Genomic DNA, 47,285 nt, shown 5'->3' with positions numbered 1-47,285 from the left:
AGATGTGTATAAGAGACAGGTCCGCTGAGACGCGGGGACCGGCGTCCCACAGGCGGGGCAGAACGCCGCGTTCTGGTCAAACCTGGTGCCGCAGGATGGGCAGATGTTCATAAGGCATCCTTTCGAACGAGGGTACGGACATCTCATTATATGTTGAACCGACCCGGCGCGACGCCGCAGGCGCCCCAGAAGGGCGCGGACAGCCGAGAAGAACCGAGCGCGCCGCCCGCCGCTCGCCCGCTATGCGCAGCCGCCGCAGCCGGCGCAGGCCGCCCGGGCCGCGGGCGTGGCGGCCAGGCCGCCGCGCGCAGTCTCACGCAGGCGCGAGGGCAGGGCGTGGCCCACCTCGGCCATCGCGGACACGACCTCGTCGAACGGCACGAGCCAGCTCACGCCGGACAGCGCGAGCTGCGCCGCCGAGAACGCCGCTGCGACGCCGATCGCGTTTCTCGCCTGGCAGGGGACCTCGACGAGGCCGCCCACGGGGTCGCACACGAGGCCCAACAGGTTGGAGATTGCCAGGGATGCGGCGGTGAGCGCCTGTTCCGGCGTGCCGCCGAGAAGCTCCACGAGCGCGGCGGCCGCCATCGCCGCGGCGGAGCCCACCTCGGCCTGGCAGCCGCCCTCGGCGCCGGCCACGCACGCGTGCGTCTGGATGTTGAGGCCCACCGCCGCGGCGCAGTAGAGCGCCGACGCCACGTCCTTCTCGCCCGCGCCGACGGCGTCCGCCACGGCGAGCACGCACCCGGGGACTACGCCGGCCGAGCCCGCCGTCGGGGCGGCCACGATGACGCCCATCGCTGCGGAGCGCTCGAGCACGGCCATGGCGCGGGTCACGGCATCCGTCTGCACGGCACCCATGAGCGAGCCGGCCCATCGTGCGGCGCCCCGGTCCACAAGCTGCGCCTCGCCGCCGATGAAGCCGCCGAGCGAGGGGGTGGGCGCCAGGACCGGCGCGCTCGTCTCCTCGCGCATGACCTCGATCACGCGGCTCATGGCGGTCTCGGTGCGCTCCGCCCCCGTGAGGCCGCGCTCACGCAGCTCCATGACGCCGCCGATGGAGAGCCCGCGCTCGGCGCACGCTGCCAGCAGCTGCTCGCCGTCGTCGAAGAGCTCCTCCGCGGTGACGCCGGGCGCCGTCGCGGAGGCGGAGCCGGGGACCATGATGAACGTCGCGAAGCTCACGTCGCGCAGCGCCCGCACCTGGGGAAGGACCCCGTCCGCGGGCGCGCCGTCCGTCTCGAAGACTGAGTAGGCCCGCCCGCCCTGCTCGGTGCGGTAGGTGCGGCAGAAGGCGATGTTGACCTCGGCCTCCGCCAGCAGGTGCGTGAGGGAGGCGAGAAGCCCCGGGGCGTCGCGGTGCGCCACGAAGAGCGTCGCATAGGCGCCGGTGATGTCCACGCCGACGCCGTTGACGCGGCTGATCCTGATGCGACCGCCCCCGAGGCTCTCGCCGCGAACCTGGCAGCGCGTGTCGTCCGCGCACTCCATGTCCACGTCGACGGTGTTGGGGTGAACCGAGGTGTCGTCGGGCGCCACGTCGAAGGCGAACTCGATGCCGGCCGCGCGGGCGAGGTCGAAGGCGTCGCGGATTCGCTCGTCGTCGGTGTCCAGCCCGAGGATGCCCGCCACGAGCGCGCGGTCGGTGCCGTGGCCGCGGTAGGTGTGGGCGAAGCTGTTCCACAGGGTGAAGCGCACGCGCCGGATGGGCCCCGAGACAAGCGAGGCCGCCACGCGCGCGCAGCGCAGGGCGCCGGCGGTGTGCGACGAGGAGGGGCCCACCATGACGGGCCCCAGAATCTCAAAGGCCGAGGTCGTGGCAAGGGTCTGTGGCGTGGCGGCCATGGGGGCTCCTAGCGGGATGTGGAAAAGGGACTGTCCCTTTTCCACGTCACAGCGCCATCGGGCGGGCGCGGTCCAGGCGCGCGAGGCAGTCCTCGCGGCCGACGAGCGCCATCGTCTCGCCGAGCGGCGGGCTCACCATGTTGCCGCACACGGCCACGCGCACGGCCTGGAAGACCAGGCGCTTCTTGAGGTCGAGCTCCTCGGGCAAAGGCTCCAGCGCGGCGTCGATCGCGGCGGGCTCCCAGGCCGGCAGCGCCGCCAGCGCCGCGCGGGCGGCGTCCAGCACCGCGCCCATGCCCTCCTTGGCGAGTCCCTTGGCCACGCTCTTCTCGTCGTAGGCGAGCGTCTCGGCCGTGGCAAAGACCGGGGCCGTCACCGTGACCACGTCGGCCGGGAACTTCGTGCGCGGCCTCACGATCTGGGCCAGCGCCGCCCACCAGGCGTCGTCGTGCTCGCCCGGCTCCACGCCGGCCGCCTCGAGCGCGGGGCGCATGACCTTCTCGACGAACGTGGCGTCGTCCATCGTGCGTAGGTACTCCGCCTGGATCCAGTCGAGCTTCTTGGGGTCGAAGGTGGCCGGGTTCTTGGAGACGTGCTCGAGCGAGAACTCGCGGGCCAGGACGTCGCGCGGGATGATCGTGGTCTCGCCGTCGAGCGACCAGCCGAGAAGCGCCAGGTAGTTGACAAACGCGTCGGAGAGGTAGCCCGCGTCGCGGTACTCCTCCACGTTCGTGGCGCCGTGGCGCTTGGAGAGCTTCTTGCCGTCCGCGCCCAGGATCATCGAGATGTGCGCGAAGGTGGGAACCGGCGCGCCCAGGGCCTCGTAGACGATGACCTGGCGCGGGGTGTTGGAGAGGTGGTCGTCGCCGCGGATGACGTGGGTGATGCCCATCGCGGCGTCGTCCACCACGGTGGCGAAGTTGTAGGTCGGCGTGCCGTCGGTGCGCTGGATGACAAAGTCGTCGAGCTCGCGGGCCGCAAAGGTCACGTCGCCGTGGACCGCGTCGCGCACCACCACGTCGCCCCGGCCCTCGGGCACCTTGATGCGCAGGACGTAGGGCTCGCCGGCGGCAATGCGGGCGCGTGCCTCCTCGGGGTCGAGGTCGCGGCAACGGCGCTGGTAGCCCTGGAACGGGTCCTTGCGGGCCTTGGCCGCCTCGCGGTCGGCCGCCAGCTGCTCGGGCGTGCAGAAGCAGGGGTAGGCCTTCCCCTCGTCCCACAGGCGCTGGGCGGCGTCGCGGTAGAGCTGGGCGCGCTCGGTCTGCTTATAGGGGCCGTACGGGCCGCCGACCTCGGGGCCCTCGTCCCAGTCGAGCCCCAGCCAGCGCATGGCGCGCAGGATGATCTGGGTGTTCTCCTCGGTCGAGCGCGTGGGGTCCGTGTCGTCGATGCGCAGGATGAAGGTGCCGTGGTTGGCGCGGGCGAAGGCCCAGTTGTAGATCGCGGTGCGTGCGCCGCCCACGTGGAGCTTGCCGGTGGGGGAGGGCGCAAAGCGCACGCGAACGGGGGTCTCGGACATGGGGTTCCTCTCTGGGTCACTCGTCACATACAGGAGCAAGTATAGCGCGGGCGAGAAGAACGGTCGCGTCCCGAGCCGCCCCGCACCCGAGGCCCGCCGCCCTTCTCGCCGGTCCGCCGCAGGCCCCGCGCGCGGCCCCAAATGTGACGAGACCGCGCAGTCGGAAATGGTGTCCGGGCGCGCGGGTATCATGTATGGGCCAGCCCGGCGGAATGGCAACGGCCGCCGGAGTCGTAGAAAGGACAGCCATGACCACCACGAATCGTTCCACCGCACCGCGCAGCTACCTCTTCACCTCGGAGAGCGTCACCGAGGGCCACCCGGACAAGATCTGCGACCAGGTCTCCGACGCCATCCTGGACGCGCTTCTCGCCAAGGAGGCCGAGCTCCAGGCCGCCGGCTACGTCTCGCCGTCCGGCACCCCCGCCAACGTGGACAACGTCCGCTGCGCGTGCGAGACCTTCGTGACCACGGGCACGGTGGTCGTGGCCGGCGAGGTGCGCACCGAGGCCTACCTGGACGTCCAGACGATCGCGCGCGACGTGATCCGCCGCATCGGCTACGACCGCGCCAAGTACGGCTTCGACGCGGAGACCTGCGGCGTCATCAACATGATCCACGAGCAGAGCCCGGACATCGCGGCCGGCGTGGACGAGTCATATGACGCGCAGGCCGGCCGCACCACGGACCCGCTCGACCTCGTGGGCGCGGGCGACCAGGGCATGATGTTCGGCTACGCCACGGACGAGACGAGCGTCTACATGCCCATGCCGCACTACCTGGCGAGCCGCATGGCCGAGCGCCTGGCCGCCGTGCGCAAGGACGGCACGGTGCCCTACCTGCGGCCGGACGGCAAGACCCAGGTCACGGTGCGCTACGAGGACGACCGTCCCGTGGAGGTCACGGCCGTCGTGGTCTCCACGCAGCACGACGCGGCGGTGGCGAGCATGGACGCCGTGCGCGAGGACATGGTGGCCCACGTGATCGCGCCGGTGCTGGACGCTGCGGGCATCGCCTGGGACAACGCCACCATCTACGTGAACCCCACCGGGCGCTTCGTGGTGGGCGGGCCGATGGGCGACACGGGCCTCACCGGCCGCAAGATCATCGTTGACACCTACGGCGGCATGGGCCGCCACGGTGGCGGCGCCTTCTCCGGCAAGGACTGCACCAAGGTCGACCGCTCGGCCGCCTACGCCGCGCGCTGGGTGGCCAAGAACGTGGTGGCGGCGGGCCTCGCGCACCGCTGCGAGATCCAGCTGGCCTACGCGATCGGCGTCTCCCACCCGCTCTCCATCATGGTGGACACCTTCGGCACCGGCACCGTGTCGGACGAGAAGATCGAGGCGGCCGTGGAGCGGGTCTTCGACCTGCGGCCCGGCGCGATCATCCGCGACCTGGGCCTGCGTCGCCCGATCTTCGAGAAGACCGCCGCGTACGGCCACTTCGGCCGCGAGGACCCGGACTTCACCTGGGAGCGCACCGACCGTGTGGACGAGCTCCGCGCCGCCGTCGACGCGCTGAGGTAGTCGGGTCTCCCGCCGTGCGACACTTCTCCTTCACGGACCGAGGCAACGCCGCCAACGAGGACTTCGCGTACGCGGGGACGCTGCCGGGCGGCGGCGCGTACGGCGTCGTGATCGACGGGGCGACGGGGCTCGTGGAGCTGCCGGCCGTCTCGGCGCGCTTCTCGACCAACGCGCAGTGGCTCTCGCACTCGACGGGCGCGGCGCTGTGCCGGGCGCTGGAGGCCGGCACGCCTCCCGAGCAGGCGCTCGTTGACGCGACCGACGCCGCGCGCGCCGAGCTCGAGCGTGTGCTGGGGCGCCCGGCGGACTCGCTCGACCCTGCGGCGGTCCCCTCGGCCACGCTCGCGCTCGCGGTGGCGGGCGAGAAGGACGTGGAGCTCTGGGGCCTGGGGGACTCGCCGCTCGTGGTCCTTCTCCGCTCCGGCGAGCTCGTCGTCTCCACCGACGAGGCGCTCGAGGCGCTGGACGCCCGCGTCGTCGAGCTCATGCTGGAGCGCTCCGTCGGGCGTGACCTCACCGTGGCCGAGCGGCGCGCCCTCGTGCGCGACGAGGTCCTTGCCAACCGGCGCCTGCGCAACGCGCCGGGCGGCTACTGGTGCCTGGACCCGAGCGGAGCCGGGCTCGCCCATGCCCGTCGCCTCACGCTGCCGCGCGCCGAGGTGGCCGCCGTGGCCGGCATGAGCGATGGGCTCTTCCGCGCGTTCGGGCAGTACGGGCTCGCGTCGCTCGGGGAGTGGATGCGCGGCGCCACGTACCTCGCGGCCCTCGAGCTCTGCGACCGGATGCGCGTGCTCGAGGCGGAGGACGACCGGCTCACGCGGTTCCCGCGCATGAAGGTCGGCGACGACGCGAGCCTCTTCTGGCTGGGTTTCTAGAATTCGCCGGGCGTGTCCCGGCGGCTTCCGGGAATCGGGGACCTTGTTCCGAGCGCGTCCGGAAATCCGCGTCCTTGTCCCGCGCTGCCGCGCCATCCGCGTTCTTCTCGGCAGAAATTCTAGGAAACGGCGACGTTGCGCGGGCTGATTCCGGAAATCGCCACCCGTGCGCACCTCGCGCCCGCCGCGCCCCGCGCAACCCCGCGAATTCCTAGACACCGCCGGAACAACCCCGGAGATTCCAAGACGCGCCCGGCCCCGGGTACAATAAACCCCGCAAGTGCCGAGAAGAACGGAGGCCCGTCGCCCATGCCCTACGCGAGCGTCGTGCTCGACATACCCACGCGCCAGCTCGACGGCGCGTACACCTACGTCGTGCCGGACGAGCTCGCCGACGGGGCTGCGGTCGGCGCTACGGTGCTCGTGACCTTTGCGCGCCGGGCGGCGGTGGGCTACGTGGTCGCCCTGCGCGACGAGCCGCCCGAGGGCGTGCCGGCCGAGAAGATCCGCCCGCTCGAGCAGGTCCTCGCGCCGAGCGCCTTTGACGAGACGGCCGCGCGGCTCGCCGCCTGGATGGCGGGCGAGTACGCCTGCCCGCTCTGCGAGGCCGTCCGGCCGCTGCTCGCGCCCGGCCAGAAGGTGCGCGTGACGCGCGCCGCGCCGGACGCCCCCTGGGAGCTGCAGACCGAGCGCGCCGGCGCCGTGGACGACCGCTGGGCGAGCCTCACCCCCGCCGCGAACGACTTCACGCCCGCCCGGACCGCCTCGCGCCAGCGCGCCGTGATCGAGGCCCTGCTCGCCGGCCCCCAGCGCGTGGCCGAGCTCTCCGCCACGATCCCCGGCGCCGCCTCCGCCGTGACCGCCCTCGAGCGGCGCGGCGTCGTGGCGGTGGAGTCCCGGCGGCGGATCCGGGGCGCGGAGGCCACCACGCTCTCCTCGGCCGCCGCGCCGCGCCCGGAGCGCCTCACCGCCGGCCAGCGCGCCGCCCTCGCCGCCATCGACGAGGCCCGCGCCGCCGCGCGCGGCGACGTCGTGCTCGTGGACGGCGTCACCGGCTCCGGCAAGACCGAGGTCTACCTCGCCGCCATCGAGCGCGCGCTCGCGGACGGGCGCGGCGCGCTCGTGCTCGTGCCCGAGATCTCCCTCACGGCCCAGACCGTCGGCCGCTTCCGCAGCCGCTTCGGCGACGAGGTGGCCGTGCTGCACAGCCGCCTCTCGGCCGGCGAGCGCTTCGACCAGTGGGACCTCGTCCGCAGCGGCGCCGCGCGCGTGGTGGTCGGCGCTCGCTCGGCGCTCTTCGCGCCGCTCGCGGACCCCGGTCTCATCATCATCGACGAGGAGCACGAGGGCTCCTACAAGCAGGACAAGTCGCCGCGCTACCACGCGCGCGAGGTCGCGGCCGAGCTCGCCCGCCTGCGCGGCGCGGCGCTCGTGCTGGGCTCCGCCACGCCGTCGCTCGAGAGCCTCGAGCGCTGCCGGGCCGGCGAGTTCCGCGGCGCCCGCTGGACCCGCGTCGAGATGCCGGAGCGCCCCGGCGCTGCCGTCCTGCCGCGCGTGACGGTCGTGGACATGGCGGAGCAGTTTCGCGGCGGCGGGCGCTCGATCTTCTCGGCCCCGCTGAGGGACGCCCTGCTCGACGTCGCCCGCCGTCGCGAGAAGGCGGTGCTGCTGCTCAACCGGCGCGGCTTCGCGAACTTCCTCATGTGCCGCGAGTGCGGCTGCGTGCCCGAGTGCCCGCACTGCTCGACCGCGCTCACCTACCACGAGCGCGGCCACCTGCTCGCGTGCCACAGCTGCGGGCGCAGCTGGCCCGTGCGCGCCTACCCGGACCCCTCCACGACCTGCCCCAACTGCGGGAGCCGCTATCTCGCGGCCTTCGGCGTGGGGACGCAGCGCGTGGAGGACGAGCTCGCCATGCTCCTGCCGCCGGACGTGGAGGTCATCCGCATGGACGCGGACACCACGCGCGCCAAGGGCGCCCACCAGCGCCTGCTCGAGCGCTTTGACGCGGCGGAGTGCGCGGTGCTCGTGGGCACGCAGATGATCGCCAAGGGCCTCGACTTCCCCGAGGTCACGCTCGTGGGCGTGATCAACGCGGACACGATGCTCAAGCTGCCCGACTTCCGCGCCGCCGAGCGCACCTACGACCTCCTGGAGCAGGTCGCCGGGCGCGCGGGGCGCGGCGGCCGCCCCGGCGAGGTTGTTGTGCAGACCTGGTGGGCCACGCACCCCGCCATGCGCGCCGTGGCGACCCACGACCGCTCGGTCTTCCTGGACGCCGAGCTCGCGGACCGCGCCGAGGCCGGCTACCCACCGTTCGGGCGGCTCGCCAACGTGGTCGTGTGGGGCCGCAGCGAGCGGGACGTGCGCGCCACCTGCGACGAGCTCGCCGCCGCCGTGCGCGGGCGCGTGGCGGGCGTGCCGGGCTGGGAGGTCCTGGGCCCGGCCGACTGCGTCAAGGCCCGCGTGAAGGACCGCGTCCGCCGACACGTGATGGTGAAGGCGCCGGCTGACGCCGACCTCGGCGGCCTTCTCGGCGCGTGCGTCGCGGGCCTCACGCGCCGCCCGGGTAGTAACATGGCAGTGGATATTGACGCCTACGACCTCATGTAGGCACGCCGCGCGCCGGCCGTGCCGCCCGCCAGAAGGAGGGACCGTGAAAGAACTCGAAGACATCGTGCTCTCGCCCGACCCGCGCCTCGCGCAGGAGTGCGCGCCCGTCGAGAAGATCGACGACGAGGTGCGCGCCCTGGCCAAGCGCATGCTCAAGATCATGTACGCCGCAGACGGCTGCGGCCTGGCCGGCCCCCAGATCGGCGAGATGCGCCAGATCGTGGTCATCGACGTGGACTGGGCCGGCAAGGGCTCCAAGAAGAACCCCTACGTGCTCATCAACCCCCAGATCGTGACCGCCGACGGCCCGGAGAAGGAGGGCTCCGAGGGCTGCCTCTCCTTCCCGGGCGTGAGCGTGCGCGTGAGCCGCCCGAGCCACGTGGTCGTGCGCGCCCGCAACCTAGACGGCGACCTCATGCAGTACGAGGCGTCGGACAACCTCATGGCCGTCTGCCTGCAGCACGAGATCGACCACGTCCACGGCGTGACGATGTTCGATCACCTGGCGCCGATGGCGCGCGCCGAGGCCGAGCGCGAGTACGAGGCGGCGCTCGCCGCCGGTGCCAAGCCGGGCGAGACCGAGGTCGAGTAGGGGGGTCACATGGCTGGCGAGAAGAACGCTGGGGTGCCGTCCGGGCGCCGGCTGCGCGTCGTCTTCATGGGGACGCCGGACTTTGCCGTGCCGTCGCTCGAGGCGCTGGCCGAGGCGTGCGACGTGGCGCTCGTGCTCACACGGCCGGACGCGGTGCGCGGTCGGGGGAGGCGGCTGGAGCCGTCGCCGGTGAAGGCGCGCGCGCTCGAGCTGCGGCTTCCCGTGCTGGAGGCAGCCCGGATCACGCCCGAGGTGGCGGACGCCCTGCGCGCCGCGGCGGCCGACGTCTTCTGCGTGGCGGCCTACGGCTGCATCCTGCCCGACGAGGTGCTCACGATGGCGCCCGCCGGGTGCGTGAACGTGCACGCGAGCCTTCTGCCGCGCTGGCGCGGGGCGGCGCCGATCCAGCGCGCGATCCTGGCCGGCGACGCCGAGACGGGCGTCTCCATCATGCGGATCGGCCACGGCGTGGACACGGGCGCCTACTGCGCGCAGGCACGCGTGGCGGTCGCGGTGAAGGACGCCGAGGAGCTCACGGCCGAGCTCGCGCGCGCGGGCGCGGAGCTTCTGGTGGAGACGCTGCCGTCCGTGGTGGACGGCACGGCCGTATGGGTCGAGCAGAACGAGGCGCTCGTGACGCACGCGGCAAAGATCTCGAAGGCGGAGCTGCTGCTGGACCCGATCGACGATGCGCGCGTCAACGCGCTGCGCGTGCGGGCGTCCGGTGACACGGCCCCGGCCCGCTGCGCGGTGGCCGGGCGCGGCGTGCGCGTGTGCGCGGCGCGGGCGGGCGAGAAGGACGTGGCGGCCGGCACCGTGGTCGCGGCGCACGGGCGCGTGTGGCTGGGCTGCGCGGACGGCTCCCTCGAGGTGCTGCGCGTGAAGCCGGACGGCAAGCGCGAGATGGAGGCCGGCGCGTGGGCTGCGGGCCTGCGCGGCGACGGCCTCGCCTGGGAGCGGGCGTAGTGGCGCGGCTCGCGCCAGCCCGCCGGATGGCGTGCGCGCTTCTCGGCGAGCGCCGCCGGCGGGGCGCGCGGGCGCGCGACCTGTTGCGGGGCGCGCAGGAGCTGGCTCAGCTGGACGAGCGCGATCGGGGGCTGGTCACGCGCCTCGTGATGGGGGCGACCGCCGCCGAGGGCGCGCTCGACGCCCTGATTGACGCCCATCTGCGGCGTGGGGCAAAGCTCGAGCCGCGCGTGCGCGACGCCCTGCGCCTGGCCGCCTTCGAGCTCGTCTACCTGGGCACGCGCGGCGACGTCGCCGTGAGCCAGGGCGTGGAGCTCGTCCGCGCGGTCGCGCCCCGGGCGGCGGGCCTCGCCAACGCCGTGCTGCGGCGTGTGGCCGAGAAGGACGTCGCGGCTATGGCTGCGGCGCGCGAGCGCGTTGCGGCTGGTGCGTTTGATGCCGCTGACCTCGCGCTCGTTGGGGCCCTTCCGCAGTGGCTCGCCGAGCGCGCGCTCGCCTCGCTCGGGCCCGCGCGCGCCGCCGCGTGGGCCACGGGCGCGCTCGAGCCGGCGGGCGCCTGGGTCGCCGCCAACCGCGCGCGCCCTGTGGAAGGGGGACAGTCCCTTTTCCACATTCTCGAGAAGGCGGGGTGCGAGCCGGAGGCGGGGCCGCTGCCGGGCTCCTTCCTGCTGGGGGCGCCCGCGCGGCTCGCCCCGTCCGGCCTGGTCGAGCGCGTGGACGTGATGCCGTGCGACCTCGCGGCCCAGGAGGTCGCGCTCGCGTGCGCCCCGGCGCCTGGCGAGCGCGTGCTCGAGGTGGGCCAGGGGCGCGGCACCAAGACGCTGCTGCTCGAGGGCGCGGCGGTCGCCGCCGGGGGTCCGTGCGAGGTCACGGCCGTCGAGGTTTCGCCGCGCAAGTCCGAGCTTGCCGCGCGGCGCATGGGGGAGGCCGGCGTCGCGGGCCACGTCCGCTGCGTCTGCGCCGACGGCCGCGTGCTGCCCGATGACCTCGGCACCTTTGACCTCGTGTTTCTCGACGCGCCCTGCTCCGGGACCGGGACGCTCTCCCGTCACCCGGAGATCGCCTGGTCGCTCACGCCGACCGCGCCCGCCGAGCTGGCCGCCCTCCAGGCGGAGCTGCTCGCCTCGGCCGCCGCGCGCGTGGCCCCCGGCGGCCGGCTCGTCTACGCCACCTGCTCGATCCTCGCCGAGGAGAATGACGCCGTCATCCAGGCGTTTCTCGCCAGCCCCGTCGGCGCAGCCTTCGAGCTCGTGCGCTCGTCCCTCACCGAGACCCCCGCCGCCACCGACACCCACTTCCACGCGCAGCTGCGACGTTGCTGACCCGTCGCAGGTGGTGCGCTCCTGCACCGGGCACCTGGCGCCCTACGACGCAACGCAGTTTTCGTAGAGCTCCTCAGGCGAGATGTCCACGCCGCAGGGCCAGACCACGGTAAACCCGTCCGACCGTGCCGCGCGGAACTCCTCCGGGTCGGAGAGCTTCTCGAACACGCCCGTCCCTATGAGGGGCGACATGTCGTACGTTCCCCTGCGTCCGTCGTGAAACTCCAGGTAGAGCGTCGTGTCATCGACTGCCCAGGCGTTTCTCACGTTGAACCTCACGACGTACCCCCTTCCTAGAGCGGCTTGATGCGGAAGAGCTCCTGCTTGTTTCGGGCGAGCTCCCAGTCAGCCTCGAGCTCCTCGGAGTTCAGTACGGCCCATGCGGCGACCAGCTTGGACTGCTTGTTAGGGAAGTCGCCCTCGAGGAGCTCCCCGTCAAAGGTGAAGCAGGCTTCCTCGCCTTGGTACCGCGCATGAAAATGTGGCGGCATGTGGTCCTGGTAGTACAGGTAGATCACGATTCCGTAGAACATGCTGATGGCGGGCACGGAACCACCTCCTCGATTGGCATCTTTATACTACACGGTGCGCGGTGCTGGTACGTCCGTCGCGAGCTCGTATCGCGTACCGGCGCAGCGTCCTCAGCTCCGTGAATTCGCGCTGAAGCCGAGAAGAGCGGTGCATCCCGCGCCACGTTTTGGGTAACGTTAACAGCGTTTGCCGCGCCACCGCACGCCCGGAAGGACCGCCCATGCTCGAGCTCAAGGACATCTCCAAGCGCTACGTCACGACCGGCTTCACGCAGGTCGCGCTCGACCACGTCTCCGTGGCCTTCCGTGACAGCGAGTTCGTGGCGGTGCTCGGCCCGTCCGGCTCCGGCAAGACCACGATGCTCAACATCGTGGGCGGCCTCGACCACTTTGACGACGGTGACCTCGTGATCGACGGCATCTCCACCCGCGAGTACAAGGACCGCGACTGGGACGCCTACCGCAACAACCGCATCGGCTTCGTCTTCCAGAGCTACAACCTCATCCCGCACCAGACCATCCTCGCCAACGTTGAGCTCGCGCTCACGCTCTCCGGCGTGGGCCGTGCCGAGCGCCGCCGTCGCGCGCTGGACGCCCTCGCGCGCGTGGGCCTCGCCGACCACGTGAACAAGCGCCCGAGCCAGCTCTCCGGCGGCCAGATGCAGCGCGTGGCCATCGCTCGCGCCCTCATCAACGACCCGGAGATCCTGCTCGCCGACGAGCCCACCGGCGCCCTCGACTCCGCGACGTCCGTGCAGGTCATGGACCTGCTCAAGGAGGTCGCGCAGGATCGTCTCGTGGTCATGGTCACGCACAACCCCGAGCTCGCCCACCAGTACGCCACGCGCATCGTGGAGCTCGCCGACGGCCACATCACGGCGGACTCCGACCCCTTCGACCCCGCCGAGGCGCCGCGCCGCGAGGCCAAGCCCGCCCGTCGGACCTCGATGAGCTTCCTCACCGCGCTCGGCCTCTCGTTCAACAACCTCATGACCAAGAAGGGCCGCACCATCATGACGGCCTTCGCGGGCTCGATCGGCATCATCGGCATCGCCGCGATCCTCGCCCTGGCCAACGGCGTCAACGACTACATCGCCCGCGTGGAGGAGGACACCCTCTCCAGCTACCCGCTCTCGATCACCAAGCAGAGTATGGACGTCTCCGGCATGCTCTCTGAGGACGCCGGTGACGACGCGGCGGGCGAGAAGGACGACGACCCGGACCAGATCCCCGAGTTCATGATGCTCACGGACATGTTTGCCACCGTGGGCTCCAACGACCTCTCCGGCCTCAAGAGCTACCTCGAGTCCGATCCCGACGACCTGGACGAGTACGTGAACGCCATACAGTACGACTACGGCCTCACGCCGCTTGTCTACAAGGCCGATACCACGGACGGTGCGGTCCAGCTCAACCCCAACGCGCTCTCCACGGCCATGACCGGCGGCGCGTCCGGCACCGCTACGGCGGGTATGACGGGCGGCGGCATGTCCGTCTTCAACGAGATGATCGACGACCAGGAGCTCCTCGAGTCGCAGTACGACGTCGTGGCCGGCCGCTGGGCCACCGCCGCCGACGAGTGCGTGCTCGTGCTCACGCAGAGCGGCCGCATCTCCGACTACACGCTCTACGGCATCGGCGTGCTCGACCCGGCCGACCTCACCGAGATGGTGAGCTCGGCGATGAGCGGCACGGCGGGGGAGACCGACATCGAGCAGGGCGAGGTCGACTTCACCTACGATGACGCGCTCGCGCTGGACTTCCGCGTGCTGAGCCCGGCCGACCTCTACCGGAAGAACGCCGAGACGGGCGGCTGGACCAACATGGCCGACGACGCCGACTTTGTGGCGCAGGCCGTCGACAATGGCCTTGACCTGCACGTCGTTGGCGTCGTGCGACCCAACGAGAGCTCTGACGCCAAGGCGCTCTCCGCCGGCATCGCCTACACGCCGGCGCTCACGCAGGAGCTCATGGAGCGCGCCGCGAGCTCGGACATCGTCCAGCAGCAGCTCGCGGACCACGAGACGGACGTCTTCACCGGCAAGTCCTTCGACACGCTGCAGGAGGAGGCGCGCCAGGGCGTTGACCTGGGGAGCCTCTTCTCCGTGGACGAGGACGGCCTGCGCTCGGCCTTCTCGTTCGACACGAGCGCGCTCCAGGGCGCCTTCGACCCGTCGGGCCTGGACCTCTCTGGGCTCTCCGTGGACCTCTCGGGCGTGGCCGACCAGATCGACGTGGAGTCGCTCGTCGCGGGCGCCCCCGCACCGAACTTCTCGGCGATCCTGGACGACGAGCTCGCCGACCCCACGCTCACGCCCGACCAGGTCGAGCAGGTCGCGAACCTCGGCCTCGACCTCGTGCGCGGCTTCATGGGATCGCTCGGCGGCGGCCTCTCCCCGGACGACCCCGACTTCGTGCAGGAGCTCTCCGACGCCCTCGCGCGCTACCTCGCCACCGACGACGCCCAGGCCCTTCTCGCCCAGATCGAGGAGGTCGCCGGCCCCGCCGTGCGCGAGCGCGTCCAGGAGATCCTGGCGGACTACGTCTCAAACGACCTCGCGCCGTACCTGCAGGATTTCATGCAGCAGATGTCCGAGCAGATCGGCGCCGCCGTCTCCGCCCAGCTCCAGAGCGCGATGGCGCAGCTGCTCGCCCAGTACGCCGATCAGGTGGCCGGCGGCCTCGCGCAGCTCCAGAGCGCCTTCTCCGTGGACGGCCAGGCCCTCGCCAGCTCCATCCACTTCAACATGGACGCGGAGGACCTCGCCTCGCTCATGGAGAGCTACGCCAACGCGTCCCAGCTGACCTACGACAACAACCTCCAGACGCTCGGCTACGCCACGCCGGACGACCCGGCCGCGATCCAGATCTACCCGCGTGACTTCGAGGCCAAGGAGCACGTGCTCGGCGTCATCGACGCCTACAACGACGAGCAGCGCGCCGCCGGCAACGACGACGGCGTGATCACCTACACGGACTACATGGGCATCATCATGGGCAGCGTGACGGACATCGTGAACATGATCTCGCTCGTGCTGATCGCGTTCGTGAGCATCTCGCTCGTGGTGAGCTCGATCATGATCGGCATCATCACCTACATCAGCGTGCTCGAGCGCAAGAAGGAGATCGGCATCCTGCGCGCGATCGGCGCCTCCAAGCGAAACGTCGCGAGCGTCTTCAACGCGGAGACCTTCATCGAGGGCCTGATCTCGGGCGTCTTTGCCATCGCCGTGGTGGTGGGCGTGTCGCTGCCGGTGAATGCCTTCGTGGCCAAGACCTTTGACGTCGAGGGAATCATGAACCTGCCGGCGGGCTCGGCCGTGGTGCTCGTGTGCATCTCGGTCGCGCTCACGCTGGTGGCGGGCCTCATCCCGTCGAGCGCGGCCAGCCGCCGCGACCCCGTCGAGGCCCTCCGCAGCGAGTAGGGGAGCGCGGCTCTTCTCGCCTCCAATTTCGCCGAGACGGAGCAAATGCGGAAAACTTTCCGGTTTTTGGCGATGTTTTCTGCAAACGCTCCGTCTCGGCGAGCGGGCCGGTCGGCTTGACATGCGAAACTTTGCACGTACGTGCTCGTTGGGGCCGACGAGCTTCGCGAGCGCCCACTCGAGCCCGTTACCGTCAGCTCCCGTCGCACTCCGCTGCGGACCTGCGCTATGCTGTGAGCCGTCGAGAGGAGCGCACATGCTGCAGAGGGACTACGTGCTGGAGATCGTCGGTCAGTTCGTCGAGGGCGTCTCGCGCGCGCTGCGGCTCGCGGCGCTGGGCGAGAAGGACGGTCTCGTCGCCACGGAGCGCGAGATCGGCGAGCTGCTGGAGCTCGACCCGCAGACCGCGCTCGCCCTCGCGCCCGACTCGCTCGTCACGATGATGGTGCTCTCCGGCATGGGCGACTCTGTCGCCTCCTACGTCTGCTACGCGCTCGACCGGCTTGCGCGCCTCTACGAGCGTGCCGGCGACGAGGACGCGGCGGGCCTGCGCCGCCTCCAGGCGCGCGCCGTGGCGGAGTCCTTCGGCTGCGACCCCGCCGAGGCCCCCGCCGAGCTCGTCGCCCTCGACGCCGAGCTCTTCTCCGGCCGCTGATCGCCGCCTGCCCGAGGCCTGACCCATGTGGCTCACGTTCTGGCTCGCCTTCGCGCTCGCGTCCGTGCTGCTCGTCGTGCCCGGCGCGCTGCTGCTCTTCGCCCTCGGCGCCCGTCCGACCGTCGCGCTCGGCAGCGCCCCGCTCGTCTCGGTGGTCCTCTACGGCGCGCTGGGAATCCTGTTCGCCCTGCTCGGCGTCCCGGCGTCGACGGCGCTCATGGTGGTGCCCCCGCTGCTGCTCGGGGCCGTTCTGCTCGCCTGGCGCCTGAGACCCGCCCGCCGGCCGGCGCCCCCCGGTGTCGCCCAGCGCCACGAGCTGGCGGCGATGGGGGCCTGCGTGCTCGTGGGCGTCGCCGTCACCGGCCTCGTGCTCGTCGCCAACCTGCCCACCCCGGACTCCTTCGTCGAGGCGTGGGACAACGTGGCCCACTTCAACATGGTCCGCAGCATGGAGCAGTCGCGGGTGTGGTCGACGCTCTCCGTCACGTACTACCCAGGCGCGTCCGCCGCGATTGACCCGCTTCCCTCGGCTGCCCACTACTACCCCGAGGGCTGGCATCTCATCGCCGTCATGCTGGTGGACGCCCTCGGTGTCTCCGTGACCTGCGCCGCCAACGCCGTCAACGCCGCCGCGTGCGCGGTGGTCATGCCGGCGGGCGTCTACCTCATGCTGCTGCGCGTCTTTGGCCGCGAGCCGCGCGTCGCGGCGCTCGGCGCGCTCGTCTGCCTCGCCTTCCCGTCGATCCCCTGGAACCTCATCCCGCGCTGGACGCTCTACCCCAACCTCTTCTCGTTCGCGCTGCTGCCCACCGTGATCGCCTCGTTCATGGGCGTCGCGGCGCGCGGGGTCGACCTCCGCGCGCGCGTCATCTCCGGCGTGGTCTTCGTCGTCGGCGGCGCGGCGCTCTACCTCGCGCAGCCCAACTCGGTCTTCTCGGCCGCGGTCTTCCTGGCCCCGTGGTGCGGCTGGCGCATCTTCGAGTGGCGACGCGGCCGGGGGGAGCGCCGCCGACGTGCCACGGCGTGGGTCGCGCTCTGGGCGGCGTTCGTGGTCGCGCTCTGGGCGGTCATGCTCAACCTGCCGTTTCTCGCCGGGGTGGTGGGGTACTACTGGCCGCCGGTGACGAGCTTTCAGAACGCCGTCGACGGCGTCTTTGACCTCTCCTTCGGCGCCGGCCCACCGCGCTACGCGCTGCGCCTGCTCGTCGTCGTGGGCTTTGTCTCGGCCTGCGTGACCGCGCGCCTGCGCTGGCTCGTGGTGCCGTTCTCGTTCTCCGCGCTCGCCTTCGTCGTGGCGGGCGGGATCGACACCCCGCTCAAGACCCTCCTCGCCGGCTTCTGGTACACCGACCCCTACCGCATGGCCGCGATGGCGGCGCTCTTTGCCGTGCCGCTTGCCGCGCGCGGCCTCTACGAGTTCGTGCGCTGCGGGCACCGCCTGTTCGCCGGTCACCCGCGTGCGGACGCGCTCGTGTCGCCGGTGCTGATCGCCGTCTTCGCGGTGGGCCTCTACCTGCCCGCGCTGCGCTGCCGTCTGGGCGTGCCGGCCTCCTCGCACCCGGACAACTTCTACGCCCTTGCCCAGGAGATGGCCGAGAAGAACGACACGTCGCGCCACCTGGGCTACGACGCGGAGAAGATCGCCTTCGTGGAGCGCGCCCTCGAGGTCACAGGGCGCGACGCCGTGGTGCTCAACCAGCCCTACGACGGCTCCGCCTACGCCTACGGGGTGAGCGGCATGAACGTGTACTGGCGCTACATGTCGGGCTACGGCGCCTCTGACGAGGACGGCCTGGAGAGCGAGGCGAGCCGCGTCCTGCGCACGCGCCTCGCGGCCGGGCTCGCCGGCACGGACCCGCTCGCGCGGCAGGCGATCGAGGAGTCCGGCGCCGAGTACGTGCTCGTGCTCGACCGCGACCAGGAGGAGATGGCGGCGGCGTTCAAGCCCTACGTCGACGCCGACTGGGCCGGCTTCCTGGCGCTCGACGACAGCAACCCCGGCGTCGAGGTCGTCCTAGCCGAGGGCGACATGCGGCTCTACCGCATCGTCTGATGGGGGCGCGCTCGGCCCAACGTGCGCCTTGCGCGGCCGACCCGCGCGAGGCCTCTCGGCAAGGCGGGCGCGGACGGAATCAAGAGAGACGTAGGAGTTGCGCCCCTCCCTCCAGCCGTAGAGCCGCGCGGCGCCGACCATCTGCGAAACGCGTCCCTGCGTGACGCCGAGCATGCGCGCGGCCTCCAAGGCCGTCACCTTCTCGATGGTCTCGATGCCGGCGGACACGCCGAAGACCATGTTGGTGCCGCCATGGCGCGGCGCGTTGCCAAAGGTTGGTCTGGGCAGGCACCTGCCGGCAATCTCCCAGTCCTCGATGTGTTTCTTGAGCCAGTCCGCCACCATGAGACAGAGATCCTCAAAGTTCTCGCCTTGGGTCGCTCCATCAATGTCATAGGGGACGGCGACGTAGCAGCCCTCCTCCTGGAATACCTCAAACTCATAGACGCCAAAGTGCATCTCTACCTCCAGTCCCTGATGTCTCTAAAATATATAGTGACATTAGAATAACGTCAGCTGTCTCGCTCGGTGTGCGGTATGGACTGGGGGTTCGAGCGGCATGACAAAGCCCGACGCGCGTCAATGGCGCGTCGGGCGGTGCCTGTCGTGGCGTATTTGGTCGTCTACTTGTCTCGGAGCGCCTCGGACTGGGCCATCCTCACGAGCTTCTTCTTGAGCTCGCAGATCTTCTGGTCCTGCGTGAACGTGCGGACGAGAAGAACCAGGATGCCGCAGCAGAAGATGAAGTTCACCGGCGCGTCAAAGCCCAGGACGTCGGATGCCCAGTAGGCGATCTGGGGAAAGACGGCGAGCACGAGCAGGATGGCGACGATGAAGAGCCAGAAGATCGAGTCGGTGATCTCCAGGCTGGACTTGCGGATCCTGCGCAGCACAAAGAGCAGGATGAGGGCCGCGCAGACGATGAGGGCGATTCTCAGGGGGCCGTTCATGCAGATCACCTGAACCACTGGACGAGGAGGATGGACGTGCAGGCGCGGGCCATGTAGGAGATGGAGCGGCGCAGGTTGAGGTAGGACTCGCCGGCCTCGCGCTCGCGCATCTCCACCTGGACCTCGCGGACCTTCGCGCCGCGCCGCATGAGGTAGGCAACCGAGTCGGGCTCCGGGCCAAAGTCAAAGCGCCGCGCAAACTCCCGCATCATCGCCTGGTCGTAGAGGCGCATTCCCGAGGTCGGGTCCGTGATGCGCTGGCCGGTCGTGAGCCTGATCAGGGTGCTCAGCAGCCTCGAGCCGATCATGCGGGCCGAGAAGGACTTGCGCTCGCTCACAAAGCGCGAGCCGATCACGATGTCGGCCCCCGTGCGCTCCATCTCCAAGACCATGGAGGGGATATACTCGGGCACGTGCTGGCCGTCGGCGTCAAACTGGATGACGGCGTCGTAGCCGTGGGCTAGCGCGTAGCGGACGCCCGTCTGGAACCCCGCCGTGAGGCCGAGGTTGGTGGGGTGGGTGACGTAGTTGTAGCCGTGCTCCCTGCAGATGGCCTCGGTCGCGTCCGAGGAGCCGTCGTTGATGATGACGTAGTCGCATCCCGTGTTGGCGGCGAGAAACTCCTCGACCGTGGACACGATGGACTCCTGCTCGTTGTAGGCAGGGATGATGGCAAGTACGCGCATGGTGCTCCAGGTGGGGGTCTAGGATGTCACGTCAGCGCCATGAGTATAGCCCAAGGGCTTCTCTCCCTCATAGAGCGCAAGTGTCTTGTCCAGATACTCATCCGCATAGCGGAAGTAGATGTAGAGCCACTCGCCCACGAAGTCGCCCTCCGCCTCCTTGAGCAGCGACCACAGGTACCAGCACCAGCCGGCGAGCTGGACGTGCGCCAGGCAGTGCCTGACCTCCTCCGGCTCCGGTGCGTGGCCAAGGTACTCGCCGAGGGCCCGCAGGGCCTCGGCCTCGGTGAGCTCGCAGCAGACGACGCAGGTGCCATAGTCGTTGGCATAGTCGCTCATGCCGGCGTACTCCCAGTCGATGAGGTAGTACTTCTCGTCCTCGTCGATCAGGAAGTTCATGTAGAAGAAGTCGTTGTGGCAGAGGCAGACGCGGGCGTTGTCCGCCCTGACGTGCGCCTCGAGCCGGTCCACCTTGGCGGACATCTCGGCGTAGCCGGGGATGTTGATAGGGCCCTTCTCAAGGATCAGGCCCTCGTAACGCTTTGCCTCCTCATAGAAGTCAAAATGACGTGCGACGGATACGTCGCTCTCATGCAGCTCGCGCCCCATGCGCATCATCCGTGCGAGCTGGTCCGGGTCGTGCGGGTCGGGCTGGCGTGAGTTTGGGACAAATCGAGAGATCTTCCACCCGCGCTTCGAGTCCTCAAAGACGAAGGTGTCATCTATGCCGAGCCGGCGCGCGGTCTCGAGCGCCGCGACTTCCCCGGAGCGATCGATGAGCAACTCGGTGCCCACGCCGGGGTGGCGGTAGACCCACTCCCCAGAATCGGTCGCGAAGTGGCACGAGAGATTGGTGAGTCCCTGCTTGAGGGGGTAGATGTCACGAATCTCCTCACGGGAGCACCCGAGCACGCCCATGATGTTGTCAAAGATCCGGGAGTCAACGTTGTCGATGAACTCCGGGTCAAAGCCCTCGACCTCGGCGAGGGAATCAAACTCGTGGATGACGCCCTTGGGGTAGCGCCTGACCTCCATGTCGAGTGACCCGACGTTACGGACGAGGACGGACTCCCAGAGCTCGTCCTCGGACCCGGCGCGCCTTATCTCTTCATCGAGCATCGGCACAAAGCGCTCGCAGAACGCCCGGTCGAGGTACGCATGACCCAGCATGACCCACGAGTCGCTCCCGCCGACGGTGACGCCCGTGATCCGGCCGTCCTCACAGGCGGAGAGGCACCACTCGCTCGTCTTTCCGTCAACGTACTCCGCCGCGTAGTAGGACTTCCAGACGTAGCGCTCGAAGGGGTTCACGGTGAAGTAGTCATCCGAGGAACAGACGTAGGTGTTGCCGAGCCCCTCGCGCAGGAGCCAGAGCGTCCAGGAGTTGTTGCGCTCCGCGTATTGGTCGTTCACCACGATCTTCACACCGTACTTTGCGGTCAGGTAGAAGAAGTACTCCTTCTTGTAGCCCACCGCCACGGTGATGTCCGAGATGCCGCGTCTGAGCAGCTGCTCTATCTGTCGCTCGATAAGAACCTCCCCTCGCACGCGGAGCATCCCCTTGGGGCGCTCGTAGGAGAGGGGGACAAGGCGACTGGAGAGGCCTGCCGCCAGAATGACGGCGTTTCTCACGCGGTGGGGCTCGAGCGCCTCGATGCCTCGCTCGGTGATGCGGCCGTCCTCGACGAGGCCGGCCTGCTTGCAGGAGCGGATGGCGGACTGCGCCGCGTTGCCGGTGAGGTCAGCGAGTCCCGCAAGGTCGTCTGGTCCCGAGGGCGACCCCGTCGAGGAGAGCGCGCGGAGGACCTCGAACTCGTCTCTTGTGAGCGACATGCTGCCGTCCCTACCTAGTCCTTCTCGGTCCCAAACAGCTCGCGGAAGTCCGCCGCGGCGGTGATGGCGCCCAGGATGATGACGATGGCGCACACGATGCCGCGCGGGTCGGGCATGGTGCCTAGGAGCAGGAGCGAGAAGGGAATTGCCCATGCGGAGTAGGTGATGTTGAGCGCCATGGCGCGAGAGGCGCCGATCTTGGCGATGGCGCGGTAGTAGCAGAGGTAGGAGACCGTGCCGAGAAGGGCGGCGAGTGCGATGACGGGCATCGCGCTGCTCGCGATGATGTCGAGCGTGCAACCCCAACCGCCGAGCAGCGGGATGATCACGAGGGCGTAGGTGACGGCCGAGGTCGTCTGGCGGATCTGCATGGCGCACTCGTCGTCCACGCTTGCGTTGCGCAGGCCCCAGTCTATGACCACGGCCTCGGTGCCCCAGCCAAAGACGCAGACGAGCGAGCCGATGATGCCGAGCGTCCAGTCCCCGGGGATTGCGTCGACAGGGGAGTAGCCCAGGGCGGCGACGCCGGCCACGCATGCAAGGAGGCCGACCCACTGGTAGGCGTGCATGCGCTCCTTCAGAAAGACGGTGGCGAGAAAGGCACCGTAGGCGGGGAAGAACGCGGAGATCGCCGCCGTGTAGGCGGCGCCGATGTTGTTGATCGCGAGGACGTAGCCGGTCATGCCGACGGGGCCGCCAATCAGCGCCGCCCCAACGATGACGAGGCCCTCGCGCGAGCGAATCGTCTTCCACGTCTGGGCGAGCTTTCTGCGGGCGGCCATGTAGAGGAAGGAGAACACCGCGGAGCTCGCATCGTGGAGGAAGGTGCTCGTGAACGACGCGAGCGCTATGGCCTGGGGTGTCGAGACAAAGGCGGCGTTGGAGAGTGCGATGCTCAGGATGACCGTATCGAGCGCCCAGGTGATCGCCGCCGCAACTCCGTGAATCATGCCGCCTCTCCGTTCTCGTACCAGTCGAGCACCATGTCGACGTAGTTGGTGGCATAGCTGTAATAGATGTAGAGCCACTCGCCGACCCCGGCGCCCTCTGCCTCCTTCTCGAGTGCCCAGACGTACCAGCACCATCCTCCGAGGACGACGCGCGACCAGAAGTGCCTGCACTCCTCGAAGGTCGGGGTGCGCCCAAAGTAGTAGGCGAGCGCCTCGTCAGCCTGCTTCTGGTCGTACTCGCTGCAGATGACAAAGGTGCCAAAGTCGTTGCCGGGGTCGGACATCCCCGCGAACTCCCAGTCGATGACGTCGATGTCGCCCTCCTCGTCAAAGAGGAAGTTGAGCGGCAGGTAGTCGTTGTGACTGAAGCAGAGACCATAGCCGTCTGCGGCGGAGAAGTCGTTGAGGCGCACGATCTTGTCACGAAGCTCAAAGTAACCGGGTATGTCGATGGGGCCGTGGGTCTTGAGGAGGTTCTCGTACCCGACGCCGTCCGAGAAGAAGTCGAACTCGGAGTCGATGGTCGCCCCCGACTCGTGGAAGCGGCGGCACAGCTCCATCGCCCGCTTGACCTGGGAGGGGTCGGTGGGATCGAGCGTGTGGGCGTTCGGGACAAAGCGACAGATCTTCCAACCCTTCCGCTCGTCCTCGTGGATGAACGTCCGGTCGACGCCGAGCTCTCGCGCAACCGTGTTGGCCTGCGTCTCGGCGACGCGGTTCATGAACTTCTCGGTTCCCACGCCCGGGTGGCGGTAGACGTACTCGTCATCTCCCACGCGGAAGTGACAGGAGAGGTTGGTGAGGCCCAGGCTCATTGGGTAGAAGTCGACGATGCTCTCGCGGGCGCAGCCGAGCACGCTCACGATGTTGTCAAAGATCTCGGAGTCAACGTTCTCGATGAAGTCGGGGTCAAACTTCTCCAGCTCCGCGAGCGAGTCAAACTCATGGATGACGCCCTCGGGGTAGCGCTTGATCTCCATGTCGAGTGCCTTGAGGTTCTCGGCATAGATGGACTCCCAGAGCTTGCCCGCGTTCTCCGGACGCGCGACGGCCTCGTCGAGCAGGGGTACGAAGCGCTCGGAGAAGGCACGGTCAAAGTAGACGTGGCCGAGCATGACCCACGAGTCGTGGCCGCCGATCGTCACGCCCGTGATGCGGTCCTTGGGCCCAGTCTCGATGCACCACTCCTCGGTCGAACCGGCGACGTACTCCGAGGCATAGTAGGACTTCCAGACGTAGCGCTCGAAGGGGTTCACGGTGAAGTAGTCGTCGGAGGAGCACACGTAGGTGTTTCCGAGCTGCTCGCGCACGAGCCAGAGCGTCCAGGAGTTGTTGCGCTCCGCGTATTGGTCGTTCACCACGATCTTCACGCCAAACTTGGCGGCAAGGTAGAAGAAGTACTCCTTCTTGTAGCCCACGACCACGGTGATGTCGGAGATGCCGCGCCGGAGCAGCTGCTTGATCTGGCGCTCGATAAGGACCTCGTCGCGCACGCGGAGCATGCCCTTGGGGCGCTCGTAGGAGAGGGGAACAAAGCGGCTGGAGAGGCCGGCGGCCATGATGACGGCGTTGCGTACGCGGTAGGGCTCGAGCGCCTCGATGCCCCGCTCGGTGATGCGGCCGTCCTCGACGAGGCTGGCCTGCTTGCAGGACTGGACGGCGGAGTTGACCGTGCCCAGGGAGAGCCCGCAGGTCTCGGCCAGGTCGCGCTGCGTCAGCGGCTCGCCCGTGTCGGAGAGCGCCTGCAGGACCTTGAACTCGCTCTTGGTGAGGGACATGTCTGCTCCCGGTAGTATCGACTGCTTACCTTGGGATGATTGTACGCTTACCGTTTTCTTATGTTCATATTACTTTGAAGCCAAGCTGAAAATGAACGTATTCTTCAAATAACATGGAAGGTCACCAGGCTCACGGCGCGGGCTGTCTGATGGGGTATGCTTTTCAGCCGAGTTGACGCGAAGGGAGATGGGCAATGAATCAGGCGGAGGCGCTTGCAAAGCTGCAGGCAACCGAGCTGGAGATTCTGCTGGTGATTGCTGCGTTTTGTCGAGAGCATGATATTACGTGGTTCCTTGAGGGGGGCACGGCGCTCGGTGCGATTCGCCACAAGGGCTTTATCCCCTGGGACGATGACGTGGACATCGCCTTGCTTCGTGAGGACTACGATCGCTTTTGTGAGCTTGCGAAGACGGGGCTTCCCTCCGGCTACTCTCTCCACACCTCGCGCAATACCGCCGGCAACGCCGCCCTCTTTGCAAAGGTCTACAAGGACGGAACGCGCTTTGAGAATCAGGAGACTCGCGAGGCGGGGCACGCCCAGGGCATTTTTGTGGACGTTTTCCCCTACGATCGTCTGCCCGTCGATTCTGCCGAGCGTCGCCGGGAGATCTCTCGAGCCTCTCGCGCGCAGCAACTCTCCTACCTCTATCATGCAAGAAGCGTGACGGTTCCCCATAGGGGTGCTCTTGGGGCCGCCGAGCGTGCCGCGTGTTTCTTGGCCCATGGCGTCCTTCGTCTGATCGTGTCGGATGCCGAATGGTTCCAGAATTGTTTTGACGGAGCCATTGTGCGCGAAGGGGAACTGAGCGACGAATGCCTCACGCTTGTGTGGCCAAACATGTCGCCCATTTCTGCTAAAAGCCTTGTGCCTCCTGCCGTCGCGCAGTTTGAGGGGCACGAGCTGCCCGTCCCTCATGACGTTGAGCTTTATCTCGAGCATGTCTATGGCGACTGGCGTCGCATACCCGATCCCGAGGATCGCCATACGCATCTGCCGTTGTTCATAGACTTCGGCGACGGGACGACGTGGGGAAGTGCCGCGCGATGAAGCGACTCTCTGTCAGGGAGAATATGATTTGGAACTCGGTGGGTTCGCTGCTGTACTCCGGGTGCCAGTGGCTCATCACCGTGTTGGTGGTGCGGCTTTCCCCAGACTATGACGCCGCCGGCGTGCTTGCTCTTGCCATGGCGATCTCCAATGTTTTTGCACCGATTGCGCTCTATAAAATTCGTGCCTATCAGGTGTCGGACGTTCATGAGGAAACGTCCTCGGGAGAGTACGTGGGTTTCCGCTTTGTCACCATCGGAATCGCCCTTGTTGGCGTCATGGCATACGCTGCGCTGACCTGTGCCTCCAACGCGCTTCCTTGCATCTTCCTCTATCTCGTGTTTCGTTCGATTGACAGCTTTATTGACGTGCTCCATGGCATTGATCAGCAGCACTATCGCATGGATTATTGCGGTTGGTCGATGGGCGTGCGCGGGGTGTTGTTCGTCGTCTCGTTTTCTCTGGTGCTGGCGCTTACGGGCAGCCTCGAGCTTGCCGTGCTGTCCATGTCAATCGTGACCCTTCCAATTGTCTTCTACGATCTTTCACGCGCTGCGCGCCTCTCGTCTGTGCGCCCCGTGTTCTCCCGCGAGAAGATCATCCAGCTGCTCATTCGATGCCTTCCCGCCGTAGTGGGCATGGCGGTCTGCAATCTCGTCGTCACGTTTGCTCGACAGTATCTCGGCATGTCCCAGGGAGAGTCAGCCCTTGGGATTTATGCGTCCATCTGCACTCCCATCGTCTTGATTCAAGCGTGCTCAAACTATGTGTATGCCCCGCTGCTGGGCGTATTTGCCGAGCACCTCGACCGAGGGGACACAGCCTCTTTTCGTCAACTCTTTGCCCGCGTCATCCTTGCTTTCGTAGTGATCTTCGCGGGCGGTGCCGCCCTTTTCTTCTTTGCGGGCGATTGGTTCTTGCAGGCCGTCTTTGGTGAGGGAATCGTTCCATACGGCTATCTCATGTACGCGGGCATCCTCAGCTCTGCCGTTACGGCGTGCATCGCGTTTCTCTCGGATTTGCTGGTGAGCATGAGGCAGATGCGCTGGAACCTCATAGGTAACCTGGTCGCCTGCGTGGTGTCCGTTCCGGCTACGATCTTGCTGGTGGACGCATTTGGCATGAACGGGACGAGCCTGTCAATCTCGCTGTCCTATGCAGTGGGGGTAGCTATTATGTGCTGGCACGTGCTTCGCTTCCTCTGTGGGGCCCATGGTGCGAAAGGGATGGCGGATGGCTGCTAGCTACGCGCTCTTCTCGGCGCAGTATCCGCCGCATCTGGGCGGCATCGAGAACTTCACGCAGGGCCTTGCCCGCGCGCTCGTGGCCCGGGGAAACCAGGTCGTGGTGGTGACCAACGACACCGAAGGGCTGGGTGCCGGCGTCGTGCACGAGGGGGGCGTCGAGGTCGTGAGGCTGCCCTGCCGACCGCTCGTCTCGGGGCGGTTTCCGCTGCCGCGCCACGGCTCTGAGCGCCGCCGCCTCATGGAGGGGCTCGCCCGCCGGCCGCTCGACGGCGTGCTCGTCAACGCGCGGTTTTACCCACAGTCCCTACTGGGGATGCGTCTTGCGCGCGCACACGGGCTCACGCCCGTGGTGCTCGACCACGGATCCGCTCACCTCTCCTTCTCGAGTCCCGCGCTCGACCCCGCGGTGCGTCTCTATGAGCATGCGGTCACGCGATGGGGGAGACGTCACGCCCCGCGCTACTACGGCATCTCCGAGAAGAGCGCCGAGTGGCTCGCTCACTTTGGGATTCGAGCGGAGGGCGTGATCACCAACGCGATCGACGCCAACGCGTATCGCGCCGCCGCCAGCGGCCGTGGCTTCCGCGGCGAGCTTGGGATCGCCGCCGATGGGCTCCTGGTCGCCTTCGTTGGCCGCCTCGTTCCCGAGAAGGGCGTCTCCGCGCTGATCGAGGCCTCGCGCGACGAGCGCCTCCGTGAGGCGGGTGTGACGTTCGTGCTCGCCGGGGACGGCCCGCTTGCCGGTGATGTCCGAGCCGCCGAGGGGCCCTGCCTGCGCTGGGTCGGCCGCCTTGGGCGCGAGGACACGGCCGCGCTCCTCTTGCAGGCGGACCTCATGTGCCTGCCCACGCGTTCCGAGGGCTTCTCGACCACGCTCCTCGAGGCCTCAGCGTGCGGCTGCCCGTCGCTCGTGACGGACGTTGGCGGCGCCCGCGAGCTCATCCCCGACGAGCGCTATGGCCGCATCATACCGGACGCGACGGCGGGGACGGTCGTGCGTGAGGTGCTCGCGCTCTGCGGGCGTCGCGAGGAGCTGCCCTCGATGGGCGAGCGGTGCCGCGAGCTGGTGCGGGAGCGCTTCTCCTGGGACGCGACGGCATCGGCGGTCGAGCATGCATTGTTATGAGATTGCTGGCGGCTGGCCCTTCCTCTGAGGTGCAGACACCCCTTGGGGGGTAGAATCAAGTCATCAACGCGATTAAGGTGTCTGAGGTGACGTAATCGTTTAGTTGGACCGTCTCGTTCCGGACGTGCTGGAGGGCCCCTTCTATGTGGTCTTTGTTTATCGTTGACGTTGTGTTTGCGTTGATTGCTGCCTATTTGCCCGGCTTCCTCTTCTTTAGGGGTATCCGCTTTTCTCGTGCGGATGCGATTGCTCTCTCGCCTTTGTTCTCACTGATTGGCTTCTACTTGATTTCGGGCCTTTATCCAGTGCTGGGAGTTCATTCGGGTTGGGCTAATACTATCCTGCCTGTGTTTGCGATAGGCTTTGGCATTTGGGCATTGCCGCACATCATGGATGTGCGGCTCTCATCAGGCGACAGAAGGGAGCGTTCTCGTTGCGCGTCCTGGAAGAATCTCATTCTCTACCTTGCAATTGCAGCCGTCGTTTGCATGCTCTACTACGTTTTGCCTCTCGATGGTGCGGACTCGTTCTTTCAGGAGAACGACAACATCGCGCATCTGACGGGTGTGCGTGATTCCCTGAACACCGGTGTTTTCGTCGACTATCCGCTTTTCGTTTCCTATCCGTATTTGTGGAACGTTCTCGCGTCTGTGGTGGCGAGTTTCGGACAGGCAAATGTTGCAGTTGCTGTTAACGCGGTCAACTATGTTATTTGTTCGGTGCTTTTCCCGTCGGCGACGTGTCTGTTTATGAGCTATGTGTTTAGGAAGCGAGCGTCAGTAGTGAGGTTTGGCGCTCTATTTCCTGTCGCCTTTGCGGCATTTCCTTGGGGTTTTCTTCTCTTCGGTCCTCTCTACCCCAACTTGCTTGGTTACTCTCTGCTGCCTCTTGTCGCTTTCGAATTCATGTTGTTGCTGAACGCCGGCTCATCGAGGTCCTTTCTTGGTTGGCTACTCGCTTTTTCTGCGGGATGCGCTCTCTTGCTCGCCGCTCATCCGAACGCGATTTTTGTTGGCGTTGCCTTACTATCGTGCTATGCGGTTTCGGCTCTATATGTACGCGCTCGGGATTGGGGCCTGCAAGGAAAGAAACGTCTCATTCCAAGTATTGCCTTTACGGTGCTTGTTCTGCTGGTTTGGATTTTCCTGTACATGGCGCCGCCTCTTCATGACGTGGTCCACTTTGACTGGCCTGCATACACTACGGTCTCGCAAGCAATCTCAAACTTCTTCCAGCTGGGACTCAACAAGGCTAGCGGTCCTCAGTGGGTGCTTGCTGCGATTATGGTACTCGGATGCGTGGTGTGCATCCTCAGGCGAGAGAACTGTTGGCTTGTTGTGACATTCGCACTTATGGCATTGATCTATGTTGTCTGCACGTCTGTGGCGAGTGAGTGGCGAACGATTCTCTCAGGGTTTTGGTACAACGACAGCTTCAGAATTGCGGCAATGATTCCCTTTGTAGGAATACCGCTTGCCTCGGTAGGCTTTGACGCGCTGTGTTCGCTTGCGGTGCGCGCCGTAAGCAGGGAGCTTCCGACTTTCGAGTCCAGATGGCGCTCATGCTGTACGGTGGGTTTTCTCTGCGCGGGCTTCATGGCGACAAACTTCTATCCAAATATCTCTATTCCTCAGAATCAGGTGGGGCTTGTTACGGGTTTTGGCATGGTGAACAGCATGCTCTCCTCGCATAATGCTCGAGTAACTGACGAGAACGGGCTTGATCTGGAAGAGAGCACATTTCTTACTGAGACGAGGGATTTGGTTGGAGATGAGCCGGTCCTGAACTATCCGTATGACGGCAGCGCTTATGCGTATGCTCTCTACAATCTCAACGTTGTGAACCGTGACTGGTTCTATAAACCTCACGGGGAAGGTGACGCGAACCTCGAGGTGCTGCGTGCACACGTTAATGAAATTGAAAGCGACCGTTCAGTCCGGGAGGCTGCTCGCTCAGCTGGAGTCAGCTACGTGCTCCTTCTGGATTGTGACGGTATGACGAAGGGGGAGGGGTGCTATTCCTCGCCGGGCTACGTCAGTGAGGACTGGGCCGGTCTTGAGGGGATGAATGACTCCACTCCCGGCTTTGAAGTTGTTCTTTCCGAGGGAGACATGAGGCTCTACCGGATAGTCGAGTAAGGGTGCGATAACCTAGTTGTCGGAGTAGCCACGTCACACGGTAGGGGGATTCTCTTGAAGCCGGCCGTTTCCATTCTGGTTCCCATCTGCAACGTCCAGAGATATCTCCGGGAGTGCATCGAGAGCCTGGTCAACCAGACCCTGCGTGAGATAGAGATCATCCTCATCAACGACGGCTCGACGGACGACTCGCTCTCCATCGTGCGCGAGTTCGAACGCCGTGACCCCCGCATCGTCGTCATCGACAAGCCCAACAGCGGCTACGGCGACTCCATGAATCGGGGGCTCGACCGCGCGACGGGCGAGTACGTTGGCATTGTGGAGTCGGACGACTTTGCCGCGCCCAACATGTTCGAGAAGCTCTACGGGGCGGCCAAGGAGCATGATGCCGACGTCGTCAAGAGCAACTTCTACGCCTACAGCACCACGGGCGAGGAGGGGGAGCACGAGGAGCTCGTTGAGAACCTCGCCGGCTGTCCCTACGACACGGTCTTCCGGCCCGTCGAGCACCAGACGGTATTCCTGTGCCGCCCGGCCATCTGGAGCGGCCTCTACCGTCGCTCGTTTCTCGTCGAGAACGACGTGCGCTTCCTGCCCACGCCGGGTGCCTCATTCCAGGACACGGGCTTCTGCTTCAAGCTCCTCTACGCCGCGGAACGGGCGTACCTGCTCAGGAAGGGCTTCCTGCGCTATCGCGTCGACAACGACGGCTCCTCGGTCAAGTCCCAGGCCAAGATCTTCCCCATATGCGAGGAGTATGCGGAGATCTGGCGCTATGCGCAGCGAGATGCCGAGAAGTTCGAGAAGATCAAGCGACGCATTCCCTATCAGCAGTTCGGCGGCTACCGCTGGAACCTGGAGCGGCTCGTTCCCCAGATTCGCCGCCAGTTCTACGTGCGCATGATCGACGAGTTCCAGCGGATCTCCGCTGCGGGCCTACTCGACGCCTCGTACTTTGACGGCGGGGCGTGGGAGACGCTCTCCAGTATGCTCGCGGACCCCGAGGGACACTACCTGCGCGCCTACGGACCCGTCGAGGTTGCGGGCACGGTCGTGGCGTGCCTCTCCGGGCTGGCGAGGGAGGACGTCCTCGCCAGCCTGCCCGCCGTCCTCGATGCCACCTCGGACAGCGACGAGGTGCTTCTCGTCCACGAGGACACCGGTGCGCTCGTGGCGGAGCTGAGGGCCTCGGATGCCCGAGCCAGCAGGGTCTATGATGACGCCGACCTGCTCACTTCGAAGCTCCTGCTCGGCGTCGATGCCGCGCGGATTCGCGGCGGCCGCCTCGCGCTGCTGTGCGCCTCGCGCGCCGTCTCGGCTGCAGACCTCGGCCCCACGGGGGAGCTTCTCTCGCGCGACGGCGCCTGCGTTCCGTCCGAGGGAGTGCTGGTTCTGGCAGGGGAGACCGATGCCCTGCTCTCGCACGGGAGCTTCCTTCCGGTCATTGCGCTGCGTGCCCTCCTTGCCGCGCTCGAGGTGAGCTCCCTTCCCGCTGGTCTCGGCATGTGCGGGGACGCCGTCTCTGTGGTGACGCCGTCCACCTTTGAGGAGGCCGTCGGCGAGCTTGTCCGGTTTGCGGACGACCTTATGGGGTCAGAGCTCTCCTACGAGGCCAAGCGAGCCGTCTTTGCGGCGGCGCTGCCCATCTGGAGTCGGGTGAGGAAGTCCTTCTCGCTGCTGGACGACCTTGACGCGGAGCCGATTCGCCCCGTCTTTGAGGGGATGGCCGACTCCGCCGCACTCGTGTTCCCCGCCGGCGGGGAGAGCGGGCCCAAAAGCCCGGCGGTCTCCGTCATCGTCCCCGTCTATAACGCGCTGGCGTACCTCTTCGAGGCCGTTGAGTCGATTCTTCGCCAGGATCTGCGGGACATCGAGGTCATCTTTGTCAACGACGGCTCCACTGACGCCTCGCTCGACGCCCTCGAGTCCATTGCCTCCAAGGACGCGCGCGTCCGCGTTGTCTCCCAGTTCAACTGCGGGGCCGGCGCGGCGCGCAACCGGGGCATCTCGCTCGCTCGCGGCAGCGCCCTCGCCTTTATCGACCCGGACGACCTCTACGCCAGCGAGCACGCCCTGAGTGCGCTGCTCGAGGGGCTGCGCAGCAGCGGCTCCCTCATGTGCGGCGGGTCCTTCAGCCTCCTCACGCCCTCGGGGAAGGTGAAGGAGGAGTTCTCGTTCGCCGAGTCTTTCTATACGGCGGATGTCGAGAAGGATGTTGCTCTCGAGCACGTCTGGAACGACTACGGATGGATTCGCTTCCTGTATGACGCCCGCCTCTTCGCGGATGGTAGCGTGAGGTTCCCACAGCTTAGTTGGTATGAGGACCCGGTGTTCCTGACGCGTGCCGTCTGTGCTGCGGAGGGGTATCACCTCATCCCCGACGTCGTGTACCGCTATCGTGTGGGCTACAAGAAGACCGAGTGGACCTCTGCGCGCATTCGCGACCTGCTGTGGGGAATTCGCGAGAACCTCCGGTTTGCCGCGGAGCATGGTATGGCTGAGCTCTACACGACAGTGGCGAGTCGCCTCGAGCAGGACTACTACTGGCCGATTATGAAGAACCTCGACGAGGAAGTGGTTTTCCGCAGTCTTCTTGCTATTCAAAACGAGCTTAGGTCTGACCTCATTCTGCCCTCGCACGAGGCGGGGGAGCGGATTCACCTCCTGAAGCCGCTAGCCGACCTTGCGTCGGACAAGAACCGGAAACGCGAGACGGCAATCGTTCGCCTTGCCCACAAGGTCGAGGAGACAACTCTCTACGAGGGTGTGCAGCGTCTCATCTGGCGAGCGAAAGGACAGAACCCGGAATAAGCTTTAGGTTGCTGCGTCTACCATTTCCGGTGTGGGCCCCATCACGTTTTGTGTGATGGGGCCTCTCCTGTGTTTTGGGTGGATTTGCTTCAAAACGCATAGTATGAGACCCGATGTATCTGTTCTGGAACTGACGAGCGAGGAGCGTTCATGGCGGCCCATTTCTCCCCTGAGCACTCGAAGAAGGCATCTGACGACAGCGTTGCGACGAGCGACGTCGGTCATTCCCGCGAGGACGTGGAGTTCTACACTGCGGCGCGCAAGGGCGGAAAGGGCGGTGGCCCGAGCCGGGGCAAGAAGATCGGCATCGTCGTCGGCATCGTGCTTGCCGTTCTTCTCGTCGTGGGTGGGACCTGCGGCGTCCTTCTCTACAACTCGGCCATGTCGGTTAAGTCCCAGGCGCAGGAGTTGATGGACCAGGCCGGCCCGCTCAAGGAGGCCCTCAAGAACGGCGACGCGGAGGCGCTCGACGAGGCGGTGGGCACCGTTCAGGAGCGCATGGCCTCGATTAACGCGGAGGTTCACTCCCCGCTGTGGGGGCTTGCCTCGATGCTTCCCGTGGTGGGGGAGGACATCCAGAGCGTCCAGAAGCTCGGCGATGCCGGTGCGGCGCTCGTCGACGACGCGCTCGTGCCGATTGCCGACAGCGTCTCGGGGACGGGCCTTTCCGACCTCATGCAGGACGGTACGATTAACGTCGAGCTGATTCAGTCCATCTCCGATGCCGTGAGCTCCTCGCTGCCTACCATCGAGGAGTCGGTGGACACTATCGCCAACCTGCCCGAGGCGCACATCCCGCAGCTTGCTGAGGTGCTCGACAAGGTCCAGGGACCTGTGAGCGAGGCTCAGGAGCTCGTGGGGCAGGCGAAGCCGATTCTTGAGCTGCTCCCGCAGATGCTCGGTTCCGACGGCCAGACGCGCACGTATCTCGTGCTCGCGCAGAACAACTCCGAGGTTCGCTCCACGGGCGGCATGCCCGGCTCCTGGGGTACGATCAGCATCACCGACGGCGCCATCTCCATGGGCGAGTTCACCACGGTCGTCAACCAGGAGGGCTTCAACGTCCCCGTGCTCGACGAGGAGCTCAATCACATCGGATGGACACTCGGCACCAATGCCGCGCAGGTTACGTATACGCCCAACTTTGTGAGGACCGGCGAGATTGCATCCGAGTACTGGAGGCAGGCCGGTCTTGGTGACGTTGACGGCGTCATTGCGATCGATCCGGTATTCCTGCAGCGGCTTCTGGGCCTGACGGGCGGCTTCACCGCAGATGACGGAACGACGATCGATGGGTCGAACGCTGCCAGCGTTCTGCTCAGTGACACGTACTGGAAGTTTGGAAACGACGCGACGGCGCAGGACGCCTATTTCGGCTCCGTTGCCGCGCTCGCCTTCAAGAACATCATGGGCAACCTCGGCAATGCCGGAATGACGGACCTCATGGACGTCATCGAGCAGTCCGCCAAGGATGGTCGCCTGCTGGTGTGGATGGCCAACGAGGACGAGGAGAACGTCATGAGAACGCTCGGCATCTCGGGGGAGATGGGCTCCGATCCGACTGACCCCCAGCTGGGCGTGTACCTCAATGACGCAACCTGGAGCAAGATTGACTGGTACGCCTCCTGCTACACGCAGATCGGCGAGGGCGTTGCCAACGATGACGGCACGACGAGCTATCAGGTGACGACCACCCTGACCAACACTTTGACCCCTGATGAGGCGCTGATGGCTCCCAAATACGTCACTGGCTACAACCCGCAAAAGAGTGAGATTTCCGACATGCTGACCTATGTGTACTTCTTTGCGCCGGCTGGAGGCAGCATTTCAAACATGAGCGTCGAAGGGTCCGGCTCGTGCGGCGCGTTCACCAACGCGACGGGATATGGTCTTCCGATGAGCTACGCCCTGACGTCCCTGACGTCGGGGGAGAGCGTGACCTTCACGTATACCGTCACCACCTCCGCCGAGGCGGGGAGCGCTCTTACGCTTAGGACGACGCCGCTCGCGCAAGAGTCCCTCATGCAGGCGCTCATCGCGTAGTCATACGAGCTCGGAGCAGCCATGCCACGCGTCTCAGTTATCGTTCCCGTCTACAACGTTGAGCGCTACCTTCCGCAGTGTCTCGACAGCCTGATGGCGCAGACGCTCGAGGACATCGAGTTCGTCTGCGTCAACGATGGCTCGACCGACTCCTCGCTCGAGCTGCTGAGGCGCGCTGAGGCTCAGGACGCTCGCTTCAGGGTCATCGACAAGCCCAATGCTGGCTATGGGCATACGATCAACCTTGGCATCGCCGAGGCGCGCGGTTCGTACGTGGGCATCGTGGAGTCTGACGACTTTGTTGAGCCGGACATGTTCGAGTGCCTGCTCAAGCGTGCGGAGGCGGACGATCTTGACGTCGTGCGCGCCAACTACTGGCTCTACTGGAGCACGCCCGAGGAGCGCGACGAGCTCGTCGACCTCTGTCGGGAAGAGCTCTGCAGGTGCGCGTTCGACCCGCGTGAGCTCAGCGCGCCGTTCTTCTTCTCGCCCGCGCTCTGGTCCATGCTTGTCCGTCGTGACCTCATCGTCTCAAACGGCCTCAGGTTGCTCGAGACGCCCGGCGCGTCGTTCCAGGATACCTCGTTCAGCTTCAAGATCTGGGCGTGCGCCCGTCGGGCCGCTCTCGTTCACGGCGCCGTTCTGCACTATCGTCAGGACAACGAGTCCTCGTCGATCAACAACCGTGACAAGGCTTACTTTGTCTGTCGGGAGTATGCCGAGGTGGAGCGGTTCGTGCTTGAGGACGTCTGCGACCCCCGCCTTATGCCTATCGCTCAGAAGCGCAAGTATGACGCCTACGTGTGGAATCTCGCGCGTATCGACCCCTCGCTGCGGCCGGAGTTTGCGAGCCGTGCCTCCGCGGAGCTGGGCGCTGCGCTCGAGCGTGGCTGGCTGGACACCGGGCTCTTCTCGCCAAGTGAGCGTCGTGCGCTCAAGGTGCTCCTGAGGAGTCCCGAGACGTTCGTCGCGCGCGTCAACGACGGTCTTCCGCCCTCGCGTCCTGCTGCTCTGTCCCGTGCGCTCAGGAGGCTACGGGGACGTCGGAAATTCCGCTAGTATAGCTACAGGCACTGACCACTGCATTTGCAACGAGGAGTCTCGATGTCCCTGAAGGGTGCCCTCTACAGGCTTTTGAACAGCAGCAGAACCGGCAAGGCCTTCTTTCAGGCGAGGAGGGACCTTCGGGGTGACGAGACTGTCAGGGCGGTGGAGGCCTCCTCCTACGACTTTGTCGATCGGAGCCGTGGCAGCGACAAGCTCTGCATCGTTCTGGCCGGCTACAAGCCCACGTTGTGGGCTGACGTGTTTGGGCGGCTGGCTGCCTACGTGCCTGAGGACGTTGACGTCTGCATCATGACGAGCGGTCTCGTCAACGATGAGCTCAAAGACCTCGCCGCCCGACAGGGCTGGTCGTATCTCTCGACCTCCGTCAACCACATCTCCTTCGTGCAGAACCTCGCGATCGAGCTTCATCGCAAGGCGCGTTGGGTCTACAAGGTAGACGAGGACATGTTCCTCACCGAGGGGTTCTTCGAGGCCCTGTTTGACACCTACCAGTGCGTGAAGGCGGAGAGCCTCTACGAGCCGGCGTTCGTCTCGCCGCTGATCAACGTGAACTGCTACGGTCACCTGCGCATCCTCGAGAAGCTCGGCCTTCTCGACGACTTTCGGGCCACGGGGCTCACCGACGTGAAGTTCACCGATGGCATCCACCACGACTGCCAGGTCATCGAGGACCCCCGCGTGGCCCGCTATCTTTGGGGTGACTCGCGCCCCGAGCTCAGGGACATCGACGCGCTCTCGAGGCGCTTCCGCAAGGAGGGCTTCTCGTACTCGGTCTGCCCCATTCGCTTTAGCACGGGCTCCATCCTCTTCACCCGCGACGCATGGGAGGAGTTTGGTCGTTTTCCGATCACGGCTACGAGCGACTCCTGCGGCCTGGGCGACGACGAGGAGTGCCTCTGCCGCTACGCGTGCTTCACCGGGCGGGCGATCGTCGTCTGCGAGAGCAGCGTGGTGGGGCACCTGGGCTATGGCGGCGCTCAGACAAAGGCCATGCTCGCCTATCACGACGAGCATCCCGAGCGCTTTGCCCTGAAGGCCTCCGCAAATGTCTAGCGAGGCCGGAGGGCCTGCCGCCGAGCGGCCCAGTATCAAGATTCTCATCTCTTGTCACAAGGGCGTCGCCTATCCAAAAAGCGAACTCTTCCTGCCCGTCCACGTTGGGGCGGAGGGGAAGGCCCCGCTGGAGGGGATGCAGCCGGACAACGAGGGCGAGAACATCTCCGACCGCAACTTCACCTACAGCGAGCTCACCGCGCAGTACTGGGCCTGGAAGAGCCTCGACGCAGACTATGTTGGCCTATGCCACTATCGTCGCTATTTCTGCTTTGACGGGAAGCGGCATCACGCGAACGATCACGCGCAGATTGAGGACCCCTGCCTCTGCCCGAGCGCCGTCGAGCGTTACCACATCGACGATGCCCGGGCCATCAGGGCGGCACTGGAGAGCCACGACGTGATATGCGCGCCCGAGTGGAGCGTGCTGGGGGTTCCGACCCCCGAGGGGGTCAAGCGGACGGTGCGCTCGCACATGGTCGGCTACGACCTCATGACGGATACCGATCTCGATGAGCTCGTCAGGATCTGCTGGGAGCTCAAACCGGACTATGTCGATGAGCTTGTCCGCTATCTCAGCGGCAGCCGCTACCTCGGCTACAATTGCTTCGTCATGAGACGCGAGCTCTTCGAGCGTCTCTGTGAGTTTGAGTTCCCGATTCTCGAGGAGTTTGACAGGAACTTCTCGTACGAGGGACTGACGGGCAACCGCAGGCGCATCTGCGGCTACCTCGGCGAGATTCTCTTTAGTACGTTCATTGGGCATCTTGAGCATGTGGAGGGCTGCCCGGTATATCGTGCTCCGCTCGTCTTCTTCGAGGAGACGCCCCCGCGTGTGACCCTAGAGGTCCGACCCGGCCGCCTGCCGCTCTTTTGGCGCTTTCACGGGCGCTCCGCCGAGATGCTGTCCGTGGCGGTGAGAGGGCTGTTTGAGCGGCTCGATTCCTCTCATAGCTATGACCTTACGATTATCGCCGACGCAGATTTTGATGGAGCGTGTCTCATGCGGTTGATCGGCGAGGCTCCCGGCAATCTTCGTGTAAGGCTTGGCGCACCTCAGACACTCGACTGTCCGCGCCCCCTGCCCAACCTTGACGCTGAGGAGCTGGATGCGTTGCTCCCACTGCTTCTTCCGTCTCTGCTCGCAAGTAGGGAGGATGCCGTTGGGCGAGCGCTGTGGCTCGAGGGCTGCGTCCTCTTTGAGTGCGACCCCTCGACCGTTGTCGAGAACGCTCCTGACGCGTCTTTCTCTGCGGTCCGTGACGTCGACCTCGAGGCCGGGCTCAGCAGGACGGATGACAAGGTGTTCTGCAGACGCTATCTGAAAGCTGCGGGCAAGCGACAGGGGCTTGACAGGTCGGTGCTCGTTGTCGACCTTGAGGGGGCTGACGGCTTGCCCGGCGTTAACGGCTTGCGCGTCGAGCTGGATGCCGTGCGCGCGGCTCTGGGTCGCAGGTACGCCTTTGCGACCAAGAGTGCCCTTCTCGTTCGCCTGGGTGCGATGGAGATTGAGTCCGACCTGGTCCGTCCGGTGCCCGATCTCGTCGAGCACCCTGATGCCCCCCATGCGGAGGCCTTCTGGTCGCTTGCGCGACAGACTCCGGCCTATGAGGTTCTTCTCGCCAAACGTGAGGGGGCGGCCGAGGCGCCGTCGCTCAAGGACAGGCTCTTTCCCCCGCACAGCCCGCAGAGGCGGCTGCTCGGGAGGGTGAAGGCGATCGTGCGAGGGTTCGTGCGCCGAGGCTAGCCAAACTGGGCGCGGTACGCGGCGCAGACCTCCTCGACGGGGCCGTCCATGCGCTGGACGCCCTTCTCGATCCAGATGGCGCGCTGGCAGATGCGTTCCACCTGGTCCATGGAGTGCGAGACAAACAGTACTGTGACGTTGCCCGACTCGATGAAGTGTTGGATGCGTCTCTCGCACTTCTCCTGGAAGAAGACGTCGCCCACCGAGAGCGTCTCGTCGACGATGAGGACGTCGGGCTCGGTCACCGTGGCGATGGCGAAGGCGATGCGCGCGACCATGCCCGACGAGTAGTTCTTGAGGGGCATGTCCATGAAGTTCTGGAGCTCGGCGAAGTCGATGATCTCCTGGAGGTGCTCGTCGATGAAGGCGCGATTGTAGCCGAGAAGCGCGCCGTTGAGGTAGATGTTCTCGCGCGCCGTGAGCTCCGGGTCAAAGCCGGCGCCGAGCTCGATGAGCGGCGCGATGTTGCCATGCACGGTGACGTTTCCCTTTGAGGGCTCGAGCACGCCGGCGATGCACTTGAGCATCGTGGACTTGCCCGAGCCGTTGGTGCCGACGAGGCCCACGACCTCGCCGCGGCGCACCTTGAAGCTCACGTGGTCGAGCGCGTGGAACTCCTTGAAGAATAGCTCGTGCCTCATGAGCTTGATGAAGTACTCCTTGAGGTTGTTGAGCTGCTCGCTCGCGATGTTGAAGATCATCGTGACGTCGTTGACCTCGATGGCGTAGTCGTCAGTGGTGGGTGCCATGTCAAGAACCGCCTAGATGTAGAGGATGAACTTGTGCTCGGTCTTGCGGAACACAATGAGGCCGGCTATCAGAGCGAGTACCGCCCAGAGGGCAGCGAGGGCGATCACCAGGGGCTCCGGGGAGCTCTGGTAGACGATCGCGCAGCGCATCATCTCGAGGTAGTTGTACATCGGGTTGAGCTTGACCACCGCGATGACAAACCAGGGGGCGTTGGAGTTGGTGAGCAGGGAGATGTCCCAGAAGATGGGGGTGAGGTAGGTCCACGCCGTGATCACGACGCTCCACAGGTGGATCATGTCGCGGAAGAAGACCGCGAGGGCGCCGATGAGCAGGCTGACGCCCATGCAGAACACCATGAGCAGGGCCAGTGCCGGAATCATCCACAGGATGTGCCAGGTGGGCATCACCCGGAAGAACAGCATGACGATCGCGACGGCGATCAGCGAGAAGGAGAAGTTGAAGGCGGCCGAGAAGACCTTCTGGACGGGGAAGACCCAGCGGTCGACCTTGACCTTCTTGAGCAGCGGCGCCGCGTCGATGATCGAGCGCAGGCCCGAGCTGGTCGACTCGTTCATGAGGGAGAACGTGATGTTGCCCACGATGAGGTAGAGCGGGTAGTTCTCCACGTTGGACCCGCGCAGGAAGTAGGAGAAGACGAAGCTCATGATGATCATCATGAGCAGCGGGTTGAGGACGCTCCAGATGACGCCAAGGACCGAGCGACGATAGCGCAGCTTGAAGTCCTTGGAGACGAGCTGCTCCAGGATGAACCGGTCCTTGGCGAGGTTGTTCGCAACGTGCGCGGCGATGCTGTCCGATTTGATGCCCGTGCCCAAAATGCCTCCTGGCATGAAGTGAGGTTATGCGTCCTGAAGACCTACGAAATCCTAACACAGCCCGTAGCGGGTCATAGAATGAGCAGAGGCGGTATAACTAACAGTGCGGCGCCCATCGCACTAGACAATGGGCGCCGCGATCCCTCTCTTCGGGCAACTAGAGGTTATAGAGCCTATATAGGAAGGCTGCCATATCACAACGAGCGACGTTGGCATAGGGACGGAACGTGTTATCTGGGAATCCGGTCGTGATTTTTGACGATGCAAGCCAATCAATATCCCCTGCGTGAGGAGTGCTTGAACTCACGTCAAAGAAGCTGGCCTTACTTGAAGAATCGCTTGCTCCCGCCTTACCAGATAGCAGCGCAAGCCGATGCAGAAATGCCGCCATGTCACATCTAGCTATGGTCGCATAGGGGCGGAAGGTTCCGTCGGAAAACCCCGTGGAAATTCCCGTGTGAGCGAGCCAGAGAATATCCTCCGCATGAGGAGTCGTGCTATTGACATCCGAGAACGAATCCCAGTCACTTGTCGCAGGAGTCCAAGTGGCAGCTCCGTCAACACCCATTCGAACGGCAAGCCTTCTCAGGAATGCGGCCATATCGCAGCGGGCCACACTGCTATACGGTCTAAAGGTGCCATCCGGAAAACCCGTCGTGATTCCGTTTTCTGCGAGCCAGTAAACATCGTCAACATGAGGGGTGGTTGAGCGCATGTCAGAGAAGGCCTTCTCGTTCACGCAATTGGAGCACGGCTCATATCCTTTTGAGAGGGCTTCCTCAAGTGTCATCGATCGCGGTGATGTCATGTTTGAGCAGTCGGATACATAGTGATATTTTGAACCGGTTTTCGGAACGTAGACCGTTCTGGTCATATCAACTGCTTGTGCAACTATGGGGCAGAGTCCACTTATGAGGACGAGCGTGCACAATATCAAACAAATATGATTTGCGAGCTTGGCAACTCCTTTTATCATGTTTTATCCCCTTCCCAATGGAGACGAAGAAGTGCATTGCGATTCTTAGTGTAGGTTAATAAAGGAGTTACATCGTCAAACGAGAGGTTAGCGGTCGCCTGATTTGGGTGAGAGGCGCGCTTGGGAAGAGTGGGCGAAATAGGGTTGTTGAGCAAAATCAGCGCCCATCATCACACTGAAGATTTGCGATAACGGGCGCTGTCATTTGATGTATAGCTAAACTTATTGCATGAGGCCGTGGATCCGTTTTAGGAACGCTGCCATGTCCTGTCGCGCAACGGCGCTCATGCCTCGGAAGGTGCCGTCCGGGAAGCCCGTGGAGACGCCCGTGTGGCCGAGCCACCAGACCTCCTTGCAGTGGGGTGTGTCGCTCGTAACGTCAATGAAGCGCCTCTTGTCCTCAGCGCTCGGGGTGTAGCTGGGAGAGCCGGCGATTCTGTAGAGGAACGCTGCCATGTCCTGTCGCGCAACGGCGCTCATGCCTCGGAAGGTGCCGTCCGGGAAGCCCGTGGAGATGTCATTCCCCGCAAGCCACCAGATATCTTCATGATGCTCGGTCTTGGCTGTTACGTCACCGAAGGCAAACTTATAGAAGGGAGGAAACGCATTGATATCGACATTACCCGCGACTCCAGATACAGCTCCGGTACTGGTGTACTGCCAGGCAAGGCACCCGTCGAAATAGGGGTTCTCGAACTTCAGCGTTGCCGAGCCGTACTCAGCGGCCCATGCCGCTCTCTCCCAAATGTAATCCGACTTGAGAACGTCATTGAGGTACGAGCGGTATGAGTAGACGCGCACGTTATTGTATCCGCGTCCAGACAGAGTGCTGCAGTACTGTCTGACGATTGCGTCGTAGGTCTTGACGTCCGAAGGCGGCTCGTGTCCCGTCCACACCCACTTCTCTAGATCGTAGAAGACCGGAAGCTTTGGCGTGCAACCATACTGCTCAATAAGGTCTGCAGTAAAGTTGGCCTCATCTGCAGCCATGGCTGCATTATATGCATAGCTATAGAGATAGACGCCATAAGGTATGCCAAGCGTATTGCACGCTGTAATGTTGTTCTTGAGTTGATAGTCAGCCCGGTCGCTACCAAATCCGAGACGAATGATGGCGCCGTCGACCCCGGACTCTTTGACGGTGTTCCAATCGATGACCCCGTTATGCTCGCTTACGTCTATGACCTTGTAGGCGGGGTCAAGATACGTGTTTGCATTGCCGTCACGGAACGCCTTCAGATTGGCGTCGACCTCGCTCGTGCTCCAGCTGGGGCCAGCAGAGAAGGTGGAAGCTGCCGGTTCCTCAACGCTTGTAAGCATGCGCTCTGGGTTGGGCGGAGTATTAATATCATTATGCGAATCCGAGTCTTCCTCGGCGAAGGCGGCGGCTGGCGCTAGCGTGGATGCTCCCACGCATCCCGCGAGAACAAGTAGTTCCCTACGTGTCAAAGTTGGCTTGGGCGTCTCCATGGGCCTCTCCGGAACAATCGGCAATAGGGCGTAATCCAGATTAACTTATTTGACGATATCGGCGCACAGGGACTTGAGGAGTGACCTCTGGTTCTCCAAGAACTGTGCATGAGTTTTTGGGGCTGGCTGATCGGAGATGAGCGTCAGAACTGTTCCGCGAACATCCCGTTCAAACTCGCTCAGCGAAGCGAGATGACACGGATCAGAGAGCAACTGGACTAAGTGGGTCATCTTGTTCATATAGTGAGGATGATTTTCAGCGCAGACGCACAATGTATTGACGCCCTGAATCAAAGAGATGAGAGCTGCATGATACTTATAGGATATTAGGAAATCATTTTTTTCAAAATGGAGGCCCCCAAGAGTCCCTTGATACGAATCAACGACTAAGTGCTCGTCAGGAATTCCGTCGACGAGTTCAGCACAATATCGAGCATCGTGCCCGCCACGGTCATTTAGGAAGGGAATGAGATGGAACTCATAGTTGTCGCTGATTTCGGGCAGGGCGCCTAAAAGCAGCTCAATTACTGTTCTGTAGTGACCAAGCAGGTTCGGGATAGATAAGGGAACAAGCGCAATTCGGAGCGGAGCATCGTTGCGCCGGACCGTGTGCAGGGGGAGTTTCGCGAGCTGTGCGTTTGCGAACGCGAGGTCCTCGCATACTTGGATGGCATCGCCGTTGATTCCTGAACTCTCGAGGACCTTCTTTGAGTATGGATCCCGAAGCGAGAAGGCAATGCTGTTTTGGACGATTGGGCCAAGCTCGCGTAGATAGGCGCGATCAGAAATCGAGTCATTTGTGCTGAGGCCAAGGCAATACACGCGCTTGCCCCGGGCAATCATTTTCTTCGACAAGCGGATGAAGAGGTTCCCCGTGTTCGTGTTATTTGGATCGTTATCATATTGGTCGTCGTCGATGATCGCTCCGCCGCCCCAAACCAACGTCGAGAAATGATCTACAAGTTGATCGAGATCCCAGGTTGATTTTGGGTAGTGGAGGATGGTAACCCTGGGGTCAAGCAGATCGGTAGGATAGTAGAAGTTATCCCAGAGCAATACGGAGATTCGATCGAGAGAATCCTCGGGAAAGCACTGCAGAAGCGTCTGGAGCATGAGCTCGTCCCCGAAATTCTCGGCTCCGTACCACCCAGCAACAAGAATATCCGAAGCACTCTGGGCAAGTTTGATAAAGTATTCAAGATTGATGTAGCGTAGGTCACCGAGGACAGAAAGAAAAGAAGTCTGATTCTGACGAATCTGTCGAAGTTCGTGCTCTATCTTTTCTGTTTTGACGCTCTGCTGATTCAGGGCTTCTGAAAGACTGTCGGTCCGATTGAGGAAAGCCCTCGACGTCGGAGGCAAGAGGGGGCGGATTTCGTCTTTGAGGCCCATGGTGCTCCATTCGGGGTGGGAGGTGTCTCTTGGCATCAGTATATTGGTTGACACCAGAAAGAGTCTACGCAGTTCGCACGCCATAATCTGTTGCCCGTAAGGATGTTTTGATTTCTACTAACAACAAGGATGGCTGTCTTGGTCGCAAGCCCCACCCTCGTTCTTCTCGCCCCACCGGTGGCGAATCGGCCCCCAGCGGATTGTCGCGTCTGAGGGAGGCGTTTCGGGGTAACATACCCCTTGTGGCAATCGCCACGGGTATCGCGCGAGAGCGCAGCTTTTGCCCTGCGGGGCAGAGAAAGAAAGGCACGACATGGCACAGGGTACTGTCAAGTGGTTCAATCCGGACAAGGGCTACGGCTTCATCTCCCGCGAGGATGGGGACGACCTGTTCGTTCACTACTCCGAGATTCAGATGGACGGCTTCAAGACGCTGGACGAGGGCCAGGCCGTCGAGTTTGACGTCACCACCGGTCAGAACGGCAAGCTCCAGGCTTCCAACGTCCGCAAGCTCTAGGCTTTAGCGAACACGGCGACTTGGAGGGGCTCGGACTTCGGTCCGGGTCCCTTTTGCGTATGTGGGTTCTTCTCGGCTGCACGTTCTTCTTGGCCGCGTTTTCACCGAGACGGAGGAAGTGCAGAAAAACGTCTAGGAATCGCCGACCTTTTCTGCAGATGCTCCGCCTCGGTGCGCGACGTGGCATCGATCGCACGCTGTTCCTTCGATGCATTTCGTCGTTCAGCTGACATATTTCGCTGGAAATTTTACGGATAATCCGTAAAATTCTGTCTAGAGATACGCAAGAGAAGGGAACTCCAATGCTCACGTCCTTCTCGTTCAGGAATTACGGGCCCTATCGCGAAGAGGCTCGGCTCGATCTGCGCGCCGCCCCCGCGTACAAGGAACACGAGTACAACCTGGTGGCATCCTCCATGGGCGAGAAGCTTCTGAAGGTCGTTGCCATCTATGGAGCCAACGCCTCCGGCAAGAGCCAGCTGATAAAGGCCTATCGGGCCTTCTCGAGCATCGTCACAGAGTCCTTCAGCCAGGTGGACGAGCGCGCCGCGAACGCCCCTGGCGACCATGTCGCCGGCCGAAACGGGTCCGCGCTTGCGCGGCACTACAACCCTTTCAAGTTTGCCTCCGACGACGAAGACGAGACCGAGTTTGAAGCAACGTTCGACGTCGGGGAGGGCGAGATCAGATATGGCTTCTCGACCGACGGCAAACGCGTGCTCTCCGAGTGGCTCTATCTAGTGAAGGCGTCCACCAAGCGACTGAGCGTCCTGCTCGAGCGCGAGGGGCAGGACATCGAGTTCGGCTCTTCCATTCGCTCCGAGTGCGATCGGTATGCGGAGAACATCTCCGAGGAAACGCTGGTGCTCTCGTTCATGAGCGGCATTGCCCTCAAGACCCCGTATTTCAAGGTCGCCAAGCGCTGCGTCTCGAGGACGTTTGCCTTCACCAGCATCTCTTCCGAGGTCGTGGACGATTTCCTTGAGGACGTTGCCCTCGAATATGCGAACGAGGACAAGCACGCTCGTCTTCTCGAGTTCCTCAGGGCGATCGACGTCTGCATCGAGGACGTCTCCGTGGAGAGAAACGGCGACAGCGTGCTCGTGTTCACGCACCATCGCGGTGCCGACGGCCGGAGCTATCGCGTTCCGATCTCGATCGAATCCGAGGGAACCAAGAAGGCAATCGTGCTCTTCTACCTTCTGAGCGCAGCGGTCGACTCCGGCGCCACCCTGCTCATGGACGAGCTCAGCGCGGCGCTTCACCCGCTGCTCGTCCGTGCGCTCATAACGCAGTTCCACCGCGAGGGCGTCAAGGGTCAGATCGTCTTCACCACGCACGACACCTCCATGCTGGACAGGCGATACCTGCGCAGGGACCAAGTGTGGTTCGTGGACAAGAACGAGAGCGGCTCATCCGAGCTCTACTCGCTCGCAGACTTCAAGCTGCGCAACGACACCAACTACACGAAGGGCTACCTCTCCGGAATGTTCGGTGCCATCCCCAGGCTCAGGGAGTTTGTGCTCGGGGGTGACGGAAGTGAAGGATAGCGGGAGGTTCAGGAGTCGTCGCAGGCAGAGGGGGCCGCGGACTACCGAGACGAGGAAACCTCGGTGCGGGACCTTCCTGATCGTCTCCGAGGGGGCGAAGACCGAGCCTCACTATTTCGAGGGCCTGGTCAGGTCGCTCGTGGGGACCGTGCCCGACGAGGTGGAGATCGTGGGCGCCGGCCGCGTCACCACCTCGTTGGTCGAGTGGGTCGCGAAGAAGGTGAACCGTTCTCCCCGGAACTACGACAACGTCTGGGTGGTGTTTGACCGGGACGACTTTGAGAGCTTTGACGAGGCGGTTTCCGCTGCGGAGCGAAACGGGTTCCGTGCCGCATGGAGCAACGAGGCGTTTGAGTATTGGCTCTGTCTCTATCTGGGGCGTTATGACTCGGCGCTGTCGAGGGGCGACTGGGTCGACATCCTCGACGCCGCCTTCAGGAGGGCGGGGCACGGCGGCTTTGAGAAGAACCGCGAGGACGTCTTCGAGGTGCTCAGCGACCTTGGTGATCACGAAATGGCAAAAAGGTTTGCCAGGAGAGTGCGAGAGCAGTACAAAGCGGAAGAGCCGCCTTCGAGGCGCAACCCATGCACAACGGTTGACTTGCTCGTCGAGCAACTGGAGAGCGCGCTGGGCGACTGATTCCGTGCCGCAGTTTCTTCTCGACACGCTCTTCTTCATCGAGACGGAGGAACTGCGGAAAATCGTCTAGGAATCGCCGACTTTTTCTGCAAATGCTCCGTCTCGGCGCGCGAGGGTCGACGGCGCTGCCGGCGCGCCACGCCCGCCCCTTGACAACAATCCGAAATCGGACTAATGTGGCAGGCCCACGAACCTGCCGACCATGGAAGGGGGAGCGGTGCCCGACACGCAGGACCGGCCGGCCAGCGCGCGTGAGATCGACGTGCTCTACCGCGAGAGCGACAAGCTCTACTACGAGCTCGCGCGCGGCTGCGGCCTCTCCGAGACCGCGTACTGGATCATCTACGCGCTCGAGGCCTCGGGCGGCAGCGTCACGCAGCGCCAGATTGCCGGCGACTTCTCGTACTCCAAGCAGACGGTCAACTCCGCGCTCAAGACGCTCGCGGCGCGCGGCCTGGTGGAACTCGTCCCGGCCGAGAACGACCGTCGCACCAAGCTCGTCTCGCTCACGCCCGCCGGCCGTGCCTTCGCCGACGAGCGCGTGCGCCCCGCCATCGCGGCCGAGGACCGCGCCTTCACGAGCCTCGCCCCCGCCGAGCGCGCCGAGCTGCTTCGCCTCGTGCGTGCCTACGCGAGCGCCATCGACGCCGAGCTCGCGGGTCTGAGAGAAGGGAGGGGGCAACAGTGACCGAGAAGAACGCTGCGCCCCGCCGCGACTACAGCAAGCGCACCGCCGCGCGCCTGCTCCTGCGCC

Annotated in this window: 38 protein-coding genes (1 of these 38 only partly in view); 23 read left to right on the top strand and 15 right to left on the bottom strand. The window is 64.9% G+C overall.

The features are described 5' to 3' along the window. Positions 1-240 precede the first annotated feature (240 nt). Together sdaAA and gltX are read right to left on the bottom strand one after the other, a co-directional pair. The gene (gene sdaAA, locus H6A07_RS08215) at positions 241-1,845 is read right to left on the bottom strand and encodes an L-serine ammonia-lyase, iron-sulfur-dependent, subunit alpha (RefSeq protein ID WP_204814441.1); all 1,605 of its coding nucleotides are present in this window, start codon (positions 1,843-1,845) and stop codon (positions 241-243) included. 46 nt (positions 1,846-1,891) lie between these two features. Next, positions 1,892-3,364: a glutamate--tRNA ligase gene (gene gltX / locus H6A07_RS08210; protein WP_204814440.1), complete on the bottom strand. Its 1,473-nt coding sequence runs from the start codon at positions 3,362-3,364 to the stop codon at positions 1,892-1,894. Positions 3,365-3,612: 248 nt separating this feature from the next. Here gltX and metK point away from each other — a divergent pair, with 248 nt between their 5' ends. The 6 genes from metK to H6A07_RS08180 all read left to right on the top strand — a co-directional run bounded on the left by metK (position 3,613) and on the right by H6A07_RS08180 (position 11,261). Next, the gene (gene metK, locus H6A07_RS08205; RefSeq protein ID WP_204814439.1) at positions 3,613-4,893 is read left to right on the top strand and encodes a methionine adenosyltransferase; all 1,281 of its coding nucleotides are present in this window, start codon (positions 3,613-3,615) and stop codon (positions 4,891-4,893) included. A gap of 14 nt (positions 4,894-4,907) precedes the next feature. After that, positions 4,908-5,768, top strand: a complete 861-nt coding sequence (locus tag H6A07_RS08200; RefSeq protein WP_204814438.1) for a protein phosphatase 2C domain-containing protein — start codon at positions 4,908-4,910, stop codon at positions 5,766-5,768. A 309-nt stretch (positions 5,769-6,077) separates the two neighbouring features. Beyond that, positions 6,078-8,381 carry a replication restart helicase PriA gene (priA, locus tag H6A07_RS08195; RefSeq protein ID WP_204814437.1) on the top strand — a complete coding sequence of 768 codons (2,304 nt, stop codon included), beginning with the start codon at positions 6,078-6,080 and terminating at the stop codon, positions 8,379-8,381. 43 nt (positions 8,382-8,424) lie between these two features. Further along, positions 8,425-8,973 (top strand): peptide deformylase, encoded by a 549-nt coding sequence (def, locus tag H6A07_RS08190; RefSeq protein ID WP_204814436.1) that lies wholly within the window; start codon positions 8,425-8,427, stop codon positions 8,971-8,973. Between the two features lie 51 nt (positions 8,974-9,024). Continuing rightward, positions 9,025-9,939 (top strand): methionyl-tRNA formyltransferase, encoded by a 915-nt coding sequence (fmt, locus tag H6A07_RS08185; protein WP_204814444.1) that lies wholly within the window; start codon positions 9,025-9,027, stop codon positions 9,937-9,939. After that, entirely contained in the window at positions 9,939-11,261 is a 1,323-nt protein-coding gene (locus H6A07_RS08180) for a transcription antitermination factor NusB (protein WP_204814435.1), read from the top strand. Before fmt ends, H6A07_RS08180 begins: the two co-directional genes overlap by 1 nt. 42 nt (positions 11,262-11,303) lie before the next feature. On the opposite strand, the gene H6A07_RS10340 is transcribed toward H6A07_RS08180, so the two are convergent. Beyond that, positions 11,304-11,540, bottom strand: a complete 237-nt coding sequence (locus tag H6A07_RS10340; protein ID WP_204814434.1) for a DUF2442 domain-containing protein — start codon at positions 11,538-11,540, stop codon at positions 11,304-11,306. Between the two features lie 14 nt (positions 11,541-11,554). Further along, positions 11,555-11,809 (bottom strand): DUF4160 domain-containing protein, encoded by a 255-nt coding sequence (locus H6A07_RS08170; protein ID WP_204814433.1) that lies wholly within the window; start codon positions 11,807-11,809, stop codon positions 11,555-11,557. Positions 11,810-12,012: 203 nt separating this feature from the next. Here H6A07_RS08170 and H6A07_RS08165 point away from each other — a divergent pair, with 203 nt between their 5' ends. From H6A07_RS08165 to H6A07_RS08155, 3 genes are all read left to right on the top strand, one after another. Then, complete coding sequence (locus H6A07_RS08165; protein ID WP_204814432.1) at positions 12,013-15,216, top strand: ATP-binding cassette domain-containing protein; 3,204 nt, start codon at positions 12,013-12,015, stop codon at positions 15,214-15,216. A 256-nt stretch (positions 15,217-15,472) separates the two neighbouring features. Then, positions 15,473-15,871, top strand: a complete 399-nt coding sequence (locus H6A07_RS08160; RefSeq protein ID WP_204814431.1) for a hypothetical protein — start codon at positions 15,473-15,475, stop codon at positions 15,869-15,871. A gap of 25 nt (positions 15,872-15,896) precedes the next feature. After that, the gene (locus H6A07_RS08155; RefSeq protein ID WP_204814430.1) at positions 15,897-17,924 is read left to right on the top strand and encodes a DUF6541 family protein; all 2,028 of its coding nucleotides are present in this window, start codon (positions 15,897-15,899) and stop codon (positions 17,922-17,924) included. On the opposite strand, the gene H6A07_RS08150 is transcribed toward H6A07_RS08155, so the two are convergent. From H6A07_RS08150 to H6A07_RS08125, 6 genes are all read right to left on the bottom strand, one after another. Beyond that, a complete protein-coding gene (locus H6A07_RS08150) occupies positions 17,886-18,383 on the bottom strand; it encodes a type II toxin-antitoxin system HicB family antitoxin (protein ID WP_204814429.1) in 498 nt (165 codons plus the stop codon). The two genes, H6A07_RS08155 and H6A07_RS08150, sit on opposite strands and share 39 nt — an antisense overlap. Before the next feature lie 164 nt (positions 18,384-18,547). Beyond that, positions 18,548-18,874, bottom strand: coding sequence for a DUF2304 domain-containing protein (locus H6A07_RS08145; protein WP_204814428.1), 327 nt, complete (start codon positions 18,872-18,874; stop codon positions 18,548-18,550). Between the two features lie 5 nt (positions 18,875-18,879). Then, a complete protein-coding gene (locus H6A07_RS08140) occupies positions 18,880-19,560 on the bottom strand; it encodes a glycosyltransferase family 2 protein (protein ID WP_204814427.1) in 681 nt (226 codons plus the stop codon). 18 nt (positions 19,561-19,578) lie between these two features. After that, positions 19,579-21,390, bottom strand: a complete 1,812-nt coding sequence (locus tag H6A07_RS08135) for a phosphotransferase (RefSeq protein WP_204814426.1) — start codon at positions 21,388-21,390, stop codon at positions 19,579-19,581. Between the two features lie 14 nt (positions 21,391-21,404). After that, on the bottom strand, positions 21,405-22,340 hold the full coding sequence (locus H6A07_RS08130; RefSeq protein WP_204814425.1) for a DMT family transporter: 936 nt from the start codon (positions 22,338-22,340) through the stop codon (positions 21,405-21,407). Continuing rightward, positions 22,337-24,118: a phosphotransferase gene (locus H6A07_RS08125; RefSeq protein WP_204814424.1), complete on the bottom strand. Its 1,782-nt coding sequence runs from the start codon at positions 24,116-24,118 to the stop codon at positions 22,337-22,339. Before H6A07_RS08125 ends, H6A07_RS08130 begins: the two co-directional genes overlap by 4 nt. A 194-nt stretch (positions 24,119-24,312) precedes the next feature. On the opposite strand from H6A07_RS08125, the gene H6A07_RS08120 reads away from it, so the two are divergent. The 9 genes from H6A07_RS08120 (at position 24,313) to H6A07_RS08080 (ending at position 38,400) form a co-directional block, all read left to right on the top strand. After that, positions 24,313-25,167 carry a LicD family protein gene (locus tag H6A07_RS08120; RefSeq protein ID WP_204814423.1) on the top strand — a complete coding sequence of 285 codons (855 nt, stop codon included), beginning with the start codon at positions 24,313-24,315 and terminating at the stop codon, positions 25,165-25,167. Between the two features lie 23 nt (positions 25,168-25,190). After that, a complete protein-coding gene (locus H6A07_RS08115; protein WP_204814422.1) occupies positions 25,191-26,411 on the top strand; it encodes a lipopolysaccharide biosynthesis protein in 1,221 nt (406 codons plus the stop codon). Beyond that, complete coding sequence (locus tag H6A07_RS08110) at positions 26,401-27,540, top strand: glycosyltransferase family 4 protein (RefSeq protein WP_204814421.1); 1,140 nt, start codon at positions 26,401-26,403, stop codon at positions 27,538-27,540. The genes H6A07_RS08115 and H6A07_RS08110 overlap by 11 nt, the downstream gene beginning before the upstream one ends. Positions 27,541-27,692: 152 nt before the next feature. After that, on the top strand, positions 27,693-29,678 hold the full coding sequence (locus tag H6A07_RS08105; RefSeq protein ID WP_204814420.1) for a DUF6541 family protein: 1,986 nt from the start codon (positions 27,693-27,695) through the stop codon (positions 29,676-29,678). A 54-nt stretch (positions 29,679-29,732) separates the two neighbouring features. Continuing rightward, complete coding sequence (locus tag H6A07_RS08100; protein WP_204814419.1) at positions 29,733-32,489, top strand: glycosyltransferase family 2 protein; 2,757 nt, start codon at positions 29,733-29,735, stop codon at positions 32,487-32,489. Positions 32,490-32,639: 150 nt separating this feature from the next. Then, positions 32,640-34,532 (top strand): DUF4012 domain-containing protein, encoded by a 1,893-nt coding sequence (locus tag H6A07_RS08095; RefSeq protein WP_204814418.1) that lies wholly within the window; start codon positions 32,640-32,642, stop codon positions 34,530-34,532. Between the two features lie 21 nt (positions 34,533-34,553). Continuing rightward, on the top strand, positions 34,554-35,591 hold the full coding sequence (locus H6A07_RS08090) for a glycosyltransferase (RefSeq protein WP_204814417.1): 1,038 nt from the start codon (positions 34,554-34,556) through the stop codon (positions 35,589-35,591). Between the two features lie 45 nt (positions 35,592-35,636). After that, on the top strand, positions 35,637-36,653 hold the full coding sequence (locus H6A07_RS08085) for a hypothetical protein (protein ID WP_204814416.1): 1,017 nt from the start codon (positions 35,637-35,639) through the stop codon (positions 36,651-36,653). Next, positions 36,646-38,400, top strand: a complete 1,755-nt coding sequence (locus H6A07_RS08080; RefSeq protein ID WP_204814415.1) for a DUF4422 domain-containing protein — start codon at positions 36,646-36,648, stop codon at positions 38,398-38,400. Before H6A07_RS08085 ends, H6A07_RS08080 begins: the two co-directional genes overlap by 8 nt. On the opposite strand, the gene H6A07_RS08075 is transcribed toward H6A07_RS08080, so the two are convergent. The 5 genes from H6A07_RS08075 to H6A07_RS08055 all read right to left on the bottom strand — a co-directional run bounded on the left by H6A07_RS08075 (position 38,397) and on the right by H6A07_RS08055 (position 43,824). Next, a complete protein-coding gene (locus H6A07_RS08075; protein WP_204814414.1) occupies positions 38,397-39,149 on the bottom strand; it encodes an ABC transporter ATP-binding protein in 753 nt (250 codons plus the stop codon). The two genes, H6A07_RS08080 and H6A07_RS08075, sit on opposite strands and share 4 nt — an antisense overlap. 12 nt (positions 39,150-39,161) lie before the next feature. Continuing rightward, positions 39,162-39,986, bottom strand: a complete 825-nt coding sequence (locus tag H6A07_RS08070) for an ABC transporter permease (protein WP_239471163.1) — start codon at positions 39,984-39,986, stop codon at positions 39,162-39,164. 157 nt (positions 39,987-40,143) lie between these two features. Further along, positions 40,144-40,962, bottom strand: coding sequence for an S-layer homology domain-containing protein (locus H6A07_RS08065; protein WP_204814412.1), 819 nt, complete (start codon positions 40,960-40,962; stop codon positions 40,144-40,146). Between the two features lie 222 nt (positions 40,963-41,184). Next, a complete protein-coding gene (locus H6A07_RS08060) occupies positions 41,185-42,432 on the bottom strand; it encodes a glycoside hydrolase family 25 protein (RefSeq protein WP_204814411.1) in 1,248 nt (415 codons plus the stop codon). Positions 42,433-42,477: 45 nt separating this feature from the next. After that, positions 42,478-43,824 carry a polysaccharide pyruvyl transferase family protein gene (locus H6A07_RS08055; RefSeq protein ID WP_204814410.1) on the bottom strand — a complete coding sequence of 449 codons (1,347 nt, stop codon included), beginning with the start codon at positions 43,822-43,824 and terminating at the stop codon, positions 42,478-42,480. Between the two features lie 313 nt (positions 43,825-44,137). On the opposite strand from H6A07_RS08055, the gene H6A07_RS08050 reads away from it, so the two are divergent. The 5 genes from H6A07_RS08050 to H6A07_RS08030 form a co-directional block, all read left to right on the top strand. Beyond that, positions 44,138-44,341, top strand: a complete 204-nt coding sequence (locus tag H6A07_RS08050) for a cold-shock protein (protein WP_075279965.1) — start codon at positions 44,138-44,140, stop codon at positions 44,339-44,341. Positions 44,342-44,643: 302 nt separating this feature from the next. Continuing rightward, positions 44,644-45,891, top strand: a complete 1,248-nt coding sequence (locus tag H6A07_RS08045; protein WP_204814409.1) for an AAA family ATPase — start codon at positions 44,644-44,646, stop codon at positions 45,889-45,891. Beyond that, positions 45,872-46,531 carry an RloB domain-containing protein gene (locus tag H6A07_RS08040; protein ID WP_204814408.1) on the top strand — a complete coding sequence of 220 codons (660 nt, stop codon included), beginning with the start codon at positions 45,872-45,874 and terminating at the stop codon, positions 46,529-46,531. The genes H6A07_RS08045 and H6A07_RS08040 overlap by 20 nt, the downstream gene beginning before the upstream one ends. Before the next feature lie 217 nt (positions 46,532-46,748). Beyond that, positions 46,749-47,219 (top strand): MarR family winged helix-turn-helix transcriptional regulator, encoded by a 471-nt coding sequence (locus H6A07_RS08035; protein WP_342636579.1) that lies wholly within the window; start codon positions 46,749-46,751, stop codon positions 47,217-47,219. After that, positions 47,216-47,285, top strand: partial view of an ABC transporter ATP-binding protein gene (locus H6A07_RS08030; protein WP_342636578.1) — the beginning only. Its footprint extends 1,718 nt past the window's final position; 70 of the gene's 1,788 nt are visible here — the first part of the coding sequence; it begins with the start codon at positions 47,216-47,218; its stop codon lies off the right edge, out of view. Before H6A07_RS08035 ends, H6A07_RS08030 begins: the two co-directional genes overlap by 4 nt.

It is taken from the genome of Olsenella uli (assembly GCF_016899935.1).
Taxonomy (GTDB): domain Bacteria; phylum Actinomycetota; class Coriobacteriia; order Coriobacteriales; family Atopobiaceae; genus Thermophilibacter; species Thermophilibacter uli_B.
This window is presented reverse-complemented; position numbering and strand designations above follow the sequence as displayed.

What these genes read in the sequence shown, in the direction of transcription:
- sdaAA (WP_204814441.1), bottom strand. Translation starts at nt 1,845, where the DNA reads ATGGCCGCCACGCCACAGACCCTTGCCACGACCTCGGCCTTTGAGATT.
- gltX (WP_204814440.1), bottom strand. Translation starts at nt 3,364, where the DNA reads ATGTCCGAGACCCCCGTTCGCGTGCGCTTTGCGCCCTCCCCCACCGGC.
- metK (WP_204814439.1), top strand. Translation starts at nt 3,613, where the DNA reads ATGACCACCACGAATCGTTCCACCGCACCGCGCAGCTACCTCTTCACC.
- priA (WP_204814437.1), top strand. Translation starts at nt 6,078, where the DNA reads ATGCCCTACGCGAGCGTCGTGCTCGACATACCCACGCGCCAGCTCGAC.
- H6A07_RS08165 (WP_204814432.1), top strand. Translation starts at nt 12,013, where the DNA reads ATGCTCGAGCTCAAGGACATCTCCAAGCGCTACGTCACGACCGGCTTC.
- H6A07_RS08160 (WP_204814431.1), top strand. Translation starts at nt 15,473, where the DNA reads ATGCTGCAGAGGGACTACGTGCTGGAGATCGTCGGTCAGTTCGTCGAG.
- H6A07_RS08155 (WP_204814430.1), top strand. Translation starts at nt 15,897, where the DNA reads ATGTGGCTCACGTTCTGGCTCGCCTTCGCGCTCGCGTCCGTGCTGCTC.
- H6A07_RS08150 (WP_204814429.1), bottom strand. Translation starts at nt 18,383, where the DNA reads ATGCACTTTGGCGTCTATGAGTTTGAGGTATTCCAGGAGGAGGGCTGC.
- H6A07_RS08145 (WP_204814428.1), bottom strand. Translation starts at nt 18,874, where the DNA reads ATGAACGGCCCCCTGAGAATCGCCCTCATCGTCTGCGCGGCCCTCATC.
- H6A07_RS08140 (WP_204814427.1), bottom strand. Translation starts at nt 19,560, where the DNA reads ATGCGCGTACTTGCCATCATCCCTGCCTACAACGAGCAGGAGTCCATC.
- H6A07_RS08135 (WP_204814426.1), bottom strand. Translation starts at nt 21,390, where the DNA reads ATGTCGCTCACAAGAGACGAGTTCGAGGTCCTCCGCGCGCTCTCCTCG.
- H6A07_RS08130 (WP_204814425.1), bottom strand. Translation starts at nt 22,340, where the DNA reads ATGATTCACGGAGTTGCGGCGGCGATCACCTGGGCGCTCGATACGGTC.
- H6A07_RS08125 (WP_204814424.1), bottom strand. Translation starts at nt 24,118, where the DNA reads ATGTCCCTCACCAAGAGCGAGTTCAAGGTCCTGCAGGCGCTCTCCGAC.
- H6A07_RS08120 (WP_204814423.1), top strand. Translation starts at nt 24,313, where the DNA reads ATGAATCAGGCGGAGGCGCTTGCAAAGCTGCAGGCAACCGAGCTGGAG.
- H6A07_RS08115 (WP_204814422.1), top strand. Translation starts at nt 25,191, where the DNA reads ATGATTTGGAACTCGGTGGGTTCGCTGCTGTACTCCGGGTGCCAGTGG.
- H6A07_RS08110 (WP_204814421.1), top strand. Translation starts at nt 26,401, where the DNA reads ATGGCTGCTAGCTACGCGCTCTTCTCGGCGCAGTATCCGCCGCATCTG.
- H6A07_RS08095 (WP_204814418.1), top strand. Translation starts at nt 32,640, where the DNA reads ATGGCGGCCCATTTCTCCCCTGAGCACTCGAAGAAGGCATCTGACGAC.
- H6A07_RS08090 (WP_204814417.1), top strand. Translation starts at nt 34,554, where the DNA reads ATGCCACGCGTCTCAGTTATCGTTCCCGTCTACAACGTTGAGCGCTAC.
- H6A07_RS08085 (WP_204814416.1), top strand. Translation starts at nt 35,637, where the DNA reads ATGTCCCTGAAGGGTGCCCTCTACAGGCTTTTGAACAGCAGCAGAACC.
- H6A07_RS08080 (WP_204814415.1), top strand. Translation starts at nt 36,646, where the DNA reads ATGTCTAGCGAGGCCGGAGGGCCTGCCGCCGAGCGGCCCAGTATCAAG.
- H6A07_RS08075 (WP_204814414.1), bottom strand. Translation starts at nt 39,149, where the DNA reads ATGGCACCCACCACTGACGACTACGCCATCGAGGTCAACGACGTCACG.
- H6A07_RS08065 (WP_204814412.1), bottom strand. Translation starts at nt 40,962, where the DNA reads ATGATAAAAGGAGTTGCCAAGCTCGCAAATCATATTTGTTTGATATTG.
- H6A07_RS08060 (WP_204814411.1), bottom strand. Translation starts at nt 42,432, where the DNA reads ATGGAGACGCCCAAGCCAACTTTGACACGTAGGGAACTACTTGTTCTC.
- H6A07_RS08055 (WP_204814410.1), bottom strand. Translation starts at nt 43,824, where the DNA reads ATGGGCCTCAAAGACGAAATCCGCCCCCTCTTGCCTCCGACGTCGAGG.
- H6A07_RS08050 (WP_075279965.1), top strand. Translation starts at nt 44,138, where the DNA reads ATGGCACAGGGTACTGTCAAGTGGTTCAATCCGGACAAGGGCTACGGC.
- H6A07_RS08045 (WP_204814409.1), top strand. Translation starts at nt 44,644, where the DNA reads ATGCTCACGTCCTTCTCGTTCAGGAATTACGGGCCCTATCGCGAAGAG.